Raw genomic sequence first — 53,364 nt, 5'->3', positions numbered from 1 at the left:
CGCCCGCCCTGTCGGGGGCTCCGCCCCCAGACCCCAGCCACCCCCCACCCCGGCCCCCACCCCGGGCTGGGCGCAGTCGTCAGCCACCCTCCACCCGCCCCGGAGGGGCGGGTGGAGGGGTGACCTTACGCGGCCGCGTCCGCGGCCTGCGCGTTCAGCGCGCGCTCGATCCCCGCCCGCGACTCCGTCACCAGGCGGCGGAGGGCCGGCGTGGGCTCCGCCTCGTGCAGCCACTCGTCCGTCGCCTCCAGCGTCGCCCGCGAGACCTGGACCGCCGGGTAGAGCCCGACCGCGATCTGCTGCGCCATCTCGTGGCTGCGCGACTCCCACACGCCCTTCAGCGCCGCGAAGAACTTCTCCGTGTACGGCGCCAGCAGCTCCCGCTGGTCGGTCTGGACGAAGCCGGAGATGACCGCCTCCTGCACGGCGTTGGGCAGCTCCTCGCCCTTCGCCGCCTCCACCACCTGGGCCCAGGCCGCCGCCTTCGCCTCCGGCGTGGGACGGGCCGCCCGGGCCGAGGCCGCGTGGCGTTCGCCCGCCGCCGTGGCGTCGCGCTCCAGCTCCGCCGCGATCGCCTTCTCCTCCGCCCGGCCCGTGGCGGCCAGCCGGTGCAGCAGCGCCCAGCGCAGCTCCGTGTCGACCACGAGACCCTCGATCGTCTCCGTGCCCTCCAGCAGCCCGGCCAGCAGGTCGAGCTGCTCCTCGGTGCGGGCGGTGGCGGCGAAGGCCCGCGCCCAGGCGAGCTGGTGGTCGCTGCCGGGGGCGGCCGACCGCAGGTGGTCGACGGTCGCCGCCGACCACCGGGCCAGGCCGGTCCCGCGCCACGCCGGGTCGGCGTACAGGTCGAGCGCCAGCTTCACCTGCCGGTGCAGCGTCTGCACCACGCCGATGTCGCTCTCCCGGCCGATGCCCGCCAGCACCAGCGACAGGTAGTCGCGGGTGGCCATCTCGCCGTCGCGGGTCATGTCCCACGCCGAGGCCCAGCACAGGGCGCGCGGCAGCGACTCGGTGAAGCCGCCCAGGTGCTCGGTCACCACGGCGAGCGAGGCCGGGTCGAGCCGCACCTTGGCGTACGACAGGTCGTCGTCGTTGAGCAGGACCAGCGCCGGGCGGGGGCGGCCGGCGAGCTGCGGCACCTCGGTCAGCTCGCCGTCCACGTCCAGCTCGATCCGCTCGGTGCGGGTCAGGGCGCCGCCGTCCAGCTCGTACAGGCCGACGGCGACGCGGTGCGGGCGCAGCACGGGCTCGCCCGTCGCGCCGGCCGGCAGCGCCGGGGCCTCCTGGCGGATGGCGAAGGAGGTGATGGTGCCGTCGGCGCCCTCGGCGATCTCGGGGCGCAGCACGTTGATCCCGGCGGTCTCCAGCCAGGCCCGCGACCACGCCTTAAGGTCGCGCCCGCTGGTCTCCTCCAGCGCCGTGAGCAGGTCAGTCAGGCGCGTGTTGCCCCAGGCGTGGCGCTTGAAGTACGCCTGCACGCCCCGGAAGAACTCGTCCGTGCCGACGTACGCCACGAGCTGCTTCAGCACGCTGGCGCCCTTGGCGTAGGTGATGCCGTCGAAGTTGACCAGCACGTCGTCGAGGTCGCGGATCTCCGCCATGATCGGGTGCGTGGAGGGCAGCTGGTCCTGCCGGTACGCCCAGGTCTTCATCTGGTTGGCGAAGCTGGTCCAGGCGTGCGGCCAGCGGCTGCCGGGGGCGTGGGCCTGGCAGGCGATGGAGGTGTAGGTGGCGAACGACTCGTTCAGCCACAGGTCGTTCCACCACTCCATGGTGACCAGGTCGCCGAACCACATGTGGGCGAGCTCGTGCAGGATGGTCTCCGCCCGCATCTCGTACGCCGCGTCGGTCACCTTCGACCGGAAGACGTACTGGTCGCGGATGGTGACCGCGCCGGCGTTCTCCATCGCCCCGGCGTTGAACTCGGGCACGAAGAGCTGGTCGTACTTGGCGAACGGGTACGGGAAGTCGAACGTCGACTGGAACCAGTCGAAGCCCTGCCGGGTGACGGCGAAGAGCGCCTCGGCGTCCAGGTGCTCGGCGAGCGAGGGGCGGCAGTAGATGCCCAGCGGCACGCTGCGGTCCTCGCCCTCCCAGGTGCTGTGCACCGCGTGGTACGGGCCCGCGATCAGCGCCGTGACGTACGTCGACAGGCGCGGCGTCGGCTCGAAGCGCCACACGGCGTCCCGCGGCTCGGGGGTGGGGGAGTTGGAGATCACCGTCCAGCCCTCGGGGGCGGTCACGGTGAACTGGAAGGTGGCCTTCAGGTCCGGCTGCTCGAAGCAGGCGAAGACGCGCCGCGCGTCGGGCACCTCGAACTGCGTGTACAGATACGCCTGCTGGTCCACGGGGTCGACGAAGCGGTGCAGGCCCTCGCCGGTGTTGGTGTACGCGCAGTCGGCGACCACCCGCAGCTCGTTGGGCCCCTCGGCGAGGGCGGGCAGCGCGATCCGCGAGTCCGCGAAGACCTCCGCCGGGGACAGCGCCTCGCCGTTGAGCACCACCTCGCTCACCTCGGGGGCGATCAGGTCGATGAAGCTCGCGCCCGCCTCGCGGGCGGTGAAGCGTACGGTGGTCGCGGAGCGGAAGGTGCCGCCCTGCTGGGCCCCGGAGAGGTCCAGCGCGATCTCGTAGGCGTCGACGCTGAGCAGCCGTGCCCGCTGCCGCGCCTCTTCCCGGGTCAGATTCGTGCCAGGCACCAGATGGACTCCGTTTCGTCTGCTCGTCGTGCTCGTCGTGCTCGTCGTGCTCGGTCCTGCTCGTCGTGCGCCGCGTGGGACACCGTGCCGCCATCCTCGCACGCGACGCGGACAGCGAGCGGCCGGTCACCGGGTTCCCGGTGACCGGCCGCCGATGTCAGGAGCGCGGTCCTGCTGCGCGGTCCTAGGGAGCGACCTGCTCGATGACGATGCCGCCGCTGCCGGTCGAGGTGCCCGCGCCGTTCAGCAGCCGCACCTCGCCGGTGAGCTCGCGGCCCTCCGGCACCGTCCCGGCCACCGTGACCTGCGCGCCGACCTCGGTGCTCTCGCCCGGCTGGAGCGAGATGGCCCGCTCCTCCACCGCCACCGAGCCCAGGTCCGGGCTGAGATAGACGTCCCGGTAGTCGTACTCGGTGCTCCCGGACGGCACCTCGTAGCCGTCCACCTCGATGGTGTACGTGCCCCCCTGCGGCTCGGCGAGGGTGACGGCCTCCTCCGCGGTGGAGGTGGTGGAGGAGCCCACGAGCTCGGCGTCCTCACCCTCGCCCCGGTAGACGTACAGGTCGATGTCGGCCCCCGGGTCGGCGGCGTTGCCGAGCGTGACGCTGAACTCCGACACGCCCTCGGGCACCTCGACCGTCCGGGTGCTGGTGCCGCCGTCGTCGATCGACAGCCGCTCGCTCAGCGCCGAGCCGAGCTCGCCGGACGCCAGCTGGCCGTTCTCGATCGGGGCGTAGCCGTTGGTGACCTCCCACGAGACCGGGACCGGCGTGCCGGTCTGTGCCTCGTCGATGGTGACCGTCTCCGGCTCGAAGGTGGTGCCGAGCGCGGTCGGCGTGACCGTGTAGGGGTTGTCGAGCTGCGGCGAGGTGCGCCGCGCCTCCACCTCGATCTCCCACACGCCCGGCAGCGGGTCGGCGTACGACCGCAGGTCGGGGCGGCAGGTGTTGTCCGGGTTGTAGTGCGGGTAGCAGAGGTTGCTCGCGGTGTCCTCGGCCGGGACGCCGTAGGGGTTGATCGCGATGAAGCGGGTCTGGCTCTCGGGGTCCAGGCCGCCCATCGCCACCTCCAGTGTCCTGGCGCCCTCCGGGACGCGGACGTAGTAGGAGGTGGAGTCGTTGCGCTGCACCGCGTCCGCGTAGCTGCGCGAGAACGCCGGGTCGGCGAGGTCCTCGGCCACGACGACGGCGGCCATGACCTGGTGGTCCAGGCCGGTGGTGCGCGGATCGTCCAGGGCGAGGATGGCGCTGTGGGCGCCCAGCGAGCGCGGCTTGGCCTCGACCGTGACCGTCACCGGCTCGTTCAGGGGCAGCGACAGCCAGCCGCCGGCGGCGCTCCCGGTGAGGCGGAAGGTCCGCTCGTCGTTGTTGACCAGCTCCACGCTGTGGCCCACCGGCCGGCTGGGCCCGGTGGTGCGGGTGACGGTCACCTCGTAACGCTCGGAGGAGCCGACGGACGGGGCGGACTCCCGGTCGTAGATGCCGGGGCCGGAGCCGGGTGTCTCCAGCTCGCCGGCCAGCACGTGGTCGACGGGGGCGGAGACGGTGTAGCCGTGCGCGGCCGTGCCGCCCCGGGTGAGCTGCCGCCAGGCGCCCGCGGTGTCGAACAGCCCGGAGCCCTGCTCGTGGGCCTGCACGCCGCGCACGGCGTCGGCCGTGGTCGTCAGCGCGCTGCGCAGGGCGGCCGGGGAGGCGTCGATGCCGCGCTGTTCGGCGGCGGACAGCAGCAGCGCGGCGGCGCCGGCGGCCTGCGGCGAGGACATCGAGGTGCCGTTGAACATGCCGTAGCCGGGCGGCAGGTCGTACCCGGCCTCCGGGAGCCCGCTGCCGGGCTGCCAGGTCGGGATGGAGCTGACCGCGGAGCCGGGGGCGACCAGGGTCGGCTTGAAGCCGCCGTCGTCGCGCGGGCCGGTGGAGGAGAACGGCAGCATGGCGTAACGCCGCTCGACCGCCGAGCCGTAGTTGGCCGCCCAGGTCTCGCGGGAGATGGCGGCGCCGACGCTGATGACCTTGTCGGCGGTGGAGGGGGCGCCGACGGTGTTGGTGCCCGGGCCGTCGTTGCCCGCCGAGATGAACAGCTGTACGCCGTGGGTGTCGATCAGCTCGTTGTAGAGCAGCTCGCGGGCGCTCTGGCCGTCGTTGAGGGGCGGCAGACCGCCGATCGACATGTTGACCACGTCGACGCCCCGGTTGGCGACCAGGTCGATCATGCCCTCGGTGAGGGCGACGGAGCTGCAGCTCGGGAACGCGCAGGCGCGGGAGGAGACCACCTTGGCGCCGGGCGCGGCCCCGGACATCTCGCCGCCGAAGAGGCCGTTGGCGGCGGTGATGCCGGCCACGTGGGTGCCGTGGGCGTCGGAGACGATGCCGATGTTGACGAAGTCGCGGACCTGGCCGACCCAGTCGCCGCCCAGCGGGTCCATGGGGACGTCCTCGCGGATCTCGATCACGAAGGGCATGGCCTCGGCGATCGCCGTGGACGGGTCGTCGGTCCCGAAGGAGCCGATGTCGTGGCCCTCGGCGTACGGCGCCATGGGGTCGTTGTTGGTGAAGTCGGCGTCGCCGTCGCTGTCGACGCGGACGGTGCCCGCCTCGGCGTCGTACAGCAGCGCCCAGCTGTCGGCGGTGTCGCCGTCGCGGTTGACGTCGCCGGCCATCTCGCCGCCGGAGGTGACGGACTCGCGGAAGACGTTGATCAGGTGGTCCCCGGCCGGGGCGGTGTACTGGCGGCCGTTGAACTGGAAGGAGGTCCCCGAGACCTGGGTGTTCATCGCGCGCCAGGTGCCGTCGCCGTCGACGATCGGGTCGGTCGCGGTCACCCAGTCGGTGATCTTCCGCTCGCCGGTCGTGGTCTCCTGCAACGCCGGGTGGGCGATGTCCACGCCGGTGTCGATGACGCCGATGGTGATGCCGCGGCCGTCGTAGCGGGGGTGGTCCTCGGTGAACTCGGCGGCGCCCGTGTCCTCGACCGGCATGTACGGGTTGACCCGCGGGGTGTCGGCGCCGGGCCCGGGATACGCCTCGGAGGTGGTGGCCGCGTCCCCGGCGGCCGAGGCGGGAACCGCGTCGGGGACGGTGAACTCCTCCTTGAGGTCTATGGCGTGGACGGAGTCCAGTCCGGCGGCCTCGGCTATGGCGGCGTCGGCGTGCCCGGTGCGGACGGTGGCCCGGATGTAGCCGACGGATTCCTCGGAATAGCCGACGGAGGCGCCGTCGAGGGAGTCGACGCGGTCGGCGACGGCCTCGGTCTCGCCCGGCTCGGCCGCGATCATCATCGTCACGTAGGGCTCGTGACGGGCGCGGGCCTCGGCGAGGAGGGAGGCGTCGTACGCGCCGAACTTCTCGTTGTCCGCCAGCGGTTCGCCGGTGGTGGCGGCGCCGGCGGTCTCCGAGGCGCTGGCGAGGACGGATCCGGCGGCGATCAGTCCCGGGGTCACGGCCAGCGTGGCCACCAGGCCCGCCGCGAGCGCGGTGCGGGACCTCGGCCGGGACGAGGGCGGGGTGGTGGTCTGTCGTCTCTGTGGCATGAGCATCCTTGGTCGCCTGGGGGGCGTGGTCGGCGGCATGCGGGGATCCCGGATCAGGATGACCGGCCATCTTACGGAAATGATCAATTCCTGTGGGGTGTTGGCGGAAAGTTGTCGCGTTCAGCTCAGTAACGATTTCGTTAATCGGTCGATATGTCGTCGGCGTCCCGGCCGGAGCTCCGGAGCTCCGGCGCTCGTCAGCGCGGCAGCACCACCACGTACCCGGCCGGGTCCCTGGTCGCCGCCTGGAGCAGGGCGTCCCGGACCGCCGTGATCTGCTGCTCCACGGCCTCCCGAAGCTTGCGCGGCGTCAGGTGCACGAGGGCGATGCCAAGACGCTCCATCGATGCTTGCCGCAGACGGTCCTCGGAAAACGCGTCCGTGGAGGTGTCGTTCCCGGGCCCGGTCGGCTGGCGGGGCACGCGCGCCTCGATCCGCACCGCCACGGCGTGGTCGGGCCAGTAGGCGTCGACCGCGCCCAGGCTCGGCCCGCCCGGCAGCCACAGCTCGACGTTCCAGCACGGGTCGGGCAGCCCGCCGAGCCGCACCAGCTCCATCAGCCGGCCCTCGGCGATGGCCCGGCCCTCGCTCATCAGCGTCTCGATCGCCCCCGCCACCTGCGGCCTGGCCATCAGCCGCGCCCGCGTGAACTCGCTGACCACCGCGTGCGGTTCGGTGTGCCCGCCCCGCACCGCCTCCGACATCAGCCGCCGCACGGCCAGCGGGTCGGCCAGCCGCACCACGGCGTCGGCCAGCGCGCGCGGCGCCGGGGCGACGGGAAAGCCCTCCCGCGTGACCGCGCGCGGCAGCCGGTGGGTGCGCACGATGCGGGCGCAGCCGCAGGAACGCAGCCGCCGGGTGCGCGGCACCAGCACGTCGACGCGGTTCAGCGCGGCCAGCGGCGGCACGGCGGTGAAGCCGTGCAGCGCGAGCCCGGCCAGGCCGCTGACCATGGCCTCGCCGGGCTTGCCGCCGGTGTAGCTCAGCACGGCGTGCAGCATCTCCTCGGGGGTCGGCGGCCCGGGGTGCAGCAGGAAGACGCCGGGCAGCGGCATCTGCCAGTCCCCGCCGGGGCGGCAGCGCCGGGCCGCGGCGGCGGTGCTCACGCCGTGCTCGCGGAGCTCCTGAGTGGTCATCACTCGCCGCCGGGTCTCGGTGAGTTCGCGCAGCGGACGCGGTGTCATGGGATTCATGCCCCGGCGATTCCCACCGGCGGGCCGCCCGGCTACCTCTGTTACACGCCCGTCGCGAAACGCGGACATTCGCGCACTAAAGTACGCGCGTTCGAATGCCGAGCTGTGAGCCGCCGCTCGGACGTGGCGTTCGATTTATCGCACGGTGTGGATCAAACGCCGTGCGGCCTCCCTGTCGCCGTCGATGGTGACGCCACTCCCGCCGCCGCGGTACACCACGGCGCGGATGCCGGCCACGTCGCCGGCGATGACCGCGTCCGGGTGCCGCGCCGGGCCCCGGCGCATCGTCAGGTGTGCGTCCGCGACGGTCACGGCCACGCGGTCGTCGTCGATCCGGAGTTCAACCTCGACCGCCAGGTCACCCGCCGCCTCCGGATCGAACGTGGTACGCAGCGCCAGCAGCAGCGCATCGGCGCTCATCGGACCCGTGGCCGCCTGGGGTCGGCGTCGGCCCCACCGGCCGAGCGCGACGAGGACCGGTTCGAGCGCGGCGCCCTCGTCGGTGAGCTCGTAGACCGGACCGCTCACCGGCGGGCCTGCCTTCGCGCGCCGGACGATGCCCGCCTGCTCCAGCTCCTTGAGCCGCTGGGACAGCACATTCTGGCTCATGCCGTGCAGCCCTCGTACCAGGTCCCGGAACCTCTTCGGGCCCAGCAGCAGCTCGCGAACGATCAGCAACGCCCAGCGCTGCCCCACCACGTCGAGGGCGCGCGCCACGCCGCACGGATCGTCGTACGTTCCCACGAGACTCCTCTTCCAGTACTATACGCTCCTAAATTAGGAGTATACGTTGACCGGTATGCGAAAACTAACGGTTGTGGAGTTCATGACGCTCGACGGGGTCATGCAGGGCTTCGACTCGCCCGACTCGGATGACCCGAGCTTCGAGCACGGCGGCTGGGGCCCGCCGTACGCCGACCCGGTCGCCACCCAGGCGGGAACCGAGGGCATGGCCTCCACGACGGCGTACCTGTTCGGCAGGAAGACCTACGAGCGGATGGCCGGGTTCTCGCCCCTCCAGCCGTCCGAGTGATCAGCCGCGCGCCTGGATCCGCAACGCGCGGGCCAGGTCGTCGCGGGACTCCAGGACCAGGCGGCGCAGCGCCGGCGGCGCCGCCTCGTGGTCCGCGAGCCACGCGTCGGTCGCCGCCAGCGTCGCCGCGTCCGCCTGGTGCGCGGGGAACAGCCCGCGCACCACCGCCATCGCGATCTCGATGGTCCGCTCCGCCCACACCCGCTCGATCGCCTCGAAGTACCGCGCCGCGTACGGCGCCAGCAGCTCCCGCTGACCCGCCCGCGCGAAGCCGTCGATCACCGCCTCCACCAGGGCGTTGGAGAGCCGGTCCGACTCCACCACGCCCTCCCACGCCTGCGCCTTCACCACCGCGTCCGGCCGCGCCGCCAGGCACCGCACGTGGTGCCGCTCGCCCGACGCCGTGTCGTCGCGCGCCAGCTCGGCGTCGATCGCCTCCCGGTCCGCGCGCCCGTTCGCCGCCAGCGGCAGCAGGAACGCCCAGCGCAGCTCCTGGTCGACGTCCAGCCCCGCCACGCGCTCGCTGCCCGCCAGCAGCCCCTCCAGCAGCGGCAGCTCGGGCTCCGCCGCGGCGATCGCGGCGAGGAAGCGGGCCCAGGCGAGCTGGTGGTCGCTGCCGGGAACCGCCTGGCGCAGCTCGGCGAGGGCGGTCTCGGCCAGCGGCGCCCGGGCCGCCTCGCGCCGCGCCGGCGGCGTGAAGTGGTCCAGCGCGATCCGCGCCCAGTCGTGCAGCATCTGGAGCACGCCGATCTGGCTCTCCACGCCGCCGAAGCGCCGCACCAGCGCGAGGAAGTCGCCGGGCGGCAGCAGCGCGTCGCGCGTGAGGTTCCACAGCGCCGACCAGCACAGCGCGCGGGCCAGCGGGTCGGCGACCGCGCCCAGATGCTCGCGCAGCGTGTCGAGCGAGGCGGCGTCGAAGCGGGTCTTGCAGTAGGTCAGGTCCTCGTCGTTGACGAGGATCAGCTCGGGCCGCTCGGCCCCGGCCAGCTCCGCGATCACCGTGCGCTCGCCGGTCACGTCGGCCTCGGCGCGGGCGTAACGCGCCAGCGCCCCGGTGTCATCACGTCGGTAGAGCCCCACGGCGACCCGGTGCGGCCGCAGCGTCGGGTGGCTCTCGCTCGCCTCCTGCACGATGGCCAGCTCCGCCAGCCGCCCCCGCCCGTCGTACGCCGGGCGCGGGGTGAGGGAGTTGACCCCGGCGGTCTTCAGCCACGCCTCGGCCCAGGCGTTCATGTCCTTGCGGCCCGAGGTCTCCGCCAGCGCCGCCAGCAGGTCGGCCAGGCGCGTGTTGCCGTAGGCGTGGCGCTTGAAGTAACGCCGGGCGCCCTCCAGGAACGCCTCGCGCCCGGCGTACGCCACGAGCTGCTTGAGCACGCTCGCGCCCTTGGCGTAGGTGATGCCGTCGAAGTTGAGCTTGGCGTCCTGCAGGTCGCGGATGTCGGCGGTGACGGGGTGGGTGGAGGGAAGCTGGTCGGCCCGGTACGCCCACGCCTTGCGGCGGTTGGCGAAGGTGATCCAGCCCTCGTCGAAGCGGGTCGCCTCGGTCAGCGAGAAGGCGCCCATGAAGTCGGCGAAGGACTCCTTGAGCCACAGCTCGTCCCACCACTCGGGGGTCACCAGGTCGCCGAACCACATGTGGGCCATCTCGTGCAGCAGCGTGTTGGCGCGGCCCTGGTACGCGGCGCGCGTGGTGCGGCCCCGGAAGACGAACTCCTCACGGAAGGTGATCAGGCCCGGGTTCTCCATCGCGCCGATGTTGTACTCCGGCACGAACGCCTGGTCGTACTTGCCGAAGGGATAGGGGAAGGCGAAGTGCTCGTGGAAGAAGTCCAGCCCCTGCTTGGTGGTGGTGAAGATCTCCTCGGGATCGAAGTGCCGGGCCAGGCCCTTGCGGCACAGCGCGCCCAGCGGGATATCCAGCACGGTGCCGTCGGGCAGCTTGCGGGAGTAGTGGTCGGCGACGTGGTGGTACGGGCCCGCGACGACGGCGGTGATGTAGGTGGAGATCGGCTTCGTCGTGGCGAAACGCCAGGTGGCGGCCTCTCCCCCCGCCAGCACCTCGCGCCCCGCCTCCGCGCCGTTGCTGAGCACCGTCCAGTGCGCGGGCGCGGTCACGGAGAAGTCGAAGGGCGCCTTGAGGTCCGGTTGCTCGAAGGTGGTGAACACGCGGCGGGCGTCCGCCGGCTCGTACTGCGTATAGAGGTACGTCTCGCCGTCCTCGGGGTCGGTGAAGTGGTGCAGGCCCTCGCCGGTGCGGCTGTAGGCGCAGCTCGCCTCGACGACCAGCTCGTTCTCGGCGCGCAGCGCGGGCAGCGCGACGCGGGCGCCGTCGAAGACGCGCTCGACCGGCAGCGCCTCCCCGTTGAGCGTGACGGACTCCACGCGCGGCGCGATCAGGTCGGCGAAGCTGTCCGCGCCCGGCTCCGCGCAGGCGAAGCGGATCGTGGTCGTCGAGCCGAAGGTGCGCGGCCCCTCGCCCTCCGCCGGAGCCGGCTCGGTCGCCGAGCGCAGATCGAGCGCCACCTCGTACCCGTGCACGCTCAGCAGGCGGGCCCGCTCGCGGGCCTCCTCGCGGGTCAGGTTCTCTCCGGGCACGGGCGACACTCCCTGGCGGTGCGGTGGCGGTGGCTGGTGACCTGCGCGCCAGCATCCCACTCGACGACTCCGGCCGGGAATGCGGCCCGGCCCCGAGGGGTTCCAGACGGGAGACGTGTGTCACTCGAGGAGAGCCCCGCATGCCGCAGAACGCCGCTAACACCGAGACCGCCGACAACACCGAGACCGCCGGGAAGACCCCGGCCGACTTCTGGTTCGACCCGCTCTGTCCCTGGGCGTGGATGACCTCCCGCTGGATGCTGGAGGTCGAGAAGCAGCGCCCGGTGCGGGTGCGGTGGCACGTGATGAGCCTGGCCGTGCTCAACGAGGACCGCATCGACGAACTGCCCGAGGAGTACGCCGAGGCCATGCGCCAGGCGTGGGGACCGGTGCGCGTCTGCGTCGCCGCCGAGCAGGAGCACGGCGGCGAGGTGCTCGGCCCGCTCTACACGGCCCTGGGCACCCGCTTCCACAACCGCGGGCGGGACAAGAGCCGCGAGACGATCGCCGAGGCCCTGGCCGAGGCGGGGCTGCCCACCGCGCTGGCCGACGCCGCCGACTCCGACCGGTACGACACCGAGCTGCGGGCCTCCCACAAGAGCGGCATCGACCTGGTCGGCCAGGACGTCGGCACGCCGGTGATCGCGGTGCCCGGCGCGGACGGCGAGCAGATCGCGTTCTTCGGCCCGGTCGTCACGCCCGCCCCGCGCGGCGAGGCGGCGGCGAGGCTGTGGGACGGCACGCTGATGGTGGCCTCCACGCCCGGCTTCTTCGAGATCAAGCGCACGCGCGACGTGGGCCCCCGGTTCGACAACCTCGACGACTGAACGGGTCAGGGGTGGCCCCGGGCCGCAGCGCGACGGTGAGGCCCGCAGCGGTCACCCCTCCTCCCGGTGCCCGTGGCGTTCCCAGAACCGGGCCAGCGGCCCCGGCGCCCACCAGTTGGCGCGGCCCAGCAGCCGCATCGTCGCGGGCACCAGCAGCGTCCGCACCAGCACGGCGTCCACCGCGATCGCGATGACGAGGCCCACGCCGACCATCTTGATGATGCTGATCCCGGAGGTGGCGAACGCCCCGACGACGATGATCAGCAGCAGCGCGGCGCTGGTGATGATGGAGCCCGTGCGCTGCAGGCCGGAGGCGACCGCCTCGGCGTTGTCCCCGGTGCGGTCCCACTCCTCCCTCACGCGGCTGAGCAGGAAGACCTCGTAGTCCATGGACAGCCCGAAGGCGATGGCGAACATCAGCACCGGCTGGCTGGCCTCGATCGTGCCGGTCGGAGTGAAGTCCAGCCACTCGGCGAGGTGGCCGTACTGGAAGATCCACACGAGCGCGCCGAAGGAGGCGGTCAGCGACAGGACGTTGGCGATCAGCGCCTTGACCGGCAGCAGCACCGAGCCGAAGGCCAGGAAGAGCACGACCAGGGTGACCAGCGCGACGAAGGCGATCATCCAGGGCAGCCGCTCGCCGACGCCGTCGAGCTGGTCGACCACGTCCGCGGCGCCGCCGCCGACCAGGACCTCGGCGTCCCCGGGCGCGGGCGTCGCACGCACCTCCCGCACCAGCTCGCGCGCCTCGGGGGTGTACTCGCCGAGCTCGTGCCGGACCAGCAGCTGGGACGTGTGGCCGTGCAGGCCGACCCGGACCCCCGTCACCTCCGGCAGCTCGCCGAGCCGCGCCATGTAGTCGTCGAGGGCGGCGGCGTCGGCGCCGGTGACGACCACCTCGACCGCCGCCGCGTCCCCGGCCGGGAAGTCGCGCGCGATCTCCTCGCCCACCAGCCGCGACTCCGTCCCCGTCGGCATCACCCGCTCGTCGATGGAGCCGAACTCGACGTTGCGGAACGGCAGCCCGAGCGCGACCAGGCCCACCACGATGACGGCCAGGTAGACCAGCGGGCGGCGCATCACGCTGTGCGCCACCCGGTACCACGTCCCCGAGCCCATGTCGTCGGCGTTCCGGCGCCGCCAGGGCCGGGGCACCCGCAGGGCGTCGACGCGGTGGCCCAGCAGGCTCAGCACCGCGGGCAGCACGGTCAGCGACCCGGTCACGGCGATGGCGACGGCCGCCATGCCGCCCAGGCCCATCGACCGCAGGAACACCAGCGGGAACAGCAGCAGTCCGGCCAGGGATATCCCGACCACGAGGCCGGAGAACGCCACCGTCCGCCCGGCCGTCGCCAGCGTCCGCTCGATCGCCTCCTCCACGCCCCGGCCGGCTCGCAGCTCCTCGCGGAAGCGGCTGACGATGAAGAGCGAGTAGTCGATCGCGAGCCCGAGGCCCATCATCGTCACGACGTTGACCGAGAAGACCGAGACGTCGCCTGCGAGGCTGAACGCCCGCAGCAGGGTGAACCCGCCCAGCGCCGTCAGCACCCCTGTCAGGAGCGGCATGGCGGCGGACACCAGGCTGCCGAAGATCACCAGCAGCAGCGCGAGCAGCAGCGGCATGGCCAGCGCCTCGGCCCGCGTGATGTCGGCCTCCGACTGCTCGCTCAGGCCATGGGTGAGGGCTACGGGCCCGCCGAGCCGCACGCGCAGGGCACCGTGCCCGGCCTCGCTCCCGAGCGCCTCCTCCAGGCCGGCGTACCGGGCGTCCCGGGCGTCCTCGGTCCCCCCGGCCAGCGTCAGCACGGCGTACGTCGTGGTGCGGTCGGCGGAGACCAGCGAATCGTCGTGCCTGTCCCAGTAGGTGACGGCCCCGCTCAGCAGCCCGGGCCCGACGCCGAGGAGGGAGGACTCCACCGCTTCCCGGTACGCCGGGTCGTCCACCGTCAGGCCGTCGGCGCCCTCGCTGTCGTACAGCACCAGCACGTCGGCGTTCTGCCGGCCGAAGGCCTCCGCCAGCCGCTCCTCCGCGAGCGCCGACTCGCTGCCCTCGTCCCGGAAGCCGCCCCCGGTCAGCTCCCCGAACACGCCGGTCCCCCACACCGCCCCGAAGGCCGCGAACAGCGCGGCGACGACCAGGACCGTCTTCGGACGCCTGTGTGCGAGTCGCCCCAGGGATGCAAACATGAAGTCGACGCCCTTCTGTGCGAATTGCCCGACCCATCGTGGCATCCGCCGCCTGTTGCGAAGCTCACGGGGTGAACGGGAGTTCGGTGGTCTACCGTTCATGGCGTTTGAGTCAGACCCGTCGCCTCACCGGGGGAGTCACCCATGAGCACCGTCGTTCTCGCCGACCTGCTGCCCGCCGCCACGGCGCCGCGTGCCCGCGTCCGTGACGCGGCGCTGATCGCCGGGGGAGCGGCGCTGACCGGCGTCGCCGCGCAGTTCTCGGTGCCTGTGCCCGGCTCGCCGGTGCCGGTCACCGGCCAGACCTTCGCGGCCCTGCTCGTCGGCGCCTCGCTCGGCACCGGCCGCGCCTTCCTGTCCCTGCTGCTGTACGCCCTGGCCGGGATGGCGGGGGCGCCGTGGTTCGCGGACGGCACCTCGGGCTACGGCATGCCGAGCTTCGGCTACATCATCGGGATGGCGCTGGCCGCCGCCGCCGTCGGCGCCCTCGCCCGCCGCGGCGGGGACCGCACCGTGCTGCGGACCGTCGGCAGCATGGCCGTCGGCACGGCGATCATCTACGCGGTCGGGGTGCCCTACCTCGCCGTCGCCGCCGACCTGTCGATGGCCGAGGCGGTCGACGCCGGCCTGGTGCCGTTCCTGCTCGGCGACGCGCTCAAGGCGGCGCTGGCGATGGGCGCGCTGCCGGCGGCCTGGCACGTCGCGAACGCGGCCCGGGGTTGATGGCAGACTCCACCCCATGCGCGTCTACCTTGGTTCCGACCACGCCGGTTACGAGCTGAAGGACCACCTCGTCCACTGGCTCAAGGACCACGGGCACGAGCCCGTGGACATCGGCCCGCACGCCTACGACCCGGCCGACGACTACCCCCCGTACTGCCTGCGCGCCGCCGCCCGCACCGCCGCCGACCCCGGGTCGCTCGGCATCGTGATCGGCGGCTCCGGCAACGGCGAGGCCATCGCCGCCAACAAGGTCGACGGCGTGCGCTGCGCGCTCGCCTGGAGCGAGGAGACCGCGCGGCTGGGGCGCGAGCACAACGACGCCAACGTCCTCAGCGTCGGCGCCCGGATGCACACCGCCGACGAGGCCGCCTCCTTCGTCGCGGTCTTCCTCGCCACGCCCTACTCCGGTGAGGAACGCCACGGCCGCCGCATCGCGATGCTCTCCGCGTACGAGGCCGACGGCACCCTGCCGCCCCTGCCCGCCTGATGCCCGAAGGGCACACCATCCACCGGCTCGCCGCCGGGCTGCGCGAGCGCTTCGGCGGCGGCCCGGCGGTGCGCGCGGACAGCCCGCAGGGGAAGTTCGCCGACGGGGCCGCGCTGATCGACGGCCAGGTGCTCGCCGAGGCCGACGCCCACGGCAAGCACCTCTTCCTCGGCTTCGGCGACCCGTTGGTTCACTGGGTCCACATCCACCTCGGGCTCTACGGCAAGGTCGCCCTCGGCGCCGGCCCGCCGCCCGCGCCCGCCGGGCAGATCCGGCTGCGGCTGGCCACCTCCGAGGCGTACGCCGAGCTGCGCGGCCTGGGCGCCTGCGCCCTCGTGACGGACGCCGAGCGGCGGGCGATCCGCGACCGGCTCGGGCCGGATCCCCTCCGGCCGGACGCCGACCCGGACCGCGCCTGGCGGCGCGTGGCCGCCAGCCGGACCCCGATCGCCGTGCTGCTGCTCGACCAGCGCGTCCTGGCCGGCGTCGGCAACGTCTACCGCGCCGAGGTCCTCTTCCGCCACGGCATCGACCCCCACCGGCCGGGACGCGAGCTGGGCCGCGCCGCCTGGGAGGCGATCTGGGCCGACCTGGCGGAGCTGATGGCGGAGGGGGTGCGCACGGGGCGGATCGACACCGTGCGGCCCGAGCACACGCCGGAGGCGATGGGCCGCCCGCCCCGGGTCGACGACCACGGCGGCGAGGTGTACGTCTACCGCCGCGCCGGGCAGCCCTGCCACCTGTGCGGCGCCCGCGTCCGCACCGCGGAGCTCGCCGGGCGCAACCTCTTCTGGTGCCCCGGCTGCCAGGGCTGAGGTGAGCCGCCGCGGGGCGGGCGTTCCGGCGGGCGTTTTCGCGTGTTCGTTCTGTGCGTCCCCGACCGACGATTTGTCAGTCCCGGGCCGTATCCTCGGAGATCACGGAGCTCACCGGCTCCGGGCGGTTGCCACCAGGCGAAGGGCGAGGGGGTGAGGGGCGAGGTGTCAGAAGCCGTGCGGCAGCCAGGGGGCGAGCGGGCTGGCGAACGCCGTGGCCGTCGCCGCGAGCGCACCCGGGCGCAGCTCCGTCACCAGCCCCGCGCCCGCCAGCGAGGCGAGCGAGGCGCCGCCGAGGTAGGCCGCGCCCAGCGCCCGCGCGTCCAGGGCCAGTTCGGGCGCGGCCGTCGTCGGCTCGCACACGGCGCCCTTCGGGCCGCCCGCCAGCCGCCACCGCCCCTCGTTCCAGGTGCAGAAGGGGTCGGTCACCTCCAGCACCACGTCCACCTCGGTGGCGTACGCCCGCGCCGCCAGCGCCGCGCCCACCTCGACCGGCCGCAGGTACAGCCGGTCGCCGACCCGCAGGGCGCAGCGGCGCACGTCGGAGACGAGGTGCAGCAGCGGGTCGTCCACCGGGCGGTGGCGCAGCCGCACCACGCGCATCAGGTCGACCTCGGTCAGGTGCCGCAGCAGGGCGCCGTAGGCCGCGGGCCCCGCCGCGTCCAGGTCCCGCACGTGGACCGTCCCCGCCGGGTAGCCGTCCGCACCCCACGCGGGCTTCAGCGCGTAGCGGGCGTAGCCCAGCAGCTCGCCGTCCGGGCCCTCGGCCAGCACGCAGCGCCGCGGCGAGGCGCCCGCGCGGTCCTGGGGAGGGTCGAGCAGCGACAGCTTCTCCCAGCCGGGCCGGCGCTCCAGCATCCCGGGCCGGGTCGGCACCAGCCGGGCGTACAGCTCCTCGCAGCGCGCCAGCGCCTCGGCCGGCTCCGTCACGCGCAGCCGGATCTCCGCCGCTCCGGGCGGCGCCGCGACGCCGACCTGGCCGCAGTCGATGTCCGCCGCCAGCGACTGGCTCGCCACGCCGAAGCCGAAGCGCCCGTAGATCCCCGCCTCGGAGGCGGTCAGCACGGCCAGCGGCTCGCCCCGCTCCCGTATCCCGTCCAGGCCGCGCCGCATCATCCGGCGCAGCAGCCCTCGCCTGCGGTGCGTGGCGGCGACGCCGACCATGGTCACGCCTCCGGCGGGCACGACCGCGCCGCCCGGCACCGACAGGCCGAAGGAGAAGACGCCGTACGAGCCGACGATCTCCTCGCCGTCCCAGGCGGCCAGCGAGCGCTCCAGCTCGGTCAGATCCCGCCACAGCTCCCGCTCCTCGGGGGCCTCGGGCACGCCGCCGAAGGACCAGTCGAGCATGGAGTACCAGGCGTCCCAGTCCTCGGGGTCCAGCGTGCGCAGGTCGATTGTCATGTGACCATCCCTACCAGTGCCCCCGGAGCGCGGCGAGGCATTTTCCGCGCGTTCCCCGTGCCGGGCGCCCCCGGCGCGCGCGCTGACGAGGGTGAGCCCGGTCACGAGGGTTCGACGGCCCGGCGCGTGGCTGGATAGGGTCCCGGCCATGGCACGCGGCACCGACACCGCCTCAACCCTCCGGGTCCGAAGATCGCGGGCCCTGAGGACGGTGCACCGCGCACGCACCGGCATGCGCCGCGCGGCCGTGGACTACTTCCGGGGCGCGGGCTCGGACTGGCTGGCGTTCGCCACCCTGCTGCTGACCGTCCCGGTGCTGGGCGGCGCCACCGTCACCTGGCCCGCCTGGTGCCCGCCGGAGTCGCTCGTGCTGCCGCTGCTCGCGGGCGGGATGCTGCTGCGGCCCGCCAGCCTGCTGGGGCTGTACGTGGCGACCGCCGGCGCGCTGGTGCTGGAGGCCGTGCTCATCGAGGACCGGCGCGCCGAGCCCGACCCCGTCACGCCCGGCACCATACTGATCGTCGCCTCCGTCGCCATGGCCGCGCTGCTCATAGCCCAGTTCCGCACCCGCGTGGGCGTGCCCTGGCGGCGCGGCAGCACCATGCTGTTCGACCTGCGGGAGCGCATCGCCACCCAGAGCCGCCTGCCGCGGCTGCCGCAGGGCTGGCACCACGAGATGTCGCTGCGCCCCGCCGGCGGCCACTACTTCTCGGGCGACTTCGTCGTCGCCGCCCGCACCGGGCCGAGCCGCCGCACGCTGGAGGTGGTGCTGACCGACGTCTCCGGCAAGGGCATGGACGCCGCGTCCCGGTCGCTGCTGCTCTCCGGCGCCTTCGGCGGGCTGCTCGGCTCGCTGCCGCCCCCGGCGTTCCTGCCCGCCGCCAACGGGTACCTGCTGCGGCAGGACTGGGACGAGGGCTTCGCCACCTCCATCCACCTCGTCCTCGATCTCGACACGGGCGACTTCGAGCTGCTCTCGGCCGGCCACCCGCCCGCCCTCCAGCTGAACGCCGGCACCGGCCGCTGGCAGGAGATATCCGCCGAGGGCCCGCTCCTCGGCGTGTACGACGGCGCCGAGTTCCACCCCGCCAAGGGCACGCTGCGGCGCGGGGACGTGCTGATGCTCTTCACCGACGGCCTCGTCGAGCGCTCCGGGCATGACCTGTCCGAGGGCATAGACCGCCTCACCGGCGAGGCCGACCGGTACGTCGTCACCGGCTTCCGGGGCGCCGCCTGGCACCTGATCGAGGCCGTCGCCAGGGACGTCAACGACGACCGGGCCCTCGTGCTGATCGGGCGCGAATAGGACGAAGGCGGGCGGACGGGAGGGCGCAGGGGGGCGCGGAAGGGGGACATGAACGGACGCGAGTAGCCCGAAATCGTGATCACCTTCAGGGGCGGTCGCTCCTCGCCGCGGCTGACGGTGTGACAGGCCCGCGCTGAGCTGGGCCGACGCGCCGTCCCGGGGTCGCTGTGCTGTCCGCCGATCGGCGGTGCGGCGGGGGAGGGGCCGGATGCGGCGCGCGGCGCGCTGGCCTTGGCTCGTTGACATGAGCGATCAGACCACACTCCGCACGAGTCCCTCTCGGTCCCCGCACCGCCGGGCCCGCCGGGCCGCCGCCGGCGCGCTGCTGGGGGCGCTGGTGATAACCGGCCCGTGGACCGTGCCCGCCGCCGGGCAGAACGCCGGCACCGGCGCCGACCAGGACGCCGACCGCGACGCCGACCGGAACGCCGACCGGGACGCCGACCGGGACGCCGGCCCGCGCGCGGCGCTCCTCGGCGCGCCCGGCCCGCTCGCTCCCGCCGGGGAGTCCCTCGGCCCCGTCCGGTACCGGCGCACGTTCCACGAGCCGATCGAGGCGGGGGAGGCCCACGGCCGCTTGGCGACGTACGGCTTCCTCGACGACGACTACCTCTTCACGACCCACTACCGGTCCGCCCTCGCCGCGACGACCAGGACGAGCCCGGTCAGCGCCTACCCCGTCTCCGCGGCGTACGGCATCCCCGGCAGCTGGGCGGCGGGCCACCACACCGGCGTCGACTTCGCCACCCCCACCGGCACAGCCGTCCACTCCGTGGGCCCCGGCACGGTGGTGCAGGCCGAGTACTCCGGCGACTACGGCAACGTCGTCATGGTGGAGATGACCGACGGCTACTACGCCCTCTACGCCCACCTCTCCGAGATCTCCGTCGAGGCGGGCGAGCGGGTCGGGACCGGCACCGAAATCGGCGCGTCCGGCAGCACCGGCCGGAGCACCGGTCCCCACCTCCACTTCGAGATCCGCACCGGCCTCGGCTACGGCAGCGACGTCGACCCCCTCGCCTATCTCGCCGGCCACGGCGTGAGCGTGGTCTGAGACCTCAGCGTTCCGGCTTCGGATCCGGCTTGAAGGCCCAGCCCATCGACGGCTCCACGGCGAACCGGAAGAGCCGGCGCACCGGCCAGGTGCACAGCAGGGTGACGATTCCGGCCCCGATCAGCGTGACCACGACCTGCCCGAGCGGCGTGTGGATCCAGTCGGCGGCGTACCAGTCCCACCAGCGCGACGCCTTGGCGATGAAGCCGTGCAGCAGGTACCCGTAGATCGTCCCCGCGCCCAGCGTGGTGAACCAGGTGTGGCGGCGCGGCACCCAGGCCAGGAAGCAGGCCGTGAGCAGCAGGCCGCAGCCGAAGAGCGCCAGGCTCATGATGACGCCGACATACGCCGGGGCCGCCAGCTCCTGGGCCGCGTCGGAGCGGTAGAACCAGGCGTGGTTCATGCGCGGCACCGCCCAGTACGCGACGGCGACCGCGACGAGGAAGACCGGCACCGACAGCAGCCGCACCTCGCGGCGGCGCACCCAGTCGAAGTGCTCGCGCCGCAGCAGCAGCCCGACGACGAAGAAGGGCAGGAACTGGAGCACGCGCTGGATGTTCAGATCGGCGCCCAGGGGCGGCGAGACCGAGGCCACGGCCGCGATGGCGAGCGCGACCGGCAGCGGCCAGCGCACGACCCGCCAGATCGGCGCCGTCAGCCGCCAGACGAAGAGCGCGATCAGGAACCACGTGACGTAGTAGGGGTCGAGCACGCTGAACGGCCGGAAAGGATCGTCGGAGTCGGTGCTCAGGCGGCTGAAGAGGATGTAGGCGACCTCGAAGACCAGGTAGGGCACGCCGATGCCGGCGACCAGGCGTCTGAGCTGGTCGGGGCGGCCCGTGAAGCTGCGTGAGAAGTAGCCGGCGATGAGGATGAACGCCGGCATGTGGAAGGTGTAGACGAACATGTAGAGGGCCGACGCGGCCCGGGAGTCGTCGCGCAGCGGCGTCCAGGTGTGCCCGACGGCCACCAGAACGATCGCCAGGTACTTGGCGTTGTCGAAGAAGGGGTCACGCGGTTTCACCCGTGCCGTGCCGGACGCGGTCAGTTGCTCTTGTCGATGACGAACGCGCAGCATCGGGCGCACGATAGTGCCTCCCGGCAGTCGCCGTAAATTCACCTTCGCGTCACCCAGAGGTGTCCGTCATCGCGCACTTTCTGGCGTTTCTTCGGCCGTACGGCCGCACACCCCGGTCTCATGGCCGGGTTCGCGCCACGTGCCCCGGGGCAGGATAAGCCCGGACGCCGCGCCACGCCCCTTGGAGAACACGTAAGTTGGGGCGCCCGGTCGCCTACGCTGCGCGACTCGGGTGTCTTTCCAGCCAGCACGGCCTGCTACCTCCCTGCACTGGCCAGCGAGTTGGTGGCACGATGGACCCTGCGGGGGTGCGGCGGCCGCCATCACGCCCCTGGTGGAGCAGTGGCGAACCTTGCGAAGGGTTGATCGGTTGTGGAAATCACGTTCTCGCTGACCTTGCTGTTCGGCGTGATCTTGTTCTTCTTGATTCGCGCTGGACAGGTCAAGTGGTGGCCGGCGGTCGTGGCCATCCTCTTCGGCTTCACTCTCTCCTCCACCGGGGCCTCCGACTCGATAGAGGACTTCCTCAACTCCCTCACCGACGCCGCCGACGAGATCGACAGCGAGATCAACGAGGACGGCGGCGCCAGCGGCGGCGAGTGACCCGCCGTCGCACATGAGAAAGGCCCGGCATCCAGGAGGAGGCCGGGCCCCGCGCCAGGCGGCATGCGAGCGGGCGACGGGAATCGAACCCGCGTAGCTGGTTTGGAAGACCAGGGCTCTACCATTGAGCTACGCCCGCGAGCGCCGGGTGATCATGCGACTGAGCCGCCCCCGGAACGCCTTCGCATCGTACCAGCGCCCGCCGTCGCGCCAGCCCGATCGGGGTCTCCCCACGGGAGGGCGGTACGCTACGTGTCGCGCGGGGTCATCACGGGGTGTGGCGCAGCTTGGTAGCGCGTCCGCTTTGGGAGCGGAAGGCCGTCGGTTCGAATCCGGCCACCCCGACCACGTACGATGAAAATCGCCGCCAGACTTCCGCCCATCGCCCATCTTTCTTCCCACAGTCAGCCCAAGGAGACCCAAACCGTGAAGAGCGCCGTGGAGACCCTGAACCCGACCCGGGTTCGGCTCACTGTCGAGGTGCCCTTCGAGGAGCTCAAGCCCAGCCTCGACGCGGCGTACCGGAAGATCAACCAGCAGGTCCAGGTGCCCGGCTTCCGCCGGGGCAAGGTGCCGGCCCGGGTCATCGACCAGCGGTTCGGCCGGGGGACCGTGCTGGAGCAGGCGGTCAACGACGCTCTGCCCCAGTTCTACCGGGACGCGGTCACCGAGGGCGAGCTCACCACGCTGGGCCAGCCCGAGGTGGACATCACCGAGCTGCGGGACAACGAGCTGCTGACCTTCACCGCCGAGGTGGACGTGCGCCCCCCGATCGAGATCCCCGAGTACTCCGGGATCGAGGTCACCGTCGACGCCGTCGAGATCTCCGACGAGGACGTGGACCAGGCCGTCGAGCGGCTGCGGGAGCGCTTCGCCTCGACCACCGTGGTGGAGCGCGAGGCCGGCGAGGGCGATGTGGTCCGGATCGGCCTGGAGGCCAGGGCGGACGGCGAGCAGGTCACCGGCCTGGTCCCGCCGAACACCACCTACACCGTCGGCTCCGGCCGCCTGGTGGAGGGCCTGGACGAGGCCGTGACGGGCCTGGCCGCGGGCGGCACCGCCACCTTCACCACCCGGATCGGCGGCCCGGAGGAGCCCGCCGAGGCGGCGGCGGAGGAGGCCGAGGGCGCCGAGGGCGCCGAGGGCGAGGCCAAGGAGGAGGCCGGGGAGCCCCAGGGCCAGGAGGTCGAGATCACCATCAGTGTCGAGTCGGTCTCCTCCCGTGAGCTTCCGGACCTCGACGACGACTTCGCCCAGCTCGCCAGCGAGTTCGACACCCTGGAGGAGCTGCGCGAGGACAGCCGCAAGCGGCTGTCCGACCAGCGCAAGTACGACCAGGCCAACCAGGTCCAGGAGAAGGTCCTGGCCGCTCTGCTGGACATGGTCGAGATCCCGATGCCCCAGAAGCTGCTGGAGGACGAGGTCGAGACCCGGCGCCACAACCTGGTCCACCACCAGCTCGGCCAGATCGGCATGGACCTCAACGCGTACCTGAAGATGCGCGGCCAGTCCGCCGAGGAGTTCGACGCCGAGCTGCGCGAGGAGGCGGAGCGCGGCATCCGCACCCAGTTCGTGCTGGAGGAGATCGCCAGGCGGGAGGAGCTCAACGTCAGCCAGCAGGAGCTGACCGAGCACCTCGTGCGCCGGGCCCAGTCGGCGGGGATGAGCCCCGACGACTTCGTCAAGGCCGTCGTCGAGAGCAACCAGGTCCCGATGCTGGTCGGCGAGGTCAGCCGCGGCAAGGCCCTGGCCGCCGTCGTGGACGCCGTCACCGTGACCGACTCCAACGGCGAACCCGTCCGCCTCGACGAGTCCGAGGACGAGGCGGGCGAGGCGGACGAGGCGGAGCCCGCCGCCGAGACCGGCGAGGAGGCCGAGCAGGCCGACGAGGCCGCCGCCGGGGCGGCGGAGGCCGAGTCCTCGGACGAGTCGGACGAGGCCGGACGCTGAGCTTCCCCGCCCGGCCCCGGGGGCTCCTCCCCGTGGCCGGGCGACGTCCCGCACTCCGCCGCCTCCCCTCCCGGGGCCGAGGAGGCGGAGCCCCCTCCTGCCCGGGCGGGGCCAAGGCACCGCCGCCGGACCCTGCGCTCACAGCGAACAGCTCCCTGGCCGGGATGGGTACGTCAGCACCGCGCGTTAGGGTCCGTAGATACCAACGCACACGTCTTTGGATGAATGAGCAGGTGGATACGTGACGCCCATGATGCCTTCCGCCATGGCGGAGCCGACGAACGGCAGCCTCGGCGATCAGGTCTACAACCGGCTGCTCAACGAGCGGATCATCTTCCTGGGCCAGCCGGTGGATGATGACATCGCCAACCGGATCACCGCGCAGCTCCTGCTGCTGGCGGCTGACCCCGACAAGGACATCTATCTCTACATCAACAGCCCCGGCGGCTCGATCACGGCCGGCATGGCGATCTACGACACCATGCAGTACGTGAAGAACGACGTGGTGACCATCGCCATGGGCCTGGCCGCCTCCATGGGCCAGTTCCTGCTCACCGCCGGCGCCGCCGGCAAGCGGTACGCGCTGCCCAACGCCGAGGTGCTGATCCACCAGCCCTCCGCCGGGCTCGCCGGCTCGGCCTCCGACATCAAGATCCACGCGGAGCAGCTGCTGCGGACCAAGCGCAAGATGGCACGGCTCTCGGCCGAGCACTCCGGCGTCAGCCTGGAGCAGTGGGAGCAGGACTCGGACCGGGACCGCTGGTTCACCGCGGAGGAGGCCCGGGACTACGGCCTGCTGGACCAGGTCATCACCAGCGCCGCGGACATCGCGGGCGGCGGCGGCACGGCCGCCTGACGGATCCGGCCCGACGTTCGCAGCCACACAGACCAAGGCGGTAGACAACCGATGAACAACATCCCCGGCTCCGGCATCTACGACCGTCTCCCGGCGGAGTCGCGCTACATCGTCCCGCGTTTCATCGAGCGCACCTCGCAGGGCATCCGCGAGTACGACCCGTACGCGAAGCTCTTCGAGGAGCGGGTGATCTTCCTGGGCGTGCAGATCGACGACGCCTCGGCCAACGACGTGATGGCCCAGCTGATCTGCCTGGAGTCCATGGACCCCGACCGGGACATCTCCATGTACATCAACAGCCCCGGCGGATCCTTCACCGCGCTGACGGCGATCTACGACACGATGGAGTTCGTCAAGCCGGACATCCAGACCGTCTGCATGGGCCAGGCCGCCTCCGCCGCCGCCGTGCTGCTCGCGGCCGGCACGCGCGGCAAGCGGCTGGCGCTGCCCAACGCGCGGGTGCTGATCCACCAGCCGTACACCGAGACCGGCCGCGGTCAGGTCTCCGACCTGGAGATCGCCGCCCGCGAGGTGCAGCGGATGCGCAACCAGCTGGAGGAGCTGCTCGCGAAGCACTCCACCAAGCCGGTCGAGCAGATCCGTGAGGACATCGAGCGTGACAAGATCCTCACGGCCGAGGAAGCCGTCGAGTACGGTCTGGTGGACCAGATCATCACGACGCGCTCCTCGACCATGTGAGACGCGCCCACGGCGCGTTTCGGACGACAACTGGCCACCCCCTATTGACGGGAACACCCCGGGCAGTGGGATTCCCGCCAAGGGGGGCCAATCCGCAGGGGCGACAAGGTACCGTCGTCTTCAGCAAGCACCAGGCACCGCTCCCCGGCGGTGCGCAGGCGAAGGGGAAGCACCTCGTGGCACGCATCGGTGACGGCGGCGATCTGCTCAAGTGCTCGTTCTGCGGCAAGAGTCAGAAACAGGTCAAGAAGCTCATCGCGGGTCCCGGGGTCTACATCTGCGACGAGTGCATCGACCTCTGCAACGAGATCATCGAGGAGGAGCTGGCCGACTCGCCCGAGTCGGACCTCGGCGAGCTGCCCAAGCCCCGTGAGATCTACGACTTCCTCGACTCCTACGTCGTGGGCCAGGAGGACGCCAAGAAGGCGCTCTCGGTGGCGGTCTACAACCACTACAAACGGGTGAGGGCCAGCGAGGCCGACTCCGGGCAGTCGCGGGAGGAGGAGATCGAGCTCGCCAAGTCCAACATCCTGCTGCTCGGCCCCTCCGGCTCCGGCAAGACGCTGCTGGCGCAGACCCTCGCCCGGATGCTCAACGTCCCCTTCGCCATCACCGACGCCACCGCCCTGACCGAGGCCGGGTACGTCGGCGAGGACGTGGAGAACATCCTGCTCAAGCTCATCCAGGCCGCCGACTACGACATCAAGAAGGCCGAGCAGGGCATCATCTACATCGACGAGATCGACAAGGTCGCCCGCAAGAGCGAGAACCCGTCGATCACGCGGGACGTCTCCGGGGAGGGCGTCCAGCAGGCGTTGCTGAAGATCCTGGAGGGCACCACCGCGGCGGTGCCGCCGCAGGGCGGGCGCAAACACCCGCACCAGGAGTTCCTCCAGATCGACACCTCCAACGTGCTGTTCATCGTCGGCGGCGCCTTCGCCGGCCTCGACGAGATCATCCGGGTCAGGACCGGCGCCCGCGGCATCGGCTTCGGCGCGGACATCCGCTCGAAGCGCGACCGCGACCGCGACTCGGCGTCGCTGCTGACGGAGGCGCTGCCCGAGGACCTGGTGAAGTACGGCATGATCCCGGAGTTCATCGGCCGGCTCCCCGTCATCACCTCGGTCCGCAACCTCGACCGCGAGGCGCTGCTGCGCATCCTCGTCGAGCCGCGCAACGCCCTCGTCCGCCAGTACCAGCGCCTCTTCGAACTCGACGGCGTGGAGCTGGAGTTCGACCTCCCCGCGCTGGAGGCCATCGCCGACCAGGCGATCCTGCGCGGCACCGGCGCCCGCGCGCTGCGCGCCATCCTGGAGGAGGTGCTGATGTCGGTGATGTACGAGGTGCCCTCCCGGCAGGACGTCGGCCAGGTCGTCATCACCGAGGCCGTGGTCCGCTCGAACGTCAACCCCACCCTGGTGCCGCGCTCCCGCCTCGCCCAGCAGCGCGGCGCCGCCGTGCCGCCGCAGGAGAAGACGGCCTGACGCGCTGACGTCACGAACGCCGTGGGCCCGGAACGCGATCGCGCTCCGGGCCCACGGCGTTCGTGACGGGCGTCGGCCAGGGACCGTTCTCTCAGGGACCGTTCTCGAAGTCCTCGAGGTTGCCCCCGTCGTCGGCGCCGCCCTCGCCGCCGCCGTTGCCGCCACCGCTGTCGCCGCCGTCCTCCACCGGCTGGATGGAGTCCTCGCGCAGCTGCTTGGTGTACTCCGCCGCCTGGTCCGTGGAGATCGCCTCCGGCTGCTCAAGCGGCCCCGGCGGCTGGCCGGACTGCGGGTCCCAGCCCTCCGGCATGTTCGGCAGCGGGCCGTAGTAGACCAGCCCGACGGTGCTGTCGTCGGCCCACACACACAGCGTCGTCTCCGGGCTGTAGCCCAGGTCCGGGTCCTCCTCGGTGCCCCGGCCGACCTGGCACTTGAGCGACACGCCGGAGTAGCCGTAGTCGGCGGGTTCGCCGACCATCTCGAAGGCGGAGTCCTCCTCCTGCTCGGCCTCCTCCGTCGCCAGCGCGAAGAGCGCGTCGACGCTGGCCTCCGGGTTCTCCACCTCGCCCCACAGGCCGACCACGCCGAGGATCGAGCTGCCGTCCTCCCAGGTTCCCTGGTCCTCGTAGGCCTTCTTGTCGGAGTTCAGGTACTGGCCGCTCTGACTCTCCATGTCCGTCGAGAGCCCCGCCTCGCGAAGCTCCTTCTCCGACGGCGACTCCTCGGTGCCCTTCTCCAGCAGGTTGAACTCGCCGGTCGTCTCCGGGAGGCTGATGCGGTACGGCCCGTCGTCGCCCCCACTGAGCAGGAAGAACGCCCCGCCACCGATCACCGCCAGCCCCGCGACGATCGCGATCCCGACGACGAGGCCGCGCTTCCTCCCACCGCCCTGCGGCGGAGGCGGCGGCGCGCCGTACGGCATCTGGCCCGGCATCTGCCCGGGCGGCGGGGGCTGCTGCCCGTAGGGGCCCGGCTGCTGCGGCTGTCCGTACGCCGGCTGCCCCGGCTGCTGCGGCTGTCCGTACGCCGGCTGCCCCGGCTGCTGCGGATGGCCGTACCCGCTGCCCCCGGGCGGCGGGCCGGGCGGGGGACCGCCGGGCGCGCCGCCCTGCGCGTACGGATTCGGTCCGCCGGCAGGCGGCCCCTGCGGCGGCGGCGCCCCGTACGGGCCGGGCTGGTTCGGGGGCTGCTGCCCGTACGGCCCCGGCTGGTTGTAGCTCATTGGCTTCCCCTCAGGAACTGTCCCATCGCAATGCTGCGCTCATCCTGTCCGACCACATGGCCCTTGTACATCGAGGCCCTCGGGACCGGAGCCGAGCGGAACTGATTCGAAGCCACCGCGCGCCGCGCCTTACACTGAGCGCCGTGACCGACAACACTCAGCCGCCCACAGCAGGGCACCACAGCGCCCCCGCAGACCTGCCGACGCAGTACGCGCCGGCCGAGGTGGAGGAGAAGCTGTACGAGCGCTGGGTAGAACGCGGTTACTTCGAGGCGGACGCGAAGAGCGACAAGCCGCCGTACGCGATCGTCATCCCGCCGCCGAACGTCACCGGAAGCCTGCACCTGGGCCACGCCTTCGAGCACACGCTGATGGACGCCGTCACGCGCCGCAAGCGCATGCAGGGGCACGAGACGCTGTGGCAGCCCGGCATGGACCACGCCGGCATCGCCACGCAGAACGTCGTCGAGCGCGAGCTGGCCAAGGAGGGCAAGTCCCGGCACGACCTGGGCCGCGAGGCGTTCGTCGAGCGCGTCTGGCAGTGGAAGGCGGAGTCCGGCGGCCAGATCCAGGGGCAGATGCGGCGGCTCGGCGACGGCGTCGCCTGGTCCCGCGACCGCTTCACCATGGACGAGGGCCTCTCCCGCGCCGTCCAGACCATCTTCAAGCGGCTCTACGACGACGGCCTCATCTACCGCGCCGAGCGCATCATCAACTGGTGCCCGCGCTGCCTCACCGCGATCTCCGACATCGAGGTGGAGTACCAGGAGGACGACGGCGAGCTGGTCTCCCTCAGGTACGGGGACGGCGATGACGCGGTCGTCGTCGCCACCACCCGCGCCGAGACGATGCTCGGCGACACCGCCGTCGCCGTCCACCCCGACGACGAGCGCTACGCCCACCTCGTCGGCAAGCACGTCACGCTGCCGCTGACCGGCCGCACCATCCCCGTCGTCGCCGACGAGCACGTCGACCCGGAGTTCGGGACCGGCGCGGTCAAGGTCACCCCCGCCCACGACCCGAACGACTTCGAGATCGGGCGGCGCCACGACCTGCCGCAGCTCACGATCATGGACGAGCACGCGGTCATCACCGCGCACGGGCCGTTCCAGGGCCTGGACCGCCTGGAGGCGCGCTCCGCCGTCGTCGCCGCGCTGCGCGCCGAGGGCCGCGTCGTCGCCGAGAAGCGCCCCTACCGCCACTCCGTCGGCCACTGCTCCCGCTGCGGCACCACCATCGAGCCGCGCCTGTCGATGCAGTGGTGGGTCAGGGTCGCCCCCCTCGCCAAGGCCGCGGGCGACGCCGTCCGCGACGGCCGGGTCGCCATCCACCCCAAGGAGATGTCCTCCCGGTACTTCGAGTGGGTGGACAACATGCACGACTGGTGCATCTCGCGCCAGCTGTGGTGGGGTCACCGCATCCCCGTCTGGTACGGGCCGGACGGCGAGGTCGTCTGCGTCGGCCCCGACGAGCAGCCGCCCGGCGGCGAGGCCGAGGGCTGGCGCCAGGACCCCGACGTCCTCGACACCTGGTTCTCCTCCGGCCTGTGGCCCTTCTCCACCCTCGGCTGGCCGGACCGCACCGAGGCCTTGGCGCGCTTCTACCCGAACTCCGTCCTGGTCACCGGGTACGACATCCTCTTCTTCTGGGTCGTGAGGATGATGATGTTCGGCCTGTACGCCATGGACGGCGTCGTGCCGTTCCACACCATCGCGCTCCACGGCATGGTCCGCGACCAGTTCGGCAAGAAGATGTCGAAGTCCTTCGGCAACGCGGTCAACCCGCTCGACTGGATGGACGCCTACGGCTCCGACGCCGTCCGCTTCACGCTGGCGCGCGGCGCGAATCCGGGCATCGACGTCCCCATCGGCGAGGACTGGGTCCAGGCGTCGCGGAACTTCGCCAACAAGATCTGGAACGCCACCCGCTTCGCGCTGCTCAACGGCGCCACGGTCTCCGGCCCGCTGCCCGGGGCGGAGGAGCTGTCGGCGTCCGACCGCTGGATCCTCTCCCGCCTCAACTCGGTCATCGCCGAGACCGACGCCTACTACGAGGACTACCAGTTCGCCAAGCTCAGCGACGCGCTCTTCCACTTCGCCTGGGACGAGGTCTTCGACTGGTACGTCGAGCTGTCCAAGCCGGTCTTCGCCGCCGGGGGCCGCCCGGCCGAGGTCGCCCGCCGCGTCCTCGGCGAGGTCCTCGACGTCACGCTGCGGCTGCTGCACCCGGTGATGCCGTTCGTCACCGAGGCGCTGTGGACCACGCTCACCGGCGGCGAGTCCGTCGTGATCGCCGACTGGCCGGGCGACTCCGGATTCCGCGATGCCGCGGCCGAGGCGGAGATCGCCCGCGTCCAGCAACTCGTCACCGAGGTCCGCCGGTTCCGCGCCGACCAGGGCCTCCAGCCGGCCCAGCGGGTCCCGGCCCGCCTCGACCTCGCCGAGGAGACGGGCCTGCCCTCGCACGAGCCCGCGATCCGCGCCCTGCTGCGCCTGACCGAGCCGGGGGAGGGCTTCACCGCCACGGCGACGCTGCCCGTGCCGGGGGCGGTCGTCGCCCTCGACCTCTCCGGCGCGATCGACATCGCGGCCGAGCGGCGGCGGCTGACGAAGGACCTGGCGGCGGCGGAGAAGGAACTGGCGCAGACGACGGCGAAGCTCGGCAACGAGGCGTTCCTCGCGAAGGCGCCGGAGCACGTCGTCGCCAAGATCCGCACGCGCCGCGACACGGCCGAGGCGGACATCGCCCGCATCCGCGAGCAGCTGGACCGCCTCCCGGCGTGAGCGTCCCGGGGCTGCGCCCCGGACCCCGGCACCGCCCACACCCCGGCCGCCCACACCCCGGCACCCACCCGGGGTGGGGCGCGGTCGTCGGCGTCCCCCGCCCGGAACGTAGACTGGCCGGGTGACCGAGCCCGACCGCCGCCGAGAAGATCCCGACGAGTTCGAGGAGATCGTCGCCGCCGAGCAGGACCGCGATCCCGATCTGGCGGCGATCGAGGCGGGCAGCCGCACCCTCCGCGCCCAGGCCGGGGCACGGCCCACCGCCGAGGTCCCCTCCCGCCCCGCCGACCCCGAGACCGACCGCGCCCTGCGCGACGTCGAGACCGAGCTCTCCAAGCGCTGGGGCGAGACCAAGCTCGACCCCTCCGTGGTCCGCATCCGCGCCCTGATGGACGTGCTCGGCGAGCCGCAGCACAGCTTCCCGGCCATCCACGTCACCGGCACCAACGGCAAGACCAGCACCGCCCGCATGATCGAGGCGCTGCTCACCGCCATGGAGCTGCGCACCGGCCGGTACGCCAGCCCGCACCTTCAGTCGATCACCGAGCGCATCAGCCTGGACGGCGCCCCCATCCCGGCCGAGCGGTTCGTCGAGGTCTACGAGGAGGTCAAGCCGTACGTCGAGCTGGTCGACGCCCGCGAGCAGCACCGCCTGTCGTTCTTCGAGGTCCTCACGGGCATGGCGTACGCCGCCTTCGCCGACGCCCCCGTCGACGTGGCGGTCGTCGAGGTCGGCATGGGCGGCACCTGGGACGCCACCAACGTCATCGACGCCCGGGTCGCGGTCGTCACCCCCATCGACCTGGACCACACCAACCGGCTGGGCACCACCCCCGAGCAGATCGCCACCGAGAAGTCCGGCATCGTCAAGCCCGGCGCCACGGTCATCCTCGCCCAGCAGCCCGTCGAGGCCGCCGCCGTGGTGCTCCGCCGCGCGGCCGAGGTCGACGCCACCGTCGCCCGCGAGGGCCTGGAGTTCGGCGTGATGGCCCGCGAGGTCGCGGTGGGCGGCCAGCTCCTCACCCTCCGCGGGCTCGCCGGCGAGTACCCGGACGTCTTCCTGCCGCTGCACGGCGAGCACATGGCGCACAACGCCGCCGTCGCGCTCGCCGCGGTCGAGGCGTTCTTCGGCGTCGGCGCCGACCGGCCCGAGCGCACCCTCGACCCCGAGGTGGTCCGGCAGGCCTTCGCCACCGTCACCTCGCCGGGGCGCCTCGAGGTGGTGCGCACCAGCCCCACGGTGATCCTCGATGCCGCCCACAACCCGGCCGGGGCCCGCGCCACGGCCGCCGCCGTCTCCGAGGCGTTCGGCTTCAGCCGCCTCATCGGCGTCGTCGGCACCAGCGCCGACAAGGACGTGCGTGGCCTGCTGGAGGCGTTCGAGCCGCTGATGGCCGAGATCGTGGTCACGCGGAACTCCTTCCACCGCGCCATGGACGTCGACGAGCTGGCCGGCCTGGCCGTCGAGATCTTCGGCGAGGAGCGGGTCCAGGTCGAGCCGCGCCTCGACGACGCGCTCGACGCCGCCACCGCGCTGGCCGAGGAGGAGCACGAGTACGCCGGCGCCGGCGTGCTGGTGACCGGCTCGGTCATCACCGCCGGCGAGGCCCGCCTGCTGCTGGGCGGTGGCCGCTGATGCGCACCCTCTGCGCCACCACGCTGCTGAGCGAGTTCATCATCATCGGCCTGGCCGCCCTGGTGGCCACGCGGCTGTCCGACGCGTCCACCGGCGCCGTCTGGGCGGTCAGCGGCACGGCCATGGTGCTGTGCCTGCTGTTGTCCGGCCTGGTCGGCCGCCCCGGCACGGTGCCGTTCGGCTGGGCGCTCCAGATCGGCCTCATCGCCAGCGGCTTCGTCGTCCCCGTGATGTTCCTGATCGGCGCCGCCTTCGCCGCGCTGTGGGGCGCCTCCGTCCACTTCGGCGGCCAGGTCGACGCCTTCAGGGCGGCCCACGCCGCGCAGACGGCCGACGCCGACCCCGCCGACTCCGTCGACTCCGCCCCGTGACGCCCTGACCGCCAGGGAGCAAACCCCCTTGCGGTGACCGGCCGCCCCGCCCGATAGGGTGCGTCCCGTCCCTCCCCCCTCTCCCAGGAGTCACCCGCGATGACCGAGCGCCAGCGCACCCTTGTCCTCCTCAAGCCGGACGCGGTCAGCAGGGGTCTGATCGGCGAGATCGTCGGCCGCGTCGAGAGGAAGGCCGGCTGGCGGATCACGGCTCTCGAACTGCGCACCCTCGACCGCGAGACGCTGCGGCAGCACTACGCCGAGCACGCCGGGCGGCCGTTCTACGAGCCGCTGCTGGAGTTCATGTCCTCGGGCCCCAGCGTGGTGATGGCCGTCGAGGGCGAGCGCGTCATCGAGGGGATGAGGGCGCTCGCCGGCGCCACCGACTCCATCGCCGCCGCCCCCGGCTCCATCCGCGGCGACTACGGCACCAGCGTGCGCGAGAACCTCATCCACGCCTCCGACTCCGAGAAGTCCGCCGCGCGCGAGCTGGAGATCTTCTTCCCCAATCTGCCCAGCCTTCCCGGCTGACGCCCCGTCATCCGGCGTTCACTCGGCCGATTGGGCTGCTCCATCCCGGTATGTACAGTCGAACGAGGGAACCCTTCACCCGAACACGACGTCACCATGATGGAGGCCGAGCAGGGTTCCCCCGACAATTGAGGAATGCGGCGCTCCGGCGCTCCGCGCTCGACCGGCCGTGGATACGATGGCATTGCCGCTCACGCGCACGTTCATCGCACACGAGCCGACCTCCCTGCACGCATCGATCCAGCTGGAAGGCCAGATGTTTCTCTATGGCGAACAGTATGTCGTTCATCGGCCGTGACATGGCAGTCGACCTCGGGACGGCCAATACGCTGGTGTACGTCAGGGGTCGCGGCATCGTCCTCAACGAACCGTCGGTCGTCGCCATCAACACCAACACCGGTGGCATTCTCGCGGTCGGCGCCGAAGCGAAGAAGATGATCGGCCGGACCCCCGGCAACATCGTGGCCGTGCGCCCGCTCAAGGACGGCGTCATCGCCGACTTCGAGATCACCGAGCGGATGCTGCGCTACTTCATCCTCAAGATCCACAAACGCCGGTACCTGGCCCGGCCGCGAGTCGTGATCTGCGTGCCCTCCGGCATCACCGGCGTCGAACGCCGCGCCGTGATCGAGGCGTCCACGCAGGCCGGCGCCCGCCAGGTGCACATCATCGAGGAGCCCATGGCAGCCGCCATCGGCTCGGGCCTGCCGGTCCACGAGGCCACCGGCAACATGGTGGTGGACATCGGCGGCGGCACCACCGAGGTCGCCGTGATCTCCCTCGGAGGAATCGTCACAGCGCAGTCGATCCGCGTCGCGGGCGACGAGCTGGACAACGCGATCATCCAGCACATCAAGAAGGAGTACAGCCTTCTGCTGGGCGAGCGCACCGCCGAGAGCATCAAGATCACCATCGGCTCCGCGTACGAGATGGACGCCGACGAGCACACCGAGATCCGCGGCCGCGACCTGGTCAGCGGGCTCCCCAAGACGGTGGTGATCTCCTCCGCCGAGGTCCGCCGGGCCATGGAGGAGCCGGTCAACGCCATCGTGGACGCGGTGAAGACGACGCTCGACAAGTGCCCGCCGGAGCTGTCCGGCGACGTCATGGACCGCGGCATCGTCCTGACCGGCGGCGGCGCGCTGCTGCGCGGCCTGGACGAACGCCTGCGCCGCGAGACCGGGATGCCGATCCACATCGCTGAGGACCCGCTGGACTCGGTCGCGCTCGGCTCCGGCAAGTGCGTGGAGGAGTTCGAGGCACTCCAGCAGGTGCTCGACGCCCAGCCCAGACGGTAGGCGCGGCGGCCCGTGGCGACGCGTCAGGGCCCGGATCCGCCGCGTGGAGGAGGACCGGGGAGACCGGGGACACCAATCCACGCGGCGGATCGCTAGCAGAACAATCCCAACACCCGCGACCCGCACCCACGCTCAGATCCCAGAAAGGCACGGCCGCCGCACGTGAGGGACACCCGAGAGAGCCGGCTGCTTCTCATCCTGCTGGTATCCATCGCATTCGCGCTGATCACGGTGGATATGCGCAGCGGAGAGGACTCCCCGCTCGACGGAGCCCGGGAGGCGGCCGCCGAGGTCTTCGGCCCGATCGAGGAGGGCGTCGCCTCAGGCGTCGACCCGGTGGCCAACGCCATAGCGGCCGTCCGCGAGTCCGGCGACCGGCACGACCGGATCAGCCGGCTGGAGGAGGAGAACGCCGAGCTGCGGATGGAGCTGGGCAGCGAGTCCTTCCGCGACTCCCGGATGGACCAGGTCGAGGAGCTGCTGGGCACGGCCGGCGCCGGGCAGTACGGCATCGTCGGCGCCCAGGTCATCGCCATCGGCGCCTCCCAGGGCTTCTCCTGGACCGTCACCATCGACGTGGGCAGCGAGGACGGCGTCTCCGAGGACATGACCGTCCTCAACGGCGACGGCCTCGTCGGCCGCGTCACCACCGTCGGCCCGGGCACCGCCACCGTGCTGCTGGCCAACGACCCGAGCTTCACCGTCGGCACCCGGCTGGAGGGCACCGAGGAGATCGGCTTCGCCAACGGCCGCGGCGACAACACCCTCGACGTCGAGCTGCTCAACCACCAGGCCGAGGTCAAGGTCGGCGACCGGATGGTCACCTACGGCTCGCAGAACAACGAGCCGTTCGTCCCCGGCGTGCCGGTCGGCGAGGTGGTGAGCGTGGACCGCAGCGCAGGGGACCTGACCCGCACCGTCGAGGTCCGCCCCTACGCGGCGTTCACCCAGCTCGACATCGTCGGCGTCGTCATCCAGCCGCCGAACGACAACCCGCGCGACATGGTGCTGCCGCCCATCCCCGAGGACCGCGACCCCTCGCCGCAGCCCTCCGCGGAGCCGCAGGCGCGGCGTAACGCCGGGGCCGGCCAGGATGCCGCGGACACGGACACGGACACGGACGCCGACGCCGACGACCCCGCCACCAGGAACTGAGGAGCTGACCGATGCGCCTGTCCCGCACCGTGCTCGCCACCCTCCTCGCGATCGTGGCGCTGGTCCTCCAGGTCACCGTGCTGGCCCGCCTCCAGCTGCCCGGCGCCGTCCCCGACCTCCTCCTGCTGACCGTCCTCGCCCTCGCCCTGGTCTACGGGCACGTCGGCGGCGCGCTGACCGGCTTCTTCGCCGGGCTGCTCGCCGACCTCGCGCCGCCCGCCGACCACGCCGTGGGCCGGTACGCCCTGGTGCTGTGCGTCATCGGGTACGCCGCCGGGCTCACCAAGCCCGAGACGGGCCAGCACCGCTCGGCCACCGTGCCGATGCTGGTCGTGGCCTGCGGCGCGGCCAGCTCCACCCTGCTCTACGCCGGCGTCGGCGCCCTCGTCGGCGACACCGCCGCCCGCGACGTGGGCCTGTCCAGCCTGCTGTTCACCGCCACCATCTACGACCTGCTGCTCGCCCCGTTCACCGTGCCGCTGATCATGGGCCTGGCCAGGAAGCTGGAGAGCGATCCGCTGGCCGGCGAGAGCAGCTCGGGCTCGGCGGCGGGCGGCGAGGCCGCCGTCGCCTGGCTCGGCTCCGGCACCGGGCTGCGGATGCGCGGCCGCAGCCGCAGCCGCAGCCGCGCGCCCCGCCGCAGCCGCTACGGACGGGCCGGCGGCAGCGCCTCTCGCTCCACACTGCTCAGCCGCTCCGCCCGCGGCCGGGCCGGACGCATCAAGGGGGTCAAGCGATTGTGAGCGACGCACGCGCGGCCACCCGGCCGCAGACGACACTGAAGCCGCACCTTCGCCGCGCGGGCGGCTGTATCGATAGCCGCTGCCGCGGCGGGGCGAACGGGGAAGCGCTGTGACGAACATCCCGGAGACCGGCAGGACATCCCGGATCACCATCAGGCTCGTCGTCATCCAGATACTCGTCTTCTCGCTGCTGCTCACCCTCGGCGGCCGGCTGTGGTACCTGCAGATCAGACAAGGCGAGGAGTTCGCGGAGGAGGCCACCGGCAACCACGTCCAGCAGGTCGTGCAGCCGGCCGTGCGCGGGGCGATCCTGGACGCGCGCGGCGTTCCCATCGCGGACAACGAGACACGCCTGGTCGTCACCGCCGACCGCACCGAGCTGCTGCGGCAGCCGGACGACGGCGCGGCCGTCCTCGCCGACCTCGCGGAGCTGCTCGGCATGAAGGTCGAGGAGGTCACCAACCAGGTGCGGCTGTGCGACTCCGAGACCCCGCAGCCCTGCTGGAACGGCTCGCCCTACCAGCCCATCCCGATCACCGACGAGGCCACCACGCAGCAGGCACTGCAGATCCGCGAGCGCGCCGAGGACTTCCCAGGCATCACCGCGGAGCCCACCGCCGTGCGCCGCTACCCCTCGCCGTACGGCGCGACCACCTCCCAGGTGCTGGGGTACCTCGGCCCGGTCACCGACGAGGAGGTCGCCGCCTCCGAGAACGGCGACTCGCCGCTGCTGCGTTCCGACCAGATCGGCCGCTCGGGCCTGGAGAATTTCTACGACAGCTGGCTGCGCGGCGAGGCGGGCGTCACCGACTACGAGGTGGACCGGTTCGGCCGGGTGCTGGACGAGTCCGTCAGCCAGGCCCCGCAGGCCGGGTCGAGCGTCGTCACCAGCATCGACTCGCGCGTCCAGGCCGTCGTCGAGAACGAGCTGCGGAGCGCCATCGAGTTCGCCCGCACCGAGCACGACGACATCACCGGCCGCGACTACGAGGCCGACTCCGGCGCCGCCATCGTGCTGGAGAACGACACCGGCCGCGTGGTGGCGATGGCGTCGTACCCGGACTACGACCCCAACGTGTGGGTCGGCGGCATCTCCACCGCCGACTACGCCCGGCTGACCGGCGAGGACGCCAACGACCCGCTGCTCAACCGCGCCATCCAGGGGCAGGGCCCCTCCGGCTCCACCTTCAAGGTGGTCTCCGCCACCGCCGCGGTTAACGCCGGCTTCGACTGGGACAGCACCTACAACTGCGGCTCCTCCTACAACATCGGCGGCCAGTCCTTCGACAACTTCGAGTCCTCGGCGTACGGCCCGATCACCCTGGCCCAGGCGATCGAGGTCTCCTGCAACACCGTCTTCTTCGGCATCGCCCACCAGATGTGGCAGGACGACGGCGGGATAGAGCCCGTGAAGAACCCGGACGACTGGCTGTTCGAGACCGCCCACGGCTTCGGCCTCGGCAAGCCGACCGGCATCGACCTGCCCGACGAGGCGTCGGGCCGCATCCCCGACCGCGAGTGGAAGCAGGACTACTGGGAGACCAACAAGGACACCTGGTGCGAGATCGCCGACTCCGACCGGCAGGACTACGAGGCGCAGGTCGCCCGCGAGAACTGCACGGAGGGCATGCGGATGCGTGCCGGTGACATGCTGAACTTCTCGATCGGCCAGGGCGACGTGCTGGTCACCCCCATCCAGCTCGCCACCATCTACGCCGCCATCGGCAACGGCGGCACCCTGTACGAGCCGACGGTCGGCAAGGCCGTCGTCAGCCCGGACGGGCGGCGGGTGGAGGAGATCGCGCCCACCGTGGCCGGTCAGCTCCCGACCGACGACGGCACCATCCGCGACCTCCAGGCCGCCACCCAGTCCGTGGTCGAGACCGGCAGCGCCGACTGGCGGTTCCTCGGATGGCCGCAGGACGAGATCCCGCTGCACGCCAAGACCGGCACGGCCGAGGGGTACGGCGACCAGCAGACCGACTCCTGGCTGGCGACGTTCTCCGACGAGTACACCGTGGTGATGACGATCTCCCAGGCCGGCACCGGCTCCGGCGCCTCCGGCCCGTACGTGCGCAACATCTACGAGGCGCTGTACGGCGTCGGCGAGGACGGCTCGATCCACGAGGACCGCGCGCTGCTGCCCGAGCCGCAGCGGCAGCTCCCCGAGATCGACGAGACCGGCACGATCGTGCCCCAGCGCGACGAGGACTTCGACGTGAACCTCACCTCGGAGACACAGTAGCGGCCGGCGGCGGAGCAGAGCGGCGGACCACGGAGCGGCGGAACAGAGAGCGATGAGCGTCCACACCCTGACCATCGACCGGCGCCTCGGGCCCGACCGCGGCGCCTGGCGCCGGCTCATAGCCCGCGACTCGCTGCTCCGCCGCGTCGACTGGCTCCTGCTGCTGGCCGCCACGGCCCTGTCGGTGATGGGCTGCCTGCTGGTGTGGTCCGCCACCCGCAACCGCGACGACATCAACAACGGCGACCCGCAGTTCTTCCTGGTCCGGCAGATCATCAACCTCGGCGTCGGCGTCGTCCTGACCGCCGCCGTGATGTGGCTCGGCCACCACCGGCTGCGCAGCGGCGTTCCCGTCTACTACGCCTTCTCGATCCTCGCGATCCTGGCGGTCTACAGCCCGCTCGGCACGGAGATCAACGGCCAGCGCGCGTGGCTGGCGATCGGCAGCTACACCCTGCAGCCCGGCGAGTTCGCCAAGCTCGGGATCATCCTCGCCATGGCGCTGGTCCTCGCCGCCCAGGTCGATGCCGGGGACCGCGTCTACCCGGGGGCGCGGGCCGTGATCCAGGCGCTCGCCCTGGCCGCCGTGCCGCTCGCCATCGTCGTCGTCGACGACATGGGCATGGCCATGGTGATATCCGTCGTCATCCTCGGCGTACTGCTCGCCTCCGGCGCCGCGCTCGGCTGGTCCATCGGCCTGATCGTGGCGGGCGCGGCGGGCGCCGTGCTGGTGTGGGCGCTCGGCATCCTCGACCAGTACCAGCTCGACCGCTTCGGCGCCTTCGTCAACCCCTCCCTCGACCCGGCCGGGGCCGGATACAACACCAACCAGGCCAGGATCGCCATCGGCTCGGGCGGCCTGTTCGGCAAGGGCCTCTTCCAAGGCACCCAGACCACCGGCCAGTTCGTGCCCGAGCAGCAGACCGACTTCATCTTCACCGTCGCCGGGGAGGAGCTCGGCTTCGTCGGCGCGGGCGCCATCGTCCTGCTGATCGGCATCGTGCTCTGGCGCGCCCTGCGTATCGCCCGCGGCGCCTCCGACCTGTACAGCACGATCATCGCCGCGGGTATCGTCGCCTGGTTCGCCTTCCAGTGCTTCGAGAACATCGGCATGGCCCTGGGCATCATGCCCGTCGCCGGGGTGCCGCTGCCGTTCCTCTCCTACGGCGGCACCTCGATGTTCGCCTCCTGGATAGCCATCGGCCTGCTCCAATCGGTACGCATGAAACGCCCCCTCTCCGCCTGAGTATCCTGTTGGTAAACGACCCGTGTATGGAATGTGGACGCGGGTCGATTGCTGAGGGAGGCCAGCATGGGGACCGCGACGGCTCTGAGGAGCAGCACCGAGACCGAGCGGAAGTACGAGACCGCCGCCTCCCCGCCCCCCGACCTGACCGCCGCCCTCACCACCGCCCTCGCCGGCGCAGGGCCCGTCGCCACCCTCCGCGAGCGCGACACCGCGCACCTGGAGGCCGTGTACTACGACACCCCGGGCCGGCGCCTGGCCGCCGACGGCATCACGCTGCGCCGCCGCACCGGCGGCGACGACGCCGGCTGGCACCTCAAGCTCCCCCTCGCCGACGGCGTCAGGGAGGAGATCCACGCCCCCCTCGGCGCCACGCTTCCCAAGTCGCTCGCCGGCCTGGTCCGCTCCCGGATCCGCCGCGAGGAGCTTCTCCCCCTCCTCACGCTGCGCACCGAGCGCGACCGGCGCGACCTGCTCGACGCCGGCGGCCGGGTGCTCGCCGAGCTCGCCGTCGACCGGGTCACGGCCGAGCGCGTGGAACCCGTCCCCGACCACGCCGATGACGGGGAGGCCCTCGAGGAGGTCACCTCCGCGCCCGCCGAACACACCGCGCGCTGGACCGAGATCGAGGTCGAGCTGGCCGACGGCGCCGACCCCGGCGTTCTCGACGCCGTGGAGGAACGCCTCGCCGACGCCGGCCTGGCCCGCTCCGCCCACCCCTCCAAGCTGCGGCGCGCCCTCGCCGAGACCGGCGCCGAGCCGGCGGCCCGCCGCGTCCTCACGCTGCCCGCCGGGACCGCCGGCGCCCACGTGCTGGCGTACGCCCGCCGCCAGCTGCGCGCCCTCGTCGAGCTCGACCCCGCCGTGCGCCGCGAACAGCCCGACGCCGTCCACCAGATGCGCGTCGTCACCCGCCGCCTCCGCTCCTGCTTCCGCACCTTCTCCACCGTCTGGCACCCCGGCGTCACCGGGAGCCTCGCCGACGGGCTGCGCTGGCTCGCCGCCGAACTCGGCGCCGACCGCGACCGCGAGGTGCTGGCCGACCGCCTCGGCGCCCGCGTCGCCGAGCTGCCCTCCCAGCTCCGGCGCGGCCCCCTCCAGCGGCGCCTGCACACGGTCACCCGCACCCACCGCGCCGGCACCCGCAAGAGCCTGCTCGCCGTGCTCGACAGCGAGAAGTACCTCGCCCTCCTCGACGCCCTGGACGCCGCCCTCATCGACGGCTGCCGAATGCGCAAGGGCGCCAGGCGGCCCGCCCGCGAGGAACTCGACGAAGCCGTACGCCGCGACCGGCGGCGGCTGGTCGCCCGCGTCGACGCCGCCCTCGCCCTGCCGCCCGGCCCGGAGCGCGACGCCGCCCTCCACACGGCGCGCAAGGCCGCCAAGCGCGCCCGGTACGCCGCCGAGGCTTCCCGCAAGGCCCTCGGCAAGCCCGCCAAGGCCCAGATAGCCCGGTTCACCGAGGTGCAGCAGGTGCTCGGCGAGCACCAGGACAGCGTGATGGCCCGCGAGGCGCTGCTGCGGATCGCGAGCGTGGCGCAGCGGGCGGGCGAGCCGTCCTTCAGCTACGGCGTGCTGCACGAGCGCGAGGCCGCGCTGGCGGCTGCCAGCGAGGAGACCCTGGCGCGGCTGCCGATCTGAGCACGCTCTGAACACCCTCTGAGCCAGCGGCTGCCAGCGAGTAGGCTGACTGCTTATGCCTGTCGAATCGGTCTTCCCGCGCCTGGAGGCCCTCCTCCCGCACGTCCAGAAGCCGATCCAGTACGTCGGCGGGGAGCTCAACTCCACCGTCAAGGACTGGGACGCCTGCGATGTCCGCTGGGCGTTGATGTATCCGGACGCGTACGAGGTGGGGCTGCCCAACCAGGGCGTCATGATCCTCTACGAGGTGCTGAACGAGCGCGAGGGCGTCCTCGCCGAGCGCACCTACAGCGTCTGGCCGGACCTCGAGCGGCTGATGCGCGAGCACGGCGTCCCGCAGTTCACGGTGGACGCCCACCGCCCCGTCGGCGCCTTCGACGTGCTCGGCGTCTCCTTCGCCACCGAGCTCGGCTACACCAACCTGCTGGCCGCCCTCGACCTGGCCGGCATCCCGCTGGACGCCAAGGACCGCACCGACGACCACCCGCTGGTCATCGCCGGCGGCCACGCGGCGTTCAACCCCGAGCCCATCGCCGGCTTCATCGACGCCGCCGTCATCGGCGACGGCGAGCAGGCCGTGCTGGAGATCACCGAGCTGATCCGCGCCTGGAAGCGCGAGGGCCGCCCGGGCGGCCGCGAGGGGCTGCTGCTGCGCCTGGCCGGGACCGGCGGGGTGTACGTGCCCGGCTTCTACGACGTGGAGTACCTGCCCGACGGCCGCATCTCCCGCGTCGTGCCGAACCGCTCCGGGGTGCCCTGGCGCGTCGCCAAGCACACCGTGATGAACCTCGACGAGTGGCCGTACCCGAAGAAGCCCCTCGTGCCGCTCGCCGAGACCGTGCACGAGCGGATGTCGGTGGAGATCTTCCGGGGCTGCACCCGCGGCTGCCGCTTCTGCCAGGCGGGCATGATCACCCGCCCGGTGCGGGAGCGCTCGATCACCGGCATCGGCGAGATGGTCGAGAAGGGCCTCAGGTCCACCGGCTTCGAGGAGGTCGGGCTGCTGTCGCTGTCCTCCGCCGATCACAGCGAGATCGCCGACATCACCAGGGGCCTGGCCGACCGGTACGAGGACGAGAAGGTGGGCCTGTCGCTGCCCTCCACCCGGGTCGACGCCTTCAACATCGACCTCGCCAACGAGCTCACCCGCAACGGCCGCCGCTCCGGCCTGACCTTCGCCCCCGAGGGCGGCAGCGAGCGGATCCGCAAGGTGATCAACAAGATGGTGACGGAGGAGGACCTGATCCGCACCGTCGCCACCGCGTACGGCAACGGCTGGCGGCAGGTGAAGCTCTACTTCATGTGCGGCCTGCCGACCGAGACCGACGAGGACGTCCTCCAGATCGCGGAGCTGGCCACGAAGGTCATCGCCAAGGGCCGCGAGGTCTCCGGCGCCAACGACATCCGCTGCACCGTCTCCATCGGCGGCTTCGTGCCCAAGCCGCACACCCCCTTCCAGTGGGCCCCGCAGCTCTCGGCGGAGGAGACCGACGCCCGCCTGGCCAGGCTGCGCGACGCCATCCGCGCGGACAAGCGGTACGGCCGCTCCATCGGCTTCCGCTACCACGACGGCAAGCCCGGCGTCGTCGAGGGCCTCCTCTCGCGCGGCGACCGCCGGATCGGCGACGTCATCCGCGCCGTGTACGAGGCGGGCGGGCGCTTCGACGGCTGGCGCGAGTATTTCTCGTACGAGCTCTGGATGGAGTGCTCGAAGCCAGCTCTTGATATATGCGGCGTGGACGTCGATTGGTATACGACGCGCGAGCGCGGCCACGAGGAGGTGCTCCCCTGGGACCACCTCGACTCCGGCCTCGACAAGGACTGGCTCTGGGAGGACTGGCAGGACGCCCTCGACGAGACCGAGGTCGGGGACTGCCGCTGGAACCCCTGCTTCGACTGCGGCGTATGCCCGCAGATGGGGACGGACATCCAGATCGGCCCCACGGGCAAGAAGCTGCTGCCGCTGACGGTGATCACGTAATCGCACGATCGGGTGATGTGCAGGAATGTTTCTGCGCTGAGGTGCCGCGTATATCGTGGTGCGCATGTCCAAGACCGTGATCGACATCGATGACGAGGCACTGGCGGACGCGGCGGAGATCCTGGGCACCAGGACGAAGAAGGACACCGTCAACGCCGCCCTGCGGGAGACGGGCGCGCGCGCCCGCCGCCGGCGGGCCCTGGAGGAGCTGACCAGGATGGCGGAGGACGGCGCCTTCGACGCCCTGCTCGGCCCGCCCCCCGAGGCGGGGAGCGGCGCCCGGTGACCGCGACCAGTCCCAGCCCCAGCCCCGAGCAGTACCTCATCGATGCCTCGGCCCACGCCCGCATCCTGCGCCCCCGGCTCCGCGAGCGCTGGGAGGAGGATCTGGAGGCCGGGCGGGTCGCCCTCTGCGAGCCCACCGAGATCGAGATCCTGCGCGCCGCGCGTTCGCACCAGGAGCTCACGGCGTTCGCCCGGCACCTGGGCGGCCTCTACGCCCGCATCCCCGTGCCCGAGCAGGCCTGGCAGGAGCTGACCCGCCTCCAGCTCGCCCTGTCGGAGAACGGCTGCCACCGCTCCGCCGGCCTGGGGCAGCTGCTCGTCGCGGCGACCGCCCGCCACCACCAGCTCACCGTCCTGCACTACGACGCCGCCTTCGAGACCCTCGCCGAACACGCCGGCCTCCGGACCCGCTGGCTCGCCGCGCCCGGCAGCGCCGACTGACGCCGGACGGGGCGCCGAATCCGGTGGCCCGGGACCCGGCACCCGGCGGAGAATGGGCCGATGCCGGAGCTGATCCCACCCACCATCGCCGTCCACGCCTCCTTCCTCGACGCGGTCAAGGAGTTCCAGTCCGAGGGGCGGGGCCTGACCGGGGACGACTCGATGCTGGGATGGGACATCAGCCGCTTCGGCGCGCGGTGGCAGGACCCCGAGGCCTTCGCCGAGTACGTCGAGAGCGTCCGGGCCCAGGCCAGGGAGGACGGCCCCCGGCCGGAGGGCTGGGTGCCGACCACCACCCTCTGGTACGTCGAGGGCGAGCGGCGCGAGACCTTCCTCGGCCGCCTCTCCATACGCCACCGCTTGACGCCCCGGCTGCTGGAGTGGGGCGGCCTCATCGGCTACGACGTACGCCCCTCCGCCCGCCGCCGCGGCCATGCCACATCCATGCTCCGCGCCGCCCTCCCCGTCGCCCGCGACCTGGGCCTCGACCCCGTGCTGCTCACCTGCGACCACGACAACGTGGCCTCCCGCAAGGTCATCGAGGCGAACGGAGGAGTCTTCGAGGATCGGAGAGGGGACAAGCTGCGCTACTGGATTCGCACCGAAGGCACGTAACCTGGAAGACAAGCAACGGCCCGCTCAGCCGGGCCCCGGGTTCGTACAAGGGACGAAAGACACTGGGCAAGCGACAACCCGCAGGTCCGCCGCCTGCGCCCACGGTGCAGCGGATCAGGCTGCGCTACGCCAAGCGTGGCCGCCTGCGGTTCACCAGTCACCGCGACTTCCAGCGTGCCTTCGAGCGCGCGCTGCGGCGGTCGGAGGTGCCCATGGCGTACTCCGCGGGGTTCACCCCCCATCCCCGGGTCTCCTACGCGGGCGCCGCACCCACCGGCACCGCCAGCGAAGCGGAGTACCTGGAGATCGCCCTGGCGCAGCCGCGCGACCCCGAGACGCTGCGGGCGCGGCTGAACGAGTCGCTGCCGCCCGGCCTCGATGTCGTCGAGGCCGTCGAGGCCCGCACCCCCGACTTCGCCGAATCGCTGCAGGCCTCCCACTGGGAGCTGCGGCTCGACGGCGTCGACCCGGCGGAGGCGGAACGCGCCGTGCGCGCCTTCCTCGCCGCCGGCAGCGTCGCGGTGCGCCGCCAGACCAAGAAGGGCATCCGCACCTTCGACGCCAGGGCCGCCGTGGCCCGGCTCACGGTCACGGCGGGCGGGTCCGATGGGCCCGAGGCACGCCCTTGTGCGATACTGCGCCTGGTAGTACGGCATCTCACCCCTGCCGTGCGACCCGACGACGTCCTGTCCGGTCTCCGAGCTACGGCCGACCTGGCGCCGCCGGTCCCCGTAGCGGTGACCAGGCTGGCGCAGGGGCCGCTCGATGAGGAGACCGGCACGGTGACCGATCCGTTCGCGCCCGACCGCGACGCTGCCCAGCGGACCGCGGCGGTGCCGGAGATCGCCGTCTAGCGATGCCGTTGCTGCGCCACCGACTGTCCGGGGCCCAAGAGCCACTCGGGTCCGGCCGTGCCGGTCGGCGCATCGACCAGAAGACTTTCGCCGTAGCCGGGCCGAGACAGGGCCGGAACCGGTGAGCGACACGACAGCTCCCGAGCGGCGCCCGCCCACAGCGGCGTGGCGCCCGGGAGCGTGACGGGAGAACCGCCCGCATGCAAGAGCCCAACCAGCCGTCCGAGACAAGGACACCGGACGGCGACAACAACACACCGAGTGACACCCTGCCCCCGCGCCGCCGCCGTCGCGTGGCGAGCAGCCCGGCAGGGCCACCGGTCACCGCGAACGGTAACGACACAACCACAGAACCGACGGTAACGATCGAAAGGCCCGCCCCCACCGCGAGCGCCGCGAGCGCCGCGGAGGCGGCGAGCGAGGGTACGCCCGTGCCCGCCCCCGAGCCCGTGCCGGCGCGCAAGCGCCGTCGCGCGACGCGCGCCGCGTCCGGCCCGGCTGCGGCGGCCGAGCCGGAGTCTGCCGAAGCGCCTGCCCCTGCGGTGAGCGAGGTCACGCCCGGGGCCGAGGTGGCCGAGGCCGCCCCGGCATCCGAGCCGGAGCCGGAGCCCGTGCCGGCGCGCAGGCGCCGCCGTGCGACGCGCGCCGCGTCCGAGGCGACCGTGCCCGACGCCGCCCCGGAGCCCGAGCAGCCCGAGACGCCGCGCCGGCGCCGCCGCGCCACGCGGTCGGCAGCCGCGCCGGAGCCCGCCGCGGCATCCGTCGCCGCTGCCGCGCCCGAGCCCGGACCCGAGGAGACCGCCGAGTCCGCCGCGACCACGGAGGCGGCCGAGCCCCCGGTGGTGCCCGTGACCCCTGCCGTGCCCGCGGCCCCCACGGTCGTCTTCCAGGCCCCGGTCTTCCAGGCGCCCATGTTCCAGACCCCTGAGCGCGCCGCGGCGGAGGCCGCCGACTACGCCGAGGACCTGGAGGACGCGGACGAGGATCTCGACCGCGAGGAGCTGCCCGAGGACGGCGAGGACGGCGAGGACGGCGAGGAGGAGGCGGAGTACGCCGACGAGGCGGCCGCCCGGGACGAGGGCCCGCAGCCGTCCGAGGACGACGAGACCGCCGAGGCCGAACGCCCCTCCCGCCGCAGGCGGCGCGGCGGACGCCGCCGCCGTCGCGGGGAGACCGCCGAGAAGGCGGCCGAGGCCGTCGCGGGCCAGCCGCGTCCGGCCGCCGAGCCCGGGCCCGAGGCGGGGCACGCGGAGGCCGAGTCCGCCGCCGAGCGGGCGGCGGGCGAGCCGCAGGAGCCGAGGGACCAGGAGCAGGGCGAGGAGCCCGAGCAGGAGGCCGCCGAGGACGGCGCCGCGGCCGGCACCTCCCGGCGTCGCCGCCGCCGTCGCCGCCGCAGCGGCGAGGCCGCCGAGGCCGCCCCCGCCACCACCGCCGACGACCCGGCGCGCACCGTCGTCAAGGTCCGCGAGCCGCGCCGGAAGCGTGACCGCGAGGAGACCGAGGCCGGCGACGGCGTGCAGGCCATCAAGGGCTCGACCCGCCTGGAGGCCAAGAAGCAGCGCCGCCGCGAGGGCCGCGAGCAGGGCCGCCGCCGGGTGCCGATCATCACCGAGGCCGAGTTCCTGGCCCGCCGCGAGTCCGTCGAGCGGCACATGGTGGTGCGGCAGAGCGGCGAGCGCACCCAGATCGCCGTGATGGAGGACGGCGTTCTCGTCGAGCACTTCGTCAACCGCGAGCAGAACACCTCCTACGTCGGCAACGTCTACCTCGGCAAGGTGCAGAACGTGCTGCCCTCGATGGAGGCGGCGTTCGTCGACATCGGCAAGGGCCGCAACGCCGTGCTCTACGCCGGCGAGGTCAACTTCGAGGCCCTCGGCCTCGGCAGCGGCCCGCGCCGCATCGAGAGCGCGCTGAAGTCGGGCCAGCCGGTCCTCGTCCAGGTCACCAAGGACCCCATGGGCCACAAGGGCGCCCGGCTGACCAGCCAGATCTCCCTCCCCGGCCGCTACCTTGTCTACGTCCCCGAGGGGTCGATGACCGGCATCAGCCGCAAGCTGCCGGACACCGAGCGGGCCCGGCTGAAGCAGATCCTCAAGCAGATCGTCCCGGACGACGCCGGCGTCATCGTGCGCACGGCGGCGGAGGGCGCCAGCGAGGAGGAGCTGACCCGCGACGTCGAGCGGCTGCGGGCGCAGTGGGAGGAGATCCAGAAGAAGGCGAAGAAGGGCAACGCCCCCGCGCTGCTGTACGGCGAGCCGGACATGACCGTGCGCGTCGTGCGCGACATCTTCAACGAGGACTTCTCGAAGGTCATCGTCAGCGGCGACGACGCCTGGGAGACCATCCACGGCTACGTGGGCCACGTCGCGCCCGACCTGGCGCAGCGGCTGGAGAGGTGGACCTCGGAGGTGGACGTCTTCGCCACCTACCGGATCGACGAGCAGCTGATGAAGGCCCTGGACCGGAAGGTGTGGCTGCCCAGCGGCGGCTCGCTGGTGATCGACCGGACCGAGGCCATGGTCGTCATCGACGTGAACACCGGCCGCTTCACGGGCCAGGGCGGGAACCTCGAGGAGACGGTCACCCGCAACAACCTGGAGGCCGCCGAGGAGATCGTCCGGCAGCTGCGGCTGCGGGACCTGGGCGGCATCATCGTGATCGACTTCATCGACATGGTGCTGGAGTCCAACCGCGAGCTGGTGCTGCGGCGACTGCTGGAGTGCCTGGGCCGGGACCGCACCAAGCACCAGGTGGCCGAGGTCACCTCGCTGGGCCTGGTGCAGATGACCCGCAAGCGGGTCGGGCAGGGGCTGCTGGAGTCGTTCTCCGAGTCGTGCGTGCACTGCAACGGGCGCGGCGTGATCGTGCACATGGACCAGCCGCACGTCCACGCCGGTGCCGGCGGGGGCAAGCGCTCGCGGCGCAAGGGGAAGGCCGCCGCGGCGGTGGAGGCGCCGCCGGTCGAGCCGGTGGCGGCCGAGCCCGAGTCGGCGGTCGAGCCCGAACCCGAGGTGGAGCCCGTCGCGGCGGTCGAGCCCGAGCCCGCGGCCGAGGCGGCGCCCGCTCCTGAGCCCGAGCCCGAGCCCCGGGGGCGTCGCCGCCGCCGGGTCGCCCGCAAGGTGACCGCGCCGGCGGGCCCGCCGAAGGCCGCCGAGCCCGAGGTCGAGGTCGAGGCGGAGCCCGTCGCGGCGACGGTCGCCGCGGCCGAGGCAGCGCCCGAGCCCGCCACGGAGCCGGCCCCCGAGCCCGCGCCCGAGCCCGAGCCCGCCGCCGAGGAGGCCGCGACGCCGTCCCGGTCCCGCCGTCGGGGCACCCGCAAGGTCAGCGCCCCGGCCGGTTCGCCGAAGGCCGCGGAGCCGGCGGTCCTCGTGATCGCCTCGGGCGAGCAGCCCGAGGAGCCCCAGCCCGCGCCGGAGCCGGCCCCGGAGCCGGAGCCGCAGCCCGCGGCGGAGGCCGTGCCCGAGACGGCGCAGGCCGAGGCCCGGGCCCAGGCCGTCGCGGAGGCCGCCGCGCAGCCGCCCGCCCCGTCGGCGGCCCGGCCGCGCCGCCGCCGCGTCTCCGTGCCCGCGGGTTCGCCCGAGGGCGCCTCGGAGGCGCCGGTCACGGTGGTCGCCCCGGCCCCCGCCGCGAAGAAGGCGGTGAAGAAGGCCGCCAAGAAGACGGCCAAGAAGGCGCCGGCGAAGAAGGCCACCGCGAAGAAGGCCGCCAAGAAGGCGGTGGCGAAGAAGACCGTGGCGAAGAAGACCGCCGCCAAGAAGGGCGCGGCCAAGAAGCCCACGGCCACGGCCGCCGCCGAGCAGCAGCAGCCGCCCTCGGTCTCCGCCTCCGCCGAGGAGTGAGGGCCGCACCGTGAGCGGAGGGCGCCGAGCGGCCGGTCGCCAATTTGACCGGCTTCTCGGCGCCTCCGTATTGTTGACCGTCGGCGTGTCCGCGGACAGGGCACGCCCAGCCCCCGAGCATCCGCCTCCCGCCGCAGCCGCAGTCCGTCTGCGGGCTCGCTGCGGGAGAGGCCGGGCCGCGTGAGCGGCCCGCGCTGGCATCAGGGGCTCCGTATCGAGCAAGGGAGAGTTCCGCGTGTACGCGATCGTGCGCACCGGCGGCCGTCAGCAGAAGGTTTCTGTCGGTGACGTCATCGAGGTAGACCGCATGTCCAGCAGCGAGGTCGGCGACACCGTCGAGCTCTCGACCCTGCTCGTCGTGGACGGCGACACCGTGACCAGCGACCCCTGGGTGCTGGCCGGGGTGAAGGTCCGGGCCGAGGTGCTCGACCACCACAAGGGCGAGAAGATCCGGATCCAGAAGTTCAAGAACAAGACCGGTTACCGTCGGCGGATGGGTCACCGCCAGCTGCACACCCAGCTGAAGGTCACCGAGATCCCGGCCCCGGCCGCGAAGTGAGGGACTGAGCACAATGGCACACAAAAAGGGCGCATCGTCCACCCGGAACGGCCGGGACTCCAACCCCCAGTACCTGGGCGTGAAGCGCTTCGGCGGCCAGGTCGTCAACGCCGGTGAGATCCTGATCCGCCAGCGCGGCACCCACTTCCACCCCGGCAACGGCGTGGGCCGCGGCAGCGACGACACGCTGTTCGCGCTGCGCGCCGGCACCGTGCAGTTCGGCCGGTTCCGCGACCGCAAGGTCATCAACATCGTCCCGGTCGCCGAGTAGCAGACCAACGCACAGGGCGGGCCGCCTTCCCGGTGGGGGAGGGGGCCCGCCCTCGCACTTCAGCCACCGCACGCACTCGAGGAGCCAGCGATGACCACCTTCGTGGACCGCGTCGAACTGCACGTCGCCGCGGGCAACGGGGGGCACGGCTGCGCCTCCGTGCACCGGGAGAAGTTCAAGCCGCTCGGCGGCCCCGACGGCGGCGACGGCGGCCGCGGCGGCGACGTGGTGCTCGTCGTCGACCGCGACGTGACCACCCTGCTCGACTACCACCACCGCCCGCACCGCCGCGCCACCAACGGCCGGCCCGGCGCCGGCAGCCACCGCACCGGCGCCGACGGCCAGAACCTGGTGCTGCCGGTGCCCGACGGCACCGTCGTCCTCGACCGCCGCGGCAACGTGCTGGCCGACCTCGTCGGCGAGGGCACGGCGTTCGTCGCGGGCCAGGGCGGCCGGGGCGGCCTCGGCAACGCCGCCCTCGCCTCGCCCCGCCGCAAGGCCCCCGGCTTCGCGCTGCTCGGCGAGCCCGGCGAGGCCAGGGACCTGGTGCTGGAGCTGAAGAGCGTCGCCGACGTCGCCCTCGTCGGCTACCCCAGCGCGGGCAAGTCCTCGCTGATCTCGGTGCTCTCCGCCGCCCGCCCGAAGATCGCCGACTACCCCTTCACCACCCTCGTCCCCAACCTCGGCGTGGTCACCGCCGGCGAGACCGTCTACACCGTCGCCGACGTCCCCGGCCTCATCCCGGGGGCCAGCCAGGGCAAGGGCCTGGGGCTTGAGTTCCTGCGGCACGTGGAGCGCTGCTCCGTCCTGGTCCACGTCCTCGACTGCGCCACCCTGGAGTCCGACCGCGACCCGGTCACGGACCTGGAGATCGTCGAGGCCGAGCTGGCGGCGTACGGCGCCGGGCTCGCCGACCGGCCGCGCCTGATCGCGCTCAACAAGACCGACGTCCCCGAGGGCCAGGACCTCGCGGACATCGTGCGCCCCGATCTCCAGGCGCGCGGCTACCGCGTCTTCGACGTCTCGGCCGTCTCCCGCAAGGGCCTGAGAGAGCTCTCCTACGCCCTCGGCGCCATGGTCGCCGAGGCGCGCGCCGCCCGCCCGAAGGAGGCCCCGACCCGCATCGTCATCCGCCCGCAGCCGGTGAACGACACCGGCTTCACGGTCGCGCGCGAGGGCGACGGCCTGTTCCGCGTCCGCGGCGCCAAGCCGGAACGCTGGGTGCGGCAGACCGACTTCTCCAACGACGAGGCCGTGGGCTACCTCGCGGACCGGCTCGCGCGCCTCGGCGTCGAGGAGGAGCTGGTGAAGGCGGGCGCGCGGGAGGGCGACGGCGTGCTGATCGGGCCCGAGGACGACGCCGTCGTCTTCGACTTCGAGCCCTCGATCGTCTCCGGCGCCGAGATGCTGGGGCGGCGCGGCGAGGACCACCGCCTGAACGAGCTGCGCCCCGCTGCGCAGCGGCGCCGCGAGCGGGAGGCGGAGCGCGGGCTGGAGGAGTTCGATCCCTTCGAGCCACCCGAGTGACATGAGCGGACATGGGCGGACATGAGCGTTGAGACACTTGCCACGCCGCAGGGCGGGGCGCGCGTCACCTGGCACCGGGCGCGGGGCGCCCGTGGCGTGCTGGCGCTGGGGCACGGGGCCGGCGGCGGCATCGAGACCGAGGACCTGCGGGCGCTGGCGGACGCGCTGCCCGCGCGCGGGATCACCGTCGCGCTCGTCGAACAGCCCTGGCGGGTCGCGGGAAAGCGCGTGGCGCCCGCGCCGCGGACCCTGGACGCCGCGTGGACCGCGCTGTGGCCCGCGCTGGAACGCCCCGGCCTGCCGCTGATCGCGGGGGGCCGCAGCGCGGGGGCGCGGGTCGCGTGCCGCACGGCGCGGGCGCTGGGCGCGCGGGCGGTGCTGGCGTTGTCCTTCCCGCTCCACCCGCCCGGCCGCCCGGAGAAGTCCCGGGCGGGGGAGTTGGGCGGGGCGGGCGTGCCGGTGCTGGTGGTGCAGGGTGTGCGCGATCCGTTCGGAACGCCTGCGGAGTTTCCGTCCGGCACGGAGCTGGTTGAGGTCGAGGGGGCGACGCACGCGCTGACGCTGCCGGAGGCGGCCGTGGCTCACGTCGAGGGGTGGCTGGCCGAGCGGTTCGGCTGAGCGCTGGAGGCTTCCCCCACCGCCCGCCCCTTTTGGGGGCGGGCGGAGTGCCGGGGTGGGGGCGGCCCGGGGGTCCGGGGGCGGAGCCCCCGCCCCCTACTGCACCACCTGCGCCGTGGGCGGCTGAGCCGGCGCAGCCGACTGCGCCGGCTGCGCCGCCTCCTGCCGCTCCGCGCGGGCCTCCGCGCGGGCGCACAGCGCCCGCGTCGCCTCGCGGAAGCGGACGAGCGACGGCGGCTCCTCCGGCCCCAGCAGGTACTCCTTCAGCTCCGCCCGCTCCCGCACCAGCGTGTCCAGCGACGGATCGACGACCGCGCCCAGCAGCGCCGGAATCCCCGCCGCGTCCGGAGTGAGGATGGTCGCCGCCCGCACCGTCGGGTTCGCCTCCTTGAACTCCGCCTCCGGCCATCCGCTCGTGTTCGCCACCGCGTACGGCTTCGCGCTGGCCAGGAAGTCGGAGACCACGCTGGAGACGTCCGAGATCAGCAGGTCCGCCTGGTTGAAGCAGCTGTAGATGTCCGGCCGCGGCCCTGTCAGCACCAGGTGCGCCCGCGGCGGCTGCGCGCGCCAGAACGCCGTGCGCCACGCCTCCATCGCCGCCGCCACCGCTTCGCCGCGGCCCGGCTCGGGCGCGCTCTGCGCCGCCATCCGCTCCATCTCGTCCGAGCCCGGCCGGAACGCCGCCGAGATCAGCGCGTCCAGCTCGGCGGTCCGCCGCCCCAGCTCCCGCTCGTCCTCGGGCCCCATGGGCTCGATCCGCCCCCCGGCGGCGTTCGCCTCGGCGATCAGCTCCCGGATCCGGACGTCCGCGGCCTTCGCCCTCGGGTCCTGCGACCCGGTCATCGGGTGCGGCTTGTACAGCAGCCGCACCCGGGGGTCGGACAGCAGCGTGCGGACGATGTTCTCCCCGGCCAGGATGATCGAGGTGTTGCCCGGGTCGTCGGTCCAGCCCTCCCAGGTGGGGGCGTACAGCACCGTGATCGGCCC

The 53,364-nt window shown here is 72.8% G+C and carries 42 protein-coding genes and 2 tRNA genes (1 of these 44 cut by a window edge); 33 read left to right on the top strand and 11 right to left on the bottom strand.

Annotated elements, in window-relative coordinates; translation table 11 throughout:
- Nucleotides 1-125: 125 nt before the first annotated feature.
- The 4 genes from pepN (ACTWQH_RS15170) to ACTWQH_RS15155 form a co-directional block, all read right to left on the bottom strand.
- Nucleotides 126-2,696 carry an aminopeptidase N gene (gene pepN / locus ACTWQH_RS15170; protein ID WP_443287046.1) on the bottom strand — a complete coding sequence of 857 codons (2,571 nt, stop codon included), beginning with the start codon at nt 2,694-2,696 and terminating at the stop codon, nt 126-128.
- A gap of 184 nt (nt 2,697-2,880) precedes the next feature.
- Entirely contained in the window at nt 2,881-6,222 is a 3,342-nt protein-coding gene (locus ACTWQH_RS15165; protein WP_443287045.1) for a S8 family serine peptidase, read from the bottom strand.
- Nucleotides 6,223-6,419: 197 nt separating this feature from the next.
- The gene (locus ACTWQH_RS15160) at nt 6,420-7,415 is read right to left on the bottom strand and encodes a hypothetical protein (protein ID WP_443287044.1); all 996 of its coding nucleotides are present in this window, start codon (nt 7,413-7,415) and stop codon (nt 6,420-6,422) included.
- 135 nt (nt 7,416-7,550) lie between these two features.
- On the bottom strand, nt 7,551-8,159 hold the full coding sequence (locus ACTWQH_RS15155) for a winged helix-turn-helix transcriptional regulator (protein WP_443287043.1): 609 nt from the start codon (nt 8,157-8,159) through the stop codon (nt 7,551-7,553).
- A gap of 55 nt (nt 8,160-8,214) precedes the next feature.
- On the opposite strand from ACTWQH_RS15155, the gene ACTWQH_RS15150 reads away from it, so the two are divergent.
- Nucleotides 8,215-8,448, top strand: a complete 234-nt coding sequence (locus ACTWQH_RS15150) for a hypothetical protein (protein WP_443287042.1) — start codon at nt 8,215-8,217, stop codon at nt 8,446-8,448.
- Here ACTWQH_RS15150 and pepN (ACTWQH_RS15145) read toward each other — a convergent pair whose 3' ends face one another.
- Entirely contained in the window at nt 8,449-11,043 is a 2,595-nt protein-coding gene (gene pepN / locus ACTWQH_RS15145; RefSeq protein WP_443287041.1) for an aminopeptidase N, read from the bottom strand.
- A gap of 140 nt (nt 11,044-11,183) precedes the next feature.
- Here pepN (ACTWQH_RS15145) and ACTWQH_RS15140 point away from each other — a divergent pair, with 140 nt between their 5' ends.
- Nucleotides 11,184-11,870 carry a DsbA family oxidoreductase gene (locus ACTWQH_RS15140; RefSeq protein WP_443287040.1) on the top strand — a complete coding sequence of 229 codons (687 nt, stop codon included), beginning with the start codon at nt 11,184-11,186 and terminating at the stop codon, nt 11,868-11,870.
- Nucleotides 11,871-11,921: 51 nt separating this feature from the next.
- On the opposite strand, the gene ACTWQH_RS15135 is transcribed toward ACTWQH_RS15140, so the two are convergent.
- Nucleotides 11,922-14,057 (bottom strand): MMPL family transporter, encoded by a 2,136-nt coding sequence (locus tag ACTWQH_RS15135; protein WP_443287039.1) that lies wholly within the window; start codon nt 14,055-14,057, stop codon nt 11,922-11,924.
- A gap of 144 nt (nt 14,058-14,201) precedes the next feature.
- On the opposite strand from ACTWQH_RS15135, the gene ACTWQH_RS15130 reads away from it, so the two are divergent.
- From ACTWQH_RS15130 to ACTWQH_RS15120, 3 genes are read left to right on the top strand one after another with little or no spacing between them, the layout of a single operon-like run.
- Nucleotides 14,202-14,780: a biotin transporter BioY gene (locus ACTWQH_RS15130; RefSeq protein ID WP_443287038.1), complete on the top strand. Its 579-nt coding sequence runs from the start codon at nt 14,202-14,204 to the stop codon at nt 14,778-14,780.
- A gap of 16 nt (nt 14,781-14,796) precedes the next feature.
- On the top strand, nt 14,797-15,267 hold the full coding sequence (locus tag ACTWQH_RS15125) for a ribose-5-phosphate isomerase (protein WP_443287037.1): 471 nt from the start codon (nt 14,797-14,799) through the stop codon (nt 15,265-15,267).
- Nucleotides 15,267-16,082, top strand: a complete 816-nt coding sequence (locus ACTWQH_RS15120) for an Fpg/Nei family DNA glycosylase (protein WP_443287036.1) — start codon at nt 15,267-15,269, stop codon at nt 16,080-16,082. Before ACTWQH_RS15125 ends, ACTWQH_RS15120 begins: the two co-directional genes overlap by 1 nt.
- Nucleotides 16,083-16,250: 168 nt before the next feature.
- Here the strand turns inward: ACTWQH_RS15120 and ACTWQH_RS15115 are convergent, their stop codons facing one another.
- Nucleotides 16,251-17,486, bottom strand: coding sequence for a GNAT family N-acetyltransferase (locus ACTWQH_RS15115; protein ID WP_443287035.1), 1,236 nt, complete (start codon nt 17,484-17,486; stop codon nt 16,251-16,253).
- 148 nt (nt 17,487-17,634) lie between these two features.
- Between ACTWQH_RS15115 and ACTWQH_RS15110 the strand changes: the two genes are divergently transcribed.
- Entirely contained in the window at nt 17,635-18,792 is a 1,158-nt protein-coding gene (locus ACTWQH_RS15110; protein WP_443287034.1) for a PP2C family protein-serine/threonine phosphatase, read from the top strand.
- A gap of 244 nt (nt 18,793-19,036) precedes the next feature.
- The gene (locus ACTWQH_RS15105) at nt 19,037-19,846 is read left to right on the top strand and encodes a M23 family metallopeptidase (RefSeq protein WP_443287033.1); all 810 of its coding nucleotides are present in this window, start codon (nt 19,037-19,039) and stop codon (nt 19,844-19,846) included.
- A 4-nt stretch (nt 19,847-19,850) separates the two neighbouring features.
- On the opposite strand, the gene ACTWQH_RS15100 is transcribed toward ACTWQH_RS15105, so the two are convergent.
- Nucleotides 19,851-20,924 carry an acyltransferase family protein gene (locus ACTWQH_RS15100; RefSeq protein WP_443287032.1) on the bottom strand — a complete coding sequence of 358 codons (1,074 nt, stop codon included), beginning with the start codon at nt 20,922-20,924 and terminating at the stop codon, nt 19,851-19,853.
- 423 nt (nt 20,925-21,347) lie between these two features.
- Between ACTWQH_RS15100 and ACTWQH_RS15095 the strand changes: the two genes are divergently transcribed.
- Complete coding sequence (locus ACTWQH_RS15095) at nt 21,348-21,527, top strand: hypothetical protein (protein WP_443287031.1); 180 nt, start codon at nt 21,348-21,350, stop codon at nt 21,525-21,527.
- Nucleotides 21,528-21,595: 68 nt separating this feature from the next.
- On the opposite strand, the gene ACTWQH_RS15090 is transcribed toward ACTWQH_RS15095, so the two are convergent.
- Nucleotides 21,596-21,666, bottom strand: a tRNA-Gly gene (locus tag ACTWQH_RS15090).
- A gap of 132 nt (nt 21,667-21,798) precedes the next feature.
- Here ACTWQH_RS15090 and ACTWQH_RS15085 point away from each other — a divergent pair.
- The 5 genes from ACTWQH_RS15085 to clpX all read left to right on the top strand — a co-directional run bounded on the left by ACTWQH_RS15085 (nt 21,799) and on the right by clpX (nt 26,516).
- Nucleotides 21,799-21,875, top strand: a tRNA-Pro gene (locus tag ACTWQH_RS15085).
- A 78-nt stretch (nt 21,876-21,953) separates the two neighbouring features.
- Nucleotides 21,954-23,477 carry a trigger factor gene (gene tig / locus ACTWQH_RS15080; RefSeq protein ID WP_443287030.1) on the top strand — a complete coding sequence of 508 codons (1,524 nt, stop codon included), beginning with the start codon at nt 21,954-21,956 and terminating at the stop codon, nt 23,475-23,477.
- A gap of 253 nt (nt 23,478-23,730) precedes the next feature.
- Nucleotides 23,731-24,333 (top strand): ATP-dependent Clp protease proteolytic subunit, encoded by a 603-nt coding sequence (locus ACTWQH_RS15075; protein ID WP_443287054.1) that lies wholly within the window; start codon nt 23,731-23,733, stop codon nt 24,331-24,333.
- A gap of 51 nt (nt 24,334-24,384) precedes the next feature.
- Nucleotides 24,385-25,032 (top strand): ATP-dependent Clp protease proteolytic subunit, encoded by a 648-nt coding sequence (locus ACTWQH_RS15070; RefSeq protein WP_443287029.1) that lies wholly within the window; start codon nt 24,385-24,387, stop codon nt 25,030-25,032.
- Nucleotides 25,033-25,208: 176 nt separating this feature from the next.
- A complete protein-coding gene (gene clpX, locus ACTWQH_RS15065) occupies nt 25,209-26,516 on the top strand; it encodes an ATP-dependent Clp protease ATP-binding subunit ClpX (protein WP_443287028.1) in 1,308 nt (435 codons plus the stop codon).
- 91 nt (nt 26,517-26,607) lie between these two features.
- Here the strand turns inward: clpX and ACTWQH_RS15060 are convergent, their stop codons facing one another.
- The gene (locus ACTWQH_RS15060; protein ID WP_443287027.1) at nt 26,608-27,738 is read right to left on the bottom strand and encodes a hypothetical protein; all 1,131 of its coding nucleotides are present in this window, start codon (nt 27,736-27,738) and stop codon (nt 26,608-26,610) included.
- Between the two features lie 143 nt (nt 27,739-27,881).
- Between ACTWQH_RS15060 and ACTWQH_RS15055 the strand changes: the two genes are divergently transcribed.
- The 20 genes from ACTWQH_RS15055 to ACTWQH_RS14960 all read left to right on the top strand — a co-directional run bounded on the left by ACTWQH_RS15055 (nt 27,882) and on the right by ACTWQH_RS14960 (nt 52,377).
- Nucleotides 27,882-30,521 (top strand): valine--tRNA ligase, encoded by a 2,640-nt coding sequence (locus tag ACTWQH_RS15055; protein ID WP_443287026.1) that lies wholly within the window; start codon nt 27,882-27,884, stop codon nt 30,519-30,521.
- A gap of 121 nt (nt 30,522-30,642) precedes the next feature.
- On the top strand, nt 30,643-32,157 hold the full coding sequence (gene folC, locus ACTWQH_RS15050) for a bifunctional tetrahydrofolate synthase/dihydrofolate synthase (protein ID WP_443287025.1): 1,515 nt from the start codon (nt 30,643-30,645) through the stop codon (nt 32,155-32,157).
- The gene (locus ACTWQH_RS15045) at nt 32,157-32,528 is read left to right on the top strand and encodes a DUF4233 domain-containing protein (protein ID WP_443287024.1); all 372 of its coding nucleotides are present in this window, start codon (nt 32,157-32,159) and stop codon (nt 32,526-32,528) included. Before folC ends, ACTWQH_RS15045 begins: the two co-directional genes overlap by 1 nt.
- 99 nt (nt 32,529-32,627) lie before the next feature.
- Nucleotides 32,628-33,059, top strand: coding sequence for a nucleoside-diphosphate kinase (gene ndk, locus ACTWQH_RS15040; protein WP_443287023.1), 432 nt, complete (start codon nt 32,628-32,630; stop codon nt 33,057-33,059).
- A gap of 278 nt (nt 33,060-33,337) precedes the next feature.
- Nucleotides 33,338-34,357, top strand: coding sequence for a rod shape-determining protein (locus ACTWQH_RS15035; protein ID WP_443287053.1), 1,020 nt, complete (start codon nt 33,338-33,340; stop codon nt 34,355-34,357).
- 162 nt (nt 34,358-34,519) lie between these two features.
- Complete coding sequence (mreC, locus tag ACTWQH_RS15030; protein WP_443287022.1) at nt 34,520-35,512, top strand: rod shape-determining protein MreC; 993 nt, start codon at nt 34,520-34,522, stop codon at nt 35,510-35,512.
- A gap of 11 nt (nt 35,513-35,523) precedes the next feature.
- Nucleotides 35,524-36,255 carry a rod shape-determining protein MreD gene (mreD, locus tag ACTWQH_RS15025; protein WP_443287021.1) on the top strand — a complete coding sequence of 244 codons (732 nt, stop codon included), beginning with the start codon at nt 35,524-35,526 and terminating at the stop codon, nt 36,253-36,255.
- 109 nt (nt 36,256-36,364) lie between these two features.
- Nucleotides 36,365-38,500 carry a penicillin-binding protein 2 gene (gene mrdA / locus ACTWQH_RS15020; RefSeq protein ID WP_443287020.1) on the top strand — a complete coding sequence of 712 codons (2,136 nt, stop codon included), beginning with the start codon at nt 36,365-36,367 and terminating at the stop codon, nt 38,498-38,500.
- 52 nt (nt 38,501-38,552) lie between these two features.
- On the top strand, nt 38,553-39,746 hold the full coding sequence (locus ACTWQH_RS15015; RefSeq protein ID WP_443287019.1) for an FtsW/RodA/SpoVE family cell cycle protein: 1,194 nt from the start codon (nt 38,553-38,555) through the stop codon (nt 39,744-39,746).
- A 66-nt stretch (nt 39,747-39,812) separates the two neighbouring features.
- Nucleotides 39,813-41,387: a CYTH and CHAD domain-containing protein gene (locus ACTWQH_RS15010; RefSeq protein ID WP_443287018.1), complete on the top strand. Its 1,575-nt coding sequence runs from the start codon at nt 39,813-39,815 to the stop codon at nt 41,385-41,387.
- A gap of 55 nt (nt 41,388-41,442) precedes the next feature.
- Nucleotides 41,443-43,368 (top strand): TIGR03960 family B12-binding radical SAM protein, encoded by a 1,926-nt coding sequence (locus ACTWQH_RS15005; RefSeq protein ID WP_443287017.1) that lies wholly within the window; start codon nt 41,443-41,445, stop codon nt 43,366-43,368.
- Between the two features lie 64 nt (nt 43,369-43,432).
- Nucleotides 43,433-43,654 carry a type II toxin-antitoxin system VapB family antitoxin gene (locus tag ACTWQH_RS15000; RefSeq protein ID WP_443287016.1) on the top strand — a complete coding sequence of 74 codons (222 nt, stop codon included), beginning with the start codon at nt 43,433-43,435 and terminating at the stop codon, nt 43,652-43,654.
- Nucleotides 43,651-44,094 carry a PIN domain-containing protein gene (locus ACTWQH_RS14995; protein ID WP_443287015.1) on the top strand — a complete coding sequence of 148 codons (444 nt, stop codon included), beginning with the start codon at nt 43,651-43,653 and terminating at the stop codon, nt 44,092-44,094. Before ACTWQH_RS15000 ends, ACTWQH_RS14995 begins: the two co-directional genes overlap by 4 nt.
- Nucleotides 44,095-44,154: 60 nt before the next feature.
- The gene (locus ACTWQH_RS14990) at nt 44,155-44,709 is read left to right on the top strand and encodes a GNAT family N-acetyltransferase (RefSeq protein ID WP_443287014.1); all 555 of its coding nucleotides are present in this window, start codon (nt 44,155-44,157) and stop codon (nt 44,707-44,709) included.
- Nucleotides 44,710-44,813: 104 nt separating this feature from the next.
- Nucleotides 44,814-45,563, top strand: coding sequence for a TIGR03936 family radical SAM-associated protein (locus ACTWQH_RS14985; RefSeq protein WP_443287013.1), 750 nt, complete (start codon nt 44,814-44,816; stop codon nt 45,561-45,563).
- A 200-nt stretch (nt 45,564-45,763) separates the two neighbouring features.
- Nucleotides 45,764-49,402 (top strand): Rne/Rng family ribonuclease, encoded by a 3,639-nt coding sequence (locus ACTWQH_RS14980; RefSeq protein WP_443287012.1) that lies wholly within the window; start codon nt 45,764-45,766, stop codon nt 49,400-49,402.
- Between the two features lie 235 nt (nt 49,403-49,637).
- Entirely contained in the window at nt 49,638-49,961 is a 324-nt protein-coding gene (gene rplU, locus ACTWQH_RS14975) for a 50S ribosomal protein L21 (RefSeq protein ID WP_443287011.1), read from the top strand.
- A 13-nt stretch (nt 49,962-49,974) separates the two neighbouring features.
- Nucleotides 49,975-50,232 (top strand): 50S ribosomal protein L27, encoded by a 258-nt coding sequence (rpmA, locus tag ACTWQH_RS14970; protein WP_443287010.1) that lies wholly within the window; start codon nt 49,975-49,977, stop codon nt 50,230-50,232.
- 90 nt (nt 50,233-50,322) lie between these two features.
- On the top strand, nt 50,323-51,759 hold the full coding sequence (gene obgE, locus ACTWQH_RS14965) for a GTPase ObgE (protein ID WP_443287009.1): 1,437 nt from the start codon (nt 50,323-50,325) through the stop codon (nt 51,757-51,759).
- Between the two features lie 21 nt (nt 51,760-51,780).
- Entirely contained in the window at nt 51,781-52,377 is a 597-nt protein-coding gene (locus ACTWQH_RS14960) for an alpha/beta hydrolase family protein (protein WP_443287008.1), read from the top strand.
- Between the two features lie 96 nt (nt 52,378-52,473).
- Here ACTWQH_RS14960 and ACTWQH_RS14955 read toward each other — a convergent pair whose 3' ends face one another.
- Nucleotides 52,474-53,364: the 3' portion of a hypothetical protein gene (locus ACTWQH_RS14955; protein WP_443287007.1), read on the bottom strand. It continues 1,206 nt past the right edge of the window; only the last 891 of its 2,097 coding nucleotides appear in the window; the start codon falls outside the window, past its right edge — the gene reads right to left on this strand; the stop codon is at nt 52,474-52,476.

Source organism: Streptomyces sp. 6N223, assembly GCF_052246635.1.
In the GTDB taxonomy this organism is placed as follows: Bacteria; Actinomycetota; Actinomycetes; order Streptomycetales; family Streptomycetaceae; genus Streptomyces.
This window is presented reverse-complemented; position numbering and strand designations above follow the sequence as displayed.

Coding starts and splice junctions, on each gene's coding strand:
- ACTWQH_RS15045 (WP_443287024.1), top strand. CDS start 32,157: ATGCGCACCCTCTGCGCCACCACGCTGCTGAGCGAGTTCATCATCATC.
- ACTWQH_RS15075 (WP_443287054.1), top strand. CDS start 23,731: ATGCCTTCCGCCATGGCGGAGCCGACGAACGGCAGCCTCGGCGATCAG.
- ACTWQH_RS15120 (WP_443287036.1), top strand. CDS start 15,267: ATGCCCGAAGGGCACACCATCCACCGGCTCGCCGCCGGGCTGCGCGAG.
- ACTWQH_RS15165 (WP_443287045.1), bottom strand. CDS start 6,222: ATGCCACAGAGACGACAGACCACCACCCCGCCCTCGTCCCGGCCGAGG.
- ACTWQH_RS14990 (WP_443287014.1), top strand. CDS start 44,155: ATGCCGGAGCTGATCCCACCCACCATCGCCGTCCACGCCTCCTTCCTC.
- ACTWQH_RS15125 (WP_443287037.1), top strand. CDS start 14,797: ATGCGCGTCTACCTTGGTTCCGACCACGCCGGTTACGAGCTGAAGGAC.
- ACTWQH_RS15035 (WP_443287053.1), top strand. CDS start 33,338: ATGTCGTTCATCGGCCGTGACATGGCAGTCGACCTCGGGACGGCCAAT.
- ACTWQH_RS15100 (WP_443287032.1), bottom strand. CDS start 20,924: ATGCTGCGCGTTCGTCATCGACAAGAGCAACTGACCGCGTCCGGCACG.
- ACTWQH_RS15150 (WP_443287042.1), top strand. CDS start 8,215: ATGCGAAAACTAACGGTTGTGGAGTTCATGACGCTCGACGGGGTCATG.
- ACTWQH_RS15140 (WP_443287040.1), top strand. CDS start 11,184: ATGCCGCAGAACGCCGCTAACACCGAGACCGCCGACAACACCGAGACC.
- ACTWQH_RS15000 (WP_443287016.1), top strand. CDS start 43,433: ATGTCCAAGACCGTGATCGACATCGATGACGAGGCACTGGCGGACGCG.
- ACTWQH_RS14980 (WP_443287012.1), top strand. CDS start 45,764: ATGCAAGAGCCCAACCAGCCGTCCGAGACAAGGACACCGGACGGCGAC.
- ACTWQH_RS14960 (WP_443287008.1), top strand. CDS start 51,781: ATGAGCGTTGAGACACTTGCCACGCCGCAGGGCGGGGCGCGCGTCACC.
- ACTWQH_RS15060 (WP_443287027.1), bottom strand. CDS start 27,738: ATGAGCTACAACCAGCCGGGGCCGTACGGGCAGCAGCCCCCGAACCAG.
- ACTWQH_RS15010 (WP_443287018.1), top strand. CDS start 39,813: ATGGGGACCGCGACGGCTCTGAGGAGCAGCACCGAGACCGAGCGGAAG.
- ACTWQH_RS15105 (WP_443287033.1), top strand. CDS start 19,037: ATGAGCGATCAGACCACACTCCGCACGAGTCCCTCTCGGTCCCCGCAC.
- ACTWQH_RS15005 (WP_443287017.1), top strand. CDS start 41,443: ATGCCTGTCGAATCGGTCTTCCCGCGCCTGGAGGCCCTCCTCCCGCAC.
- ACTWQH_RS15110 (WP_443287034.1), top strand. CDS start 17,635: ATGGCACGCGGCACCGACACCGCCTCAACCCTCCGGGTCCGAAGATCG.
- mreD (WP_443287021.1), top strand. CDS start 35,524: ATGCGCCTGTCCCGCACCGTGCTCGCCACCCTCCTCGCGATCGTGGCG.
- obgE (WP_443287009.1), top strand. CDS start 50,323: ATGACCACCTTCGTGGACCGCGTCGAACTGCACGTCGCCGCGGGCAAC.
- ndk (WP_443287023.1), top strand. CDS start 32,628: ATGACCGAGCGCCAGCGCACCCTTGTCCTCCTCAAGCCGGACGCGGTC.
- ACTWQH_RS15015 (WP_443287019.1), top strand. CDS start 38,553: ATGAGCGTCCACACCCTGACCATCGACCGGCGCCTCGGGCCCGACCGC.
- ACTWQH_RS15130 (WP_443287038.1), top strand. CDS start 14,202: ATGAGCACCGTCGTTCTCGCCGACCTGCTGCCCGCCGCCACGGCGCCG.
- ACTWQH_RS15070 (WP_443287029.1), top strand. CDS start 24,385: ATGAACAACATCCCCGGCTCCGGCATCTACGACCGTCTCCCGGCGGAG.
- ACTWQH_RS15160 (WP_443287044.1), bottom strand. CDS start 7,415: ATGAATCCCATGACACCGCGTCCGCTGCGCGAACTCACCGAGACCCGG.
- rpmA (WP_443287010.1), top strand. CDS start 49,975: ATGGCACACAAAAAGGGCGCATCGTCCACCCGGAACGGCCGGGACTCC.
- ACTWQH_RS15135 (WP_443287039.1), bottom strand. CDS start 14,057: ATGTTTGCATCCCTGGGGCGACTCGCACACAGGCGTCCGAAGACGGTC.
- ACTWQH_RS15115 (WP_443287035.1), bottom strand. CDS start 17,486: ATGACAATCGACCTGCGCACGCTGGACCCCGAGGACTGGGACGCCTGG.